Genomic DNA, 57,671 nt, shown 5'->3' with positions numbered 1-57,671 from the left:
ATCGAGGTAAGAATTTAACGAAAGAGTACCATCATTATAATACATTCCATCATAAAAATCTACTCCTTGGGTCGCATCGGTAATATAACCCACCGCCATTTGCGAAAAATTACCCGTCCCTGCTAAATCTGTGGCATTTAGCCAAATTGTATTTCTCTCAACTATTTGTTGTTTCACCTTAAAGAATTTCCCTGCAGTATTCAAATCTCTTTGTTTGTTATTAAAAATCAAAGTGGCTTCAGCCCTTTTCGCTTCTACAAAAAATCCTTGTCCAGTTTGAATTATGGAATTTGGATCTGCTACCTGGCTTTCATTATTAGTTACGAATGTTCCTCCTGTCCAAGTACAATAGCTTGGTGATTTTGCATTGTTAGTTTTTCTCCAAAAATATAAGGTTCCTGTAATATCGGTTGCTATTAACACGATTATTTTATAATAAATCGTCCCATATAAGGAATTACATCTAAAAACCAAACTGTTACATAAAAGTCAAAATAAAGTAACAATCTTAAAACAGGAAATGCAAAAACTTAAAACCTAATATTAGAATAAATCTAATATTAGGTTTTAAGTTTTTATATTATTTGCATTCCTCACATCTATTTTGTTGGTTTTGGGATATTCTTAGTTTCTTTTGGGCATCAAAATGAACTTTATAATGGTTTATATCCATAGTTTTTCCTGAAAATGTTATAAATATAAACATCTTCAGCTAAAGCATATACAAGTTGTTTTCTATCTTCTAAATTTCGAGGAAGTAAAAATTGATTTTTTGATTATTTTATTAAAAGCTTCAATACTAGATTTCGAAAAAGGAATATCTTTTTGAGCGATTAGACGCTTAATCTCATAATTTGTTATTCTCAAAAATCCCTTAACAACACTATTTACGTTTTCAACACCATCATCTGTCACTAAAGAAATAACATCTTTGTTTTTATGCTCCAAATAAGCTTCCTGTAATAAGTTTTTAATAGCTTTTGGACTAGAGCTATTTTCAATACTATATCCTAAAATAATCTTAGAATAATGATCTATCAAAAAATGAATATAGTGTTTCTTTCCAACTAAAGTCTTCAAAATAGTTACATCAGCACATCAAACTTCAATCCGTTTCGGATATAATGTTTAACATTCGTATCCCAAGAAATACGAGAAATGGAATAAGTCATTTTCTTTTATACTCTATAAAATTAATCTTTTCGCCTTTATCATATCTCAAAATTATATTTTTAAACCTTAATACAAAAAAGGGTTAGAAATTTTGATCCAGCCCTTTTTTATTGTTAAACAAAATTAACTATCCTTAGAAATCATCTCCATTGCCATTGTTTGGATCTTTTTCTTTCTCGTTTTTCGCTTTGTTGAATCGATAGGTGAAAGAAAGTGTGAATTGTCTTTGACTAAATTGCATTTCGCCATACGATTGAATAACATTTGGAATCAGGGTCTCCACTTTTCTTTTTCGGGAGTTAAAAACATCATTAATAGTAAAAGCAAAGGTTCCTTTGTCTTTCATAACATCTTTACTAAATCCAAGATTCATAGCAAAAACGCCTAATATTTTTCCTTGTGCGGTGTTTTGGTCGCCAGTGTAATTCATATTGGTTTGCCAATCAATTTTGTTGGGTAAAGTTACTTTTGAGTTTAATTTTGCAGACCAGGAAGAAGCATTATTGTCAAAATTTTGGGTTACTACCTGATCGTTAAAATCGGTATACGTATAATCTCCTTTGGTATCAATATTGAAAAAATTGAAATTAGAGTTTAATCTCCACCATTTGTATGGCGTATAATTTAGGTTCAGTTCGAATCCTGTTCTGAATTCTGTAGCTAAATTGATGGGTTTCGTAATGAATACGGGAACTCCATTGACAAAATCACCAGATTCCATCTTTGTGTAAATAACAACATCTTTTGTATTATTGGTGTATATTGAGGTGTTAAACAGTATTTTATCCCATTTTTTTAGGAAACCAAAATCTATCGCATCGGTCATTGACGGATCCAAATCTGGATTCCCTTTAGAGATGTTGATGTTACTGGTAAAATTGCCAAATGGATTAATCATACTTCCTCTTGGACGAGTAATTCTTCGGCTATAATTAAGAGATAAGCTGCTTTCCTTTGAAATTTCATAAGTCAAAAAGGCACTTGGGAAGATGTTGTTGTACTTTTTATGATTAAAATCATTTGAGGTAAGTTGGTTTACGTGAATATTAGAGTTTTCCCAACGAAGTCCAAATAAATAAGAGAACTTATTTTTTTTGAATCCGTACTGCGAATAAATTGCATTTATTTTTTCTATGTATTCCAGATTGTTGGTCAAATCAGTGTTGAGAACAGCACCGTTATAAATTACCGCATCTGATTTTTGATCGGTAAAGCTGCCGCGATAACCCGCTTCAAACTGTCCAGCTTTACCTGTTGGTAAAACATAATCCAATTGGTATAATTGCCTGATTATATTTTGGATATTTCGGGCGTTGTCATTACTAGACTTATTATCACTATCAGTTATATTGTTTAAGTCTTTGTAATAGTTGTTGCCAATTTGCACAAAAGCATTCAACTTATGTCCGTCTTTCTTGAATTTTTTTCGAAAACTAGATTTATATGCGACATCTACATTTTTTACTTCGTTATCGTTCGCGCGGGTTTGGGTATAATCGGTCGCAGAATTAGCATATTGTTTGTCGCGTTTTATGTTTTCTACAATAGCTTCGTCACTGTTTCTGTAATTGATGGAATTGGTCCAGGAAGTCGATTCGTTAACATACAATTCTAGTCCTAAATTTCCATTATAATTATTCGCTTTATTCTCAATTTTACGAGTTTCTTCAATGTATTCCGGAGAATTTGGTTTTGGATTTAGATATTCGGTTTGGATAAATGCATTTCCAGGATTATTTCGATAAGAATATCCTTGATTGGTAAACAGATTGTAGTGTTTTGTTTTGTAATTCAAAGTCCCACTGATGCTGTTAGTTTCGGGATAACCAGATGCTGCAATTAGAGCAGCATTAATTCCTTTATTTTTACCTTTTTTTAAGATGATGTTCAAAATCCCAGCGCCACCTTCAGCATCATATCGAGATGATGGATTGGTGATTACTTCTACTTTTTCAATGGCATCGGCCGAAATCAATCGGAGCGCTTCATTGACATTAACAGCATTCGAAGGCATTCCATCTATAAAGATGGTTACGTTTTTATTTCCTCTCAAGCTTATGGTTCCTTCCGCATTTACCGAAACAGATGGGATATTATCAAGCACGTCACTTACGGTTCCGCCTTTTACTATCAAATCATTACCAATATTATATACTTTTTTATCGAGTTTGATATCGATAGTTGTTTTTTCAGACCTTATAACTACTTCATTCAGTTGTGAAGCTTCTTCTTCCAAAGCGATTTCGCCTAAATTAGTACTTTCTCTAAGGCTGCGTCCTTTGATTATGATAGGTTTAAAAGAAATGAACTCTATTTTAATATCATAAGTTTCAGGACTAATATCAATATTAAATTCCCCTTTTGGATTTGTGATTCCTCCTGAAGTTGTTGCTTTTGGAAAATTTGGATTTGTTAAAGTAATGGTGGCATATTCGAGCGCTTGTTTACTCGTTTTCTCAATCACTTTTCCAGTAATTTTTATTTTAGCCATCTGAGGCCTTCCTTGTGAAAAACCTAGAAAGGAAGTAATCAATAGAAGGGAAGTTAGAACGTATTTTAATTTTTTCATAAATTTAAAAGAATTGTTTTTCGTATAAAAGGCCAAAAGTACATTTTGGCTACGTAATAAATCATAAATGTTTGTTAAAATATAGGATAAAGTACTATTAAATAATAGTGACTGCTTTCTCCAACGGTCTTGCAATAATTGCTTTATCTCCGTTGATAACAATAGGTCTTTCGATAAGAATTGGATTCTGAATCATAGACTGAATAATATCGTCGTCAGATACTATTTTGCCTTTGAAATTCTCTATCCAGATTTTCTCTTTTTGGCGTACCAATTCAATAGGTTTTAGGGCTAATTTTTTGATATTCCTTTTAATTCTTCAAAAGTGGGAACATCTTCCAAATATTTGATGATTTCGTATTCTTGACCTGAATTTTTTAAGAAAACAAGACATTCTCTGGATTTTCCGTAGCGGGAATTGTGATATATTTGAATCATTGCAAAAGGGATTTAATTTTGGCAAAGTAAGGGATAAAAAGAGAAAATTACACTAAATTCGGACAAAAAAATAAGTAGTAAAATTAAATTAATAAAATGTTCATTAATCAAGCATACAAAGGTGATAATACGTGGTGGCGTGTCTTGATTACTACATTGTTAACTGCTGGAGTATTGATTGCGAACTTCATTATGGTTTTCATTATGTCCAAAGAAGAATTGGACCAGGTATATGAATCGATGGAAGAAGTTTCTAATAATTTGTCTCTTTTGATTAATCTTTCGCCGTTTGTTTTTCTACTGACATTATTGTTTTTGTTAGTTAGAAATTTACATAAAAGAAGTGATATGCAAATAAAAACTGCACATTAAGATAAGAATAATCACCAAATAATTTTGGACCTAAATAACGGGTAAGAATCATACTAGTCACTAATCCTAAAGGAATTCCAGTAATATTGACCCAATACAATGAAATAACTTGCTTGGATTTTTTAGTACTTAACGAATTTTTAAGTTCATATATTTTTTTCTTCACTTTTATTTTAATTTCTATTTTAAATAAATCAAACCAATTCTGGATACTGCTTTACCCATTTTATAAACTCTTCAATACCTTGCTTTATTTTAACATTGGGTTCATAGCATAACTATCACTTAATTTATCAATATTAGCCTTTTTAAATTATTTATCTATAATTTAACTTTGTATCACATGTATATTTTAAATTGAACTTCCCTCATTTAACTTTTAATTCATTGTCAAAAGAATAGCTAAAATTGAACAAAATTAAATTTACTCAAAACACAAGTCATTGAAAAAAAACAAATTAACATCATTAATTAAACTCGTCCAAAAAAGTTAAAATAGGGATAAGGTGTTCGATTAAAGCCCCATCCACTGAAGGATTGAAGCACAATTTTTTAAAAAAAATATAGTTCGATTTTACTCCTAGTCACTTTTTAAATTAATTATTTATCTTTAAGTTTATTTTATTTCAGACCTCTTTTTTACTATCAAAATTTACTGTTTATACTTAAATTAATTATCTAAAAACAGTATAAACAACAAACTCAACACAATAGATTTATCTTACATATTAAAGCTTATTTTATTTTTAAATATCCAATTCTAAGCCTGCTCAAAATGCGCTTGGGATAGGAAGAAGAATTTTAAAAAAAGCCCAAGAAATAGCGGCTTAAAAAACAAAATAAATCTGATGGGACACCTGTGTCTTGTTGGAAGCAAAAATCCATTTTTTTACCCAAAAGCATCCTTGAAAAACCTCGAAAAACAAAAATGACCGATATTGAAAATCAAAATCGGTCATTTTTTTATGTTTTACTCAAAAGTTAACTTACTTCTGAATGTGCCGCTCTACTCCGGAGGCTAAGGACAATCAATTCTCAGAAATAACAAAATTTGATTTATAAATAAGTGATTATAAAACATTATTTCCCTCGGTAAAACAAGATGGTGGTTATTGTTTTTAATGTAATATTAAAATCAAGGTAAAAACTCCTGTGTTTGATATAATACAAATCGTATTGTAACTTTATTAAACTCCCTTCAATGGATTCTCCATAACTATAATTCACCTGTGTCCAACCGGTAAGCCCTGGTTTTATAATATGTCTTGTTTCATAAAAAGGCATTCTTTCGGCAAATTCTTTCACAAATAATGGTCTTTCAGGACGTGGTCCTATTACCGCCATTTCGCCTTTCAAAACATTAACAAATTGCGGAAATTCATCCATTCTGGTTTTTCTCATGAACTTTCCAAAAGCGGTGATTCTATTATCTTGGACAGTAGCAAATGCCGCATTCTCAAGTTCAGCATCCTCAATCATTGTTCTAAATTTTAAAATCTTAAACACCACACCGTCTTTTCCAACACGTTCTTGTGTATAAAACAAACTTCCTTTGTTAGCTATACTATTTACTAAAAAAACAAAGGGAATTAATAATAGCGTAATCAGTAAACCAATAACTGAAACAAAAACTTCTAATACTCTAACTATTAATAAATACAAGCGATTTTGGTTGCTTTGACTAAAAGGAAAAAAGCGATAAAAATCTCGCCCTACACCTACATATTGCACTGGAATGCGTTGTGTTTTTGCTTCATATACTTGAGAATATTCTCGAATTACATTTCCTGACTCCAGTAATTTCAATAATTGCTGGTACAATTCGGCTGTAATGCTATCTGGTTTCTGAATAGCTACAATAATTTCAGTAATGTTTTTCTCTTTTACAAAAGTGGTTAAATCCACCGAAGGCAAACATTTTATTTTAGAATGGAATGAACTTTCTAAATTTTTACTTTTAGAATCACTTACATATGCAATAATTTTATAATGTGGGTCTATATTTTCCAAGCCAAAAACAAGTTCTTCTAACTGATCCTCGTCACATATCAATAAGGCATCTTGTTGAAAACGTTTGGAAGCCAAAAAACGTACATAAAAAATCCGCCATAAAATCAATGAAAAGAAAATAACCAATAAAAAAACAAGGATTTGAAGACGGTTATTTGGTAATTCTGGCGAATAAACTGGTGTCAAAAAATACGCTAATACCATTGTTGTAGCAGTGAGAATGGCACTTCTTGTCACTTGGAATTCATTACTTGCTACTTGAAGATTATACAATTCAAAAATAGTTCCAATGACTTTAAGATAAAGAATTAAAACCATCAAATAAATTAAGTTAGATACTGAAGCTTTTAAATAAACCAAGTCGAAAAAGTACCCCACATTATACAAGGCTGTAAAAACACAGAAAAAATCTACAAGATGCAGAATCATCTTTCTTTCGGAAATTTCAAAATAGATTTTGTTTTTTGGCATTATATTTTTTGTTAGCAATATAGTTTTTATCTCTAAAAAATTAAACTCAAATGAGTTTTAAAAATAATTTTTATACAAGTTTACAAACTATTTACAGATGCTTAAAACATATTCTTTCAAAAACTTGAAATTCAATTCAACTATGACTTTACAAACAAAGACTAAGATTTTCAATAGATATGCTAAATTAGCCATCACAAAAAGTTAAGAAATAATCATAATTTGCATCTATGATAGTTTTTTTTGAAAATCAAAATGAGCTTTATTTTAGACAAAAAAACAAATAACACTCAAGCAAAGAAAACACATGATAAAAACCAAATAAAATGCTATAAAAAACACAACAACTATTTAAAAATCAAAACACTACCCCATATTCAAAAGATAAACCATACGATTCATAAACCTAAAGTCACGGGTTAACTCCCGTCTTTGCTACAAAAACAAACCATAATCACTTACAAAACAATAGATTAGGTTTTTTTATTCACGGATAATTCACGGATAAATTTTTAAACCGTTTAGTTAACTGCTTTTAACTCAATCGAATTAAATCCACTTAAAATTTTATCAATTAATAAAATACACCGAAAATTGGACATAACTCAATACAAAATGTCTTTTTTTTTAAAAATTGAAAATGATTTACATTAGATCATTTCTTAATTTAAAAAATATATTCGTTAGCCATTTGTTCAATTTCCTGTTTTGTTTTTACTCTTGAACAGGCTATCCAATTCACAATTTCTGATTTTTGAAACATAATCGTTTTCCTTTTTTGTAATATGGTAGTTTCCGTTTGTGTGTTAATCCATAAATTGTTGGTTTCGATAAACCAATAAAACTGGAAACTTGCTCTACAGTCATAAATTCATCTACTTCTTCATTAGGTACAATACTTAGTTTCTCAATTGCTCGTTCAATACTGTTCAATTTCTCTAGAATAATTTCAAAAGGGTTTTCCATTTTTTATTTGTTAACGATATTTCATATAAAATCGTACTATTTAAAATCTACCTACAATTTGAATTAAGCAATTGAATATCTTTATTCTCTTTCTACAGCAAGATAAAAAAGGATTTTAGAGATCATTTGATTATTCAAAAAGTCTTATTGAAATTCAATAAAAAAAAACAACTAATCGAATTAATAAAGAAGTAACACTGTTTCTCTAAATTATCTTATTTTTATTGATTAAAATTTTTAATTATCTCTTCCATTCGAATTACCTTTTCGCCTTTACAATATGGAATTTTACATACAGAGCTGTAATAACAGTTACCATTATATTTATAATCGACTTCACCTGCCACCAAAACACCGATAACCTTATTAGAATAAAAGTTAAAAACAGGAGATCCAGAATTACCTTGAAAACTATCCAGTGAAGTATAGCAATACAACGGATTGCTAGTATCCTCAATTGATGCATTTAAAGCTACTTTTAGAGGCAATCCTGAAGGATGTCCTATCATGTAGACATTCACTTTCTTTTTTAGATGCTAATGATGAATCTTCCCATTCTAAAACTGGTCGATTAATTTTACGGTCTACTACAAATTCAATCACATCTAAATCTTCATCTTGATGCATTATTTTTTTAGGATAATAAATATTCTCGGCATCAAAGTATTCTTCTACCATTCCATCCGATTGTATAATTCGGTAACCAAAAATCACCACATAATTGGTAATTGATCTTTCAAAAACATGCTTAGCCGAAATCATTGAATTTTCTGAAGAAATAACAGCAGTACCTACCCCAATAATAGGTTGCTTACAAAAAGCCTCGGATGTGCATAAATTATAAGTGCCACCCATGGTTTGCGAAGTGTCTATTTTATATATAGTTTTAGCTACCTGATGTAACTTCTCTTTCTCGACAATCATGCCAATAGATTCACTCTTCTGAAAAATAGCAAATTGCCAGTAAATATTAGGATCCAATTGAAAAAGCTCAATACGACTATCATATTGCGAAGGACCATTTAATCGTTTACTGTTTTTGGCGTAATCGCCATCTTCACTAGGATCAATAATTAATGCCGCTGCTATTCCTTCATTCCCCTCTACAATCGACTTAATAACCGCTTTTGTGGTAATTACTTGTGGGCTAACAGTAGTCGTAGTTTGACTTTTCATAGATTGTACTTTGGCAGCTTGATACCAACCTTTGTTGAGTTGTTTTACAGAAGGTTGCATTTTTATTTCTTGTAAATCGTTTTGCTTTACAAAGTTTAAAATATTTTGTTGCGTTGGATTTTCCTTCATTATCTTTGTATCAAAACGTATTTTTTCTTGTTCATAATTTTTCTGATCTTCACTAATTTTTACACTCACACTATCTACTTGTGCGTAAATGGAGTTCCCTCCAAAAGTGCCACAAAAAGTTAAGGCGAAATCTGTTTAAGCCAAGTTAAAGCTGCAAAAATCTGCGTTATGATTCTTACTGCCCCTTGGCAGAATGACGAAACTAACTTTTAACAGGATGGAAAAGAGCCGAAAAAAATACAGCATTGACTTTAAAATCTGGGCCGTGAAGACCTGCATCGAGCATAAAAGCGTGCGGCTCGCCGCTGAGAAACTGCGGATCAACAAAAACAGCCTACAGCACTGGAAAAACCTCTTTCGGAACGGAAAGCTCACCCTGTATGAGAGAAGCGGCCCGAATCCAGACAGAAAGGAAACAGCCGGACTTCGGAAGGAGATTAAAAACATCCGCATCGAACGGGATATTTTACAGGAAGGCGCCGGAATCCTTCACCGGGACAGACGAGCCGTATACCAGTTTATAAGAGAAAATAAAGGCAGATTTCCCATCGGGAAGATGTGCCGGGTTTTTCAGGCGACTCCCAGCTGCTATTACAAATGGCTGAAAAGGCTGTCTTCCGGCAGGGCCGCACACAAAGTTTTTGTCATCGCCGAAATTACAAGAATCTACCATTGGAGCCAGTGCAGATACGGAAGTCCTCGAATTGCCAAAGAACTCTCGGTAATCGGCATCAAAGTTTCCAGAGCTTTTGTCGCCAAAATTATGATGGAAAACCATCTGCGCAGCATCGCAAAATCAAAATTTAGGAAAACCACAAATTCCTCTTCTAAATATCTTACGGCCCAGAACATACTGGAGCAGGATTTTAAAGCATCCCGCTGCAATGAAGTATGGGTTTCCGACATAACCTATATAGAAACCGACGAAGGATGGCTCTATCTTACCTTGGTAATAGACCTTTTTGACCGCAAAGTTATCGGCTGGTCTTTAAGCGAAAACCTAAAAGCAAAAGAAACCAGCATCAGGGCTTTTAAAAATGCGATAGTGAACCGTCCTTTAAAGAGCAACCGGAAACTGATCTTTCACTCAGACCGAGGAACACAGTATGCTTGTCTGTGGTTTTTATCTTTACTTGAAGGTACAGGTCAGATAACCCGCAGTATGAGTGGAAAGGGAAACTGCTTTGACAATGCTGTGGCAGAGAGTTTTTTCAAAACGTTGAAAACCGAACTGGTCTACCATAACACATACTCCACAAAAGAAAATGCAAAAGACTCTATTTCCGGCTATATAGAGAATTTCTATAACAGACATAGGAGACATTCTGCATTAGGCAATTTGACAATAGAGGAATTTCATAATCAATTTAACTTCTCATGATTAGATGAAGTAACTTGTCGCTTCTATTCACTTCTATAAAATCCATCTTTATCCATCTGTTCATCAATGGGGCTTTGGCACAGCTCGGGTGCAGCCTGCTCTGGCAGCTCCTTCGAAATGGTCTCACAGCCGAAAGGGGATTTTTTCTCAATATTTCAAAATTTACAGCCCGCCCCCCTTCTGCTCTAACAGGCGAGCTGCCGCCATGAGTCCGTTATTCCCGCCTGATGCATTCTGCCCTGAATGTCACAGAACCTCTCCAATTCACAATTGGGGATACCACTCTAACACCATATTTTGAATACTAAAATCACTCTTTAAAAAATATTTTACCATAATAACATATTAGCATTTACTTCAGGAACCGCCATACTTATATTGGAAGAAAAACAAATTTATTATGGTAAGAAAAACACTTACGCCGCTTGAGAAAGGGCAAATCGGAAAAATCGAAGAAAAGCTGAACGCTGAATTCCCGTATGAAATAATACCAGTTCAAATACTGGAAAGCGTATCAAAGGAACAACAATGTTATGCAAACGTCGTGGAAAAAATAAAACTTGACAACGGAAGCATACACTACGGCTGGTCAGTGCATTTCAATCAGGGGCTTATCATCGAAGCTGAAAGGCATGCCGTATGGGAAGATGAAAACGGTGACCTTGTATGTGTGACACCTCATCCTGCAGGTTATGATACCGTAATCTTTATCTCAGACAACACGCCGGTGGACAAGCAGTGGGACACAGACAATGTAAGGCTTAACATCACTGCAAATCCACTGGTAAATGACTGGATAACTGCGCTGAATGCTATCGGTGAGTTCAACCGCAGGTTTTCAACCAGGGTTGATGATGATATGCTGGCCGTCGCGGCAGGTACTGAGCAAGCAGAAAATGCTCTGCATCAGGAAGCAGCACTTATCTACGGTCTTATTCTCGGAAAAAGGGCTGAAAGGACTGATTGTTTCTGCGGCAGCAGAAGGAAATACATGCAGTGCCATCATAAAAACCTCGGCAAAAGAATTGATGAGATAATGGAGCCTATCGGACATCTGGCACTCCGTTAAAAGATTATCAAAAAAAAGCACCCTAACGGTGCTTTTTTTATGATTAGGTATTTATACCTTTATCAATTCTGGCAAGAGTTGCTAAATTTGAAACCTGTTTTCCAGAAGTGGAATCAAGTTGATGAACTTAGGTGAAAGCTGGCAGTATCCGACCCTTTGAATATGGTACAACTTTGTAAAAAGCAATAACTGAAAATGAGCAGCGAATCAAAAAAACATCACTATATCCCGGTTTTTTATATAAAAAACTTCTGTAACGAGAAAGGGCAGATCTTTGTAAATGATAAATCAAATGAGAAAGATTACGAGAATATAAAAATTAAATATCCAAAGAACATTTTCTTTGAATGGAACCGCAACAATTTTGAATTCGATGGAGAAAAGAATGATGCGATCGAAAAAATGTACGGTATACTTGATAACGATTTAGTCAAAACAATAAAAAAGGTTATTGATGATGAGGCGCTTCCAGGCAGGGGATTAAAAGTAGAGACCCTGCGCAAATTAATTTTTCTCGGATACCTGATCAAATGGAGGGTGCCTAAAAATGACCCTTTAGTGAATGACCTTAAAAAAGAAATCACATTTGAAGATTTCAATCTTTTTGGGACTATTGATCAGGAATTGATCAGTGTGGATGATCTGCTCAGTGATGAAATCTCACAGGAATACAAAAGGATTCTGTTCTCTGGTGCACTTTTCAGCAATAGCGAAAAGTATGCTAAAGTTTTTAAGAATACTTTTTTGATAAGTTTCCAAAAACCTCTTTTTGCTACCGACAACCCATTTGTAGAACTTAAATATAGCGATGACAACAACGACTATCCTTCATTTATATTCCCTATAACGTCAAACCTTTTGCTGGTGCACTGCGATTTCATAGATAAGAAAGATTTCGGAGCCGCCTTGGTCAGCAATGAAAAATACGATTGGTTTATTGATGTCTTATACAACAGCGTACAGATCACACTGATGTGGCATGCGGATAAGTATATTGGAAATGAAGACAGGGCTGTGCTTGATTATTATCTCAAAAATGTGATGGATATGAGTGAGAAACTCGATGCTGCCAATGTAAATTCGGTCTTTTATGCATTTTATATTTTAAGAAATTACAAAACCCTTTTAACTTAAAACCGTTATATCAGATTTTCGTGGCAGACTGCAGGATCTAAAAAACTTTAGAAAAATAGATATCTAATAAGTATCAATATCATAGCCGAAAAATTTCATCCTGCTGTTTGTATTACGGTTCATAATTGGGTATTGATCCGGGTAATACCAGGCAGCAAGTTCCTTTATACATGATTTTCCAAAATAATTTAAGGATGAGTTACACAGTTCCATTCGCTCCTCAATCGGTCTGCCATCGTGAAGCAGAATCTTAAATGCTTCTCTGATGGTCTTAAGTTTATTGTTGTCAGGATTTAAAAATCGATACCTGTTCAATGCATAGCTTTCCATTGGATGAAGGCAGTCGATCACTTTTGGCAGTGACTTCCTGTCAAGGTTTGCGATTTCTTTAAGTTTTAGTTTTTCCTGGATTAATTCGACCCTTCTCCTGTAATTCTGACGGCCTGGATTTGCCTCTAGAAATCTCTTAAATTTGCTTTTATACCGCTGAAGTTCTGACATTCTTTGGATATCAGTCAAATTTCGTTTTTCTTCGGCAAGGTGTACTTTTGAGGGAGTAATCGGATCAGAATGGAATAGGTAATCGAAAAAAGCATCAAGTTCATGGTAGGCCGAAACATCCCGGATTAACCTTTCCTTATCGCTCAGATAAAGCTTAAGGAAATGATTATACTGGATTATGTTATCCTGATAATCTTTAAAATTACGCACTTTTACCACGCCGTCAGGCAGATCCCAAAGCTTCTTAAGTCCCGAGATATTCCCTTCTTCACTACCAGGCTCCTTCGGAACATGTTTGGGCTGCCAGTTCGTATCTACTTTCTTTGACGCTGCCCACCATTGCTTAAAAACATCTACAATTTCATGATTATCATTAATGGAAAAGAATTCACAAATTTCATATCTTTTTGAAAACGCTGTTCCTGTTAAGTTCGCTGAAGTTAAAAATACCGAATTGTCTATAATATAAATTTTGGCGTGCAGCCCCCGGAGCGATCTTACCTCTCCCCTGTACAGAAATTGCCTGATGGTTACCGGATCAATAAATCCATCATTAGCAGTATCAGTAAGGATTTTCATTTCAACAGCATTACTGCCTGCCCACTTCGTACCCATAATTTTCTTTACGGATTCCCAGCCTCCGATAAAAGGCACTGCGATGTAAATCCGCTTCTCAGCCTTGTCGAATTCTTTCCTCAGCGTCTGTATCAAATCTGTTCCGTATAGTATCATAATCCTGCTATGCTTTAATTTAACCTGTCAAAATATTTGTGTAAACCTATTTCCTTTTTTTTCTGGGCTTCTCTCCTCCTTTTAGAAAATACCTGTCAATATCCCCTGAAGTCTTGTTGAGCCTGTAGGAGTCGGCCTTCTTTAGTAGTTTGTGGTCGACAAGCTTTCCGGTATCGAGAAACTGGCCCAAAAAATCAATTTCATCGTCTACATGAACCGCCGTGTTGGAATACAATTCAATACGCTGTTCCAGATAATCGATAAAATCGTATTCATTTTCAAGAATTTCAGAAAATATCATGAGATCAAAAAGGCTTAGGGTCCATGCAAACTGGACATTATTCTCCACTATTCCCAGAATCTGGAGATCATCAAGGCTTGAAAGAAATCCTGTCAGCTGCTCCAGTGTGATTGTAATTCTGAATATTTTTTTTGAGACATCAATAGGTACTGTGATCCCTTCCTTATTGTAGAACACCGCATTGGGGTCTTCTTTCAGATAACGGTAAGCCCTGTAGCTCTGATAGGCGCCATAACCTATAGAATCTGCAAGCTGCTTTTTAAGGCTTTTCAATGCGCCACGTCGCGAAGGGACTGCAAGGCCCCCTGCCTTCATTTCTACCAAATAGACCGCTTTTTCTGATTCCAGCAGCAGGTCAATTTCTGTTTCGATAAGATGTCCGCTCTCATCCTTCTGTCCGGGACGGTATTTGAGATTAGGATTTGCCTGCGAATTTGGGATAAAGGCCTGAAAGAGCCTTGTTGCTGCCGCTTCCAGATAATTATCTCTTGAAAAAGCAGAACTGTTGCCCAAAAACTTTTTATTGTAGTATTGCTTATCCCCATCTAAAAGCAGTTTTTCTGTGATAGTGAATAGATTGCGTGTTAAAAGATTGAAGGCAAAAAGATAATTCTCTCCATTGTCGCTAATAATGGGTTTCATGTTTGACAGGCTGTCGTTTAAAGGTAGTCCTTTGAAAGCCGGGTTGAGAAATTCTGTATTGTCCCCAAATTTGATCGATAATGCCTCCGCCACCTTCTGATGAACAGGTTTTCTGTACCTGATTCTGTAAAGCGGTTCTATCTCTGCTATATCATTTATCAAGAAGCTACACGGTCTATTATCTCTGGCGGGGATATCAGGATTATCAGCTAAAAATTGTTTAAGGGGTCCCAGGTCATCCGTACTGAAATCTGTATAGCCTTTGGAAATTTGCCAGTCTCTAAAACGGTTAAATGCCGCACGAGGCGGAAATTTGTCACCGGGAAAGGATGCCCTGGCCGCAAATGAATCTTCCAGCTGCAAAAATGTTTCTAAAATATCCTGAGATGAAAAACCGTACTTCTCCAGCAGAAAAGGATTATGGCCTTCAAAGAGTTCCTTGTAAACCTGATAAATATGCTGTGGATATCCATTGCCGCGCATGTAGAGTGACTCGGTTATAGTTTTATAACGCATTTTGTTCTCCAGTTCTGGAATATTTTTTTCCGCAGATTCTGTCATAACATACTGCGAGTACAGTTTGCGTATATTATATAACAATCCTATAACCTCATTGCCGATCTCCCCAGTAGGTTCATCACTGGAAATTTCTCGTACAGCAGTTGCAAAACTCTGCCCGTATTCCATCGCCAGCTCACAGGCTCCGTCATCATCAGGGTCATCATGTTTCAACATCATATTGAACGCTATCATCCCCAGGAGCTTAATCCTATCATAACTAGAAAATATTTCTATAGCCCTGTCGATGTATTCCTGAAGCTTTTTCAGCATTTCAGGGCGGGATTCCCTGATTGCTGTTAAAAGATCTTCCTGTTCTTTTTCTGTCCTGTTTGTTTTTGAGAAAAGGTTTTTTCCATCTCTTATTATCTTTCCGCCAGGTATAACAAACTCCTCGTGGTTTTTTTTAGCTCTTTTGGGAGCTACTTTTTTTTTCTTGTTTTTTCTACCTCGGCTTAACGGCATATGTGTCGGGAATTAATATTATCTGATTGCTTCAATTTTGAGCTATAGCGTTAAATGTATCTTTCTAAAGCCTGCTCATTACCACAAAGTATAAAAGTTTTTACATAGACCAAACAGGTAAATCTACCTGTTCGTATCTCTTTTTTATCAGAGTTAAATTTAAGACAAATCATTAACTTTACAATCCAAATTACTAAATTATCAAGCATATGGTGCGTCAATGAGAAAATCGTATAGGGAAGATATTCAAGAGGAATTTATAAAATTTCCAACCATTTTCCTGTTAGCACCGCCTGCTCCCCACATATAATTTTAAAACTAAAAAACGCTTATGGGATCATTCTCGTGCTTAACCTTTAATGACTATCCAATTTTTGAATATAAGAACTCATATGCTCAGGAAGCAGTAGACCTTCTTTTTTTACCACAGGACTATGTTTCGGAGGAGCGTCCAAATTCAAGTTTGAACGTATTAGTCTGGGGTGACGAGCAACAGCAGAAAAAAGGATCATATACTTTCAAAGGTTTTCGCCAAACGGCGAAAGTTTGCAGACAGCGCCTTGAGATTTATGGGATAAGCTATTCCAAAGCTAAAAAAGAATTTGAAGCCGCACGGATAGTTGCAAAGGAGGAAGGATTTTATGGTTATCCGATTCATAAACTGTCCTATAGAAAATACCTACAGGAAATAGGAACAATAATAAGCAGCAGAAATAGGGATTTAGACGTAATTGTAAATGGCTTGTACGGCAATATTACTGACAGCCTTATAACTGGTGAACTCTCTATAGTCGGGCAGCCATATACCTCATCATTATACTCTATTTTAAGCGTAATACCGGATGATGCCATTGTCGAATACGATTTGTCAGAGGTTATTGGTAACGGATGGGTAAACGAAACGCAGGCTCTTGATATCACTATAGAAAAAATAATTGTACTGACTGAAGGCAGGACAGATGTCGAGTTCATTAGCAGCTCTCTTCAGTTTCTTTATCCGCATCTGTACCACTACTATCATTTTATGAATTTTGACGATTTCAAAGTTGAAAGCAATGCTTCGGCTCTGGTAAAATTTGTCATTTCACTTGCTGCATCCAATATTAAGCATCCCATACTGGTCCTTTTTGATAATGACACGACCGGAATTCTGGAAATGAAAAGGCTTTTATCTGTTAGACTGGGTGCTAATTTCAAAGTCCTGAAGTACCCAGATTTAAAATCAGTAAAAAAATATCCCACAATTAGTCCTGCTGGAACAAAAAAAATGGATATTAACGGACTTGCCTGCGGTATAGAAATGTATCTCGGAAGTAACGTACTTCTTAAAGAAGGGAAATATATTCCCGTCCGCTGGAAAGCATACATTGAAAAAGAAAATAAATATCAGGGAGAACTTTCCGAAAAAGCATATGTCCAGGATGTATTTAGAAAGATAATTAAATCAGGGCATGAAAGCGACTTTTCATCTATACAGTTAATACTGCAGATGATGTTCTGTGCTTTTCAGTAAGCTTTGATTAAAAAGATTTTTATTGTTATGATTAAAAGTCTTTACTTTGAAATCTGATAAAGACTTAAAACAAAAAATATAAGACAATGAATTCTGTAATCTGTGATTTCTTCAAGGAAAATAACTTTGAACAAATAGTTATTTTATTTAGTAAAAATATCAAAAACCCCCAATCAGGCGTAGGCTATCCTTTAATTTACAATACCGAATTTCCACAATTTTATTTTGTTGATGTATTATCAAAAGAAGTACAAGCGCGTCCGGGATATGAACTGGTTGGTTATTTTACAACAGATGACATTAACGACGCTTCTTTGTTCCAGAAAAAGATTGCTGAGCTAAAAGAAAAATGATGCTGAAAAACAGCAATCAAATTTAACTGTCCATAAGTCAACAAAAGAGAGGGATGCATTTAGTTTACTAGGCTTTCTTTATCTGTTCTGCCCTGTTCCCATAAGCAGCAATCAGAAAAAAGGAAGCACCCAGACCTATGCCGCTTAAACTCATAAAATGCAAACCTCCCACTGCAGTAAAAGTATCGGTGATAGTTAATATCGTTGTACATAAAACTATTTATCCTAAAAAATTGTACCTTTGTCTTTAAATTAATTCAGAATTATAACGTCAATTTAAACGGATTTAAACCAATCTAGAACTTTCAATATTTATAAAAATAGCGAAAATCCTGATGGCAGAATCGTGGCGCAACAGTTAGAAAATATTAGAAATGCAGTATAAAAGCGGGATGTGACGGTTTTGTTCGAATCCCTCTTTCTCCGCCAGTAGAAGTTTCAAAAGAAACTTTAAAAGTCAAAAGCCTTTAAATACTAGTATTTAAAGGCTTTTTTGTTTTTTACAATGTGTCAAAAAACACATATTATATCAAAGAACAGTGACCCTGTTTTTTTTCAGCCTTTTTTAGCAAAAAGAGGGTCACTAAATTAGAAAAATTCCCCGGGAATTTCCTGTAAATTGAAGTTTTCTTAATGCCCTCTCCTGATTTTGGCATCAAAATCGATGCCTTGACGTCTTAAAATCCCACTTACTTTCCAGGCATAAAAACCCAAATAAGAAAAACATAAAACACCAACAATATAACTAGCTTGAATACCAATGCTATCAGATACAAAACCCTGCAACCAACTAACAATTCCACCACCACAAATCATCATAATAAGAAAACTACTTCCCTGGCTGGTGTGTTTTCCCAATCCACTTACTGCTAAAGTAAAAATACAAGGCCATAGGGTACTACAAAACAAACCAACGCTTGTGAATGCATAAACACTTACCATTCCAGTTGTTCCTATTCCAGTAAACAAGGCTACAATTCCCAGAGAAGAAAAAATCAGCAACATTCGGGCAGGATTTCCATTACTGGCCATATCGGCAGCAATCAAAACCAGAATAATTAATCCGTAAATGTAAAATGGAGTTAAATCATGATTAGCAATAGCATTTACAACTAAAAAAACGCCAAAAGCCAAATAGGGGGCAATGAACCGCAGCATTTTTTGAACACTAACAACATCAGTAAAAGCTTCTACAGCTCCCGTCCAACGGCCTATCATTAAGCTTGCCCAATACAATGAAATATAAGGAGCGATATCACCAATGGCAAACCCCAATTCGGTTTCCATATAAGCCGGTAAATTACTGGCTGTGGAAACTTCGACGCCTACATAAAGAAAAATGGCAATCATTCCCATAAGCAGTTGAGGGTAATATAAAGCGGATTTTTTGGAAGAAGTAGCATCAGCTGTAGATTCTTCAATTGTTTCAGGGTGTTCCGGCAAGGATGAAAATTTCAGCAAAACTGCCACAATCAAGAAAGCTAATCCCAATATTAAGTAAGGTATTCTAATACTTTCTACACTCAATTCAGTATTTCCGGATACAGAAGAACCAAAAATAGCAAAACTTACTATTAAGGGGCCAATGGTGGTTCCGAAATTGTTAATTCCTCCCGCCAATGTCAATCGTTGAGATCCTGTTTTTATTGGTCCCAAAGCAATTGCCAATGGATTGGCAACGGTTTGTTGCAAAGAAAATCCCAAACCAACAATAAATAAACCAGCAAGCATTAAAGGATAAGAACCAATATTGGCAGCTGGATAAAATAACAATGTTCCAAGAGCAGAAATTGCCAACCCCAATGCCAGTCCATTTTTATAGCCAATTTTATTGACTAAATCTTGTTTAAGTAACAAAGAAACTCCCATATAGATTAAGGAACCTACCGTATAGGAAATATAAAATGCAATCGATACAAATTGGCTTTGACCTTGGGTCAAATCAAATGCTTTTTTAAATACGGGAATTAATATGTCATTACTCGCTGCAACAAATCCCCAAAAGAAGAACACGGTTGCTAAAGGGATAAATTGCCCCCATTGGGTTTTTGATTTTTCAGAAGTCATTCGTTTTTAGATTATTATAAGTTAATAATAGAGAGTGTTTTAGAGAAAATATTTTTTAATTTGGATAAATATTAATGTTACACCAGGGATGCTTTATGTGCTGTAATTATGCCCTGATGCTTGTTTTTAGATTATTTAAGAATTGTTTTTCCCACATTAATATCTTTAACAAATTTCCCTCCCGACCATTTTACAATTAATTTAAGTGGCACATTTGAAGTAATTATCATAGATGGTTTCTCCAGTGTATTTTTTCGTTTTTTGCATTGTATGTCAATGTTTCCATTTTCACCATAAGGATAATGCTTAACCCCATATTCATCAGTTAAGTTCACATCAATTAATAATTCATTATTTGGCACATTAGGACGTATGCCAAATACGTATTCAAATAATACATTAATTGGGACTAAACCAGTCCAACCAACAAAATTTGAATGGTCATTCCCTTGCACTTTGTCTGGGGCATAGTTTTCCCAAAGAGTATCAGTCTTGTCAAATACTTCCACAACATTATTCAAGTGATTAATGGCTATCTGGTAGGCCAACGAATCGAAACCGTATTTAGTAAGACCACGTAATACCATATAATTGGTAGGAGCCCAAACGGATCCATTCCAATACCCCCCGTTGGGATCAAAATTTGCGTCATCGGCTGATAGGGTTGGTATCATGTGTTTACGTGCAAACATTGTAGTATCCTGAAGATGTTTAACAAAATCATCTATTCTATTTTCCGGAACTGCACCCGCTAATAATCCCCAATAGGATGCTATACTTTTAGTTTTACTTAACTCTCCATTTTTAAATCGGTCAAAATAATATTTATCTTTTTCATCCCACATATAATTATTTATTTGATTGGAGAGTTTGTCAGTTTGATTTTTAATCTCAATAACATCGTTCTCACGCCCCAGTACTTTGGCCATTTCGATAAGTATTTTTGCCGAATAAACTTCTTGAAATGAAGTGTCAATCCATGACAAAAATCCGTGACTCCATGCTGCGTTAAAGTTTTTGTCCATTCGGTGTTGGTTATCCATTCCACAACCCCATCCGCTTGAATAATAGGTTCCATCAGGCCAGGAACGATAGGTATGAAACCATTCATAATAAGCCAGAAGTACTGGAAAAACATTTTTCAATCTATCGGTATCATTATAATTTAAAAAATACTCCCATTCCGACCATGGCATAATATTAGGACCGGTGCTGGAAGGGTCAAAGCGTTCGAAACAATCGCTGCCGTCACTGCCTCTTATTTCACGACATATAAACCCATCACTATGTTGTTTTGCATAAAAGTTATTTAATGTATTTTGGAAATTAAATACAGACTTGGCGTATTTGCCATACATGGTCATAAAACTACAGTCCCACATAAAAATATTCCCATTAAAGGCCGGATCAATAAATGGTGAAACAAAACCACTACTTTTATTGACCTGTTTAAGATTTGAAAAAGCTATTTTCCATGTTCTCCAATAGCATTTTATCACATCAGGTCTAACACTCCAAAAAGGCTCCGGCAATCGTTCTTTTACTTCAACAAAGTCGGGAGGTGAAGAGGTGTCAATAGCCATCCCGATATAAAGATTCTGCTCAACTAAGTTGTTTTTTACATATGTATTGGCATAAGGCTGTCCAAAACCTGTAAAAGCGCAAAGATTGATGACTAAACTAAAAGCTATCAATTTAGCAGTTCTTAGATTATTAGGATTTTTTAAATTAATTTTCATCATAATATAATTTTCGTTTAAATATTGACCATAGCGGTTTGAATTTGATGCTTTTGGCTTTTACAAGGAGATTTTATTATTTTCATTCAAAACTGTGCTGACTAAAGCCATCAAAAAAAAAATGATTAATAAACTAATGTCTGAATAGCGTGTGCAGGAATTACTACCACAGTTTTCTCTGAAGCAATGATCAAATTATACGTAATCTCTTTATCAGATTGATTCATTACTACTGTAGCCATTTTTCCGTCTGTATTCAGGAATGAAGTACTTAATAAACTGCTTCTGCTCACAGCTGTACTGACTCTTTTAGCATCAGGACGAATAAATTTCGAAAAATGACCTATATAATAATACGAAGGTGTATAAATCAATTCCCCTGAATTGATATCAGCATGAATTGGCGCAAAGCAAAAATTACCCACATGATTTGGACCTCCGTTTTGATCTAAAAGGATGTTCCAATCCGTCCAGCCCACCGTTCCATTATTGAAATCATTAATAATGGAAGTTCCATATCGTTCTCCGTTTGCCCAAAATTGGTATTTCTTGGCATCAAAACTTTCAACACAACCTTCAGTGAACAATAAATTTTTAGTTGGATAAGCCTCCTTAACTTTACGGACATTCTCAAACATTGGTGCTCCACCTGTCCAAGATTCATACCAATGAAATCCCATTCCCCAGGCATATTTTGAAGCTTCCGGATCTGAAAAAATAACATTTGCCCGCTGATTCATTAAATCACGATTGTGATCCCAAACCACAATTTTTTTATCTCCCAAATCTTCTTTTTTCATCGTTGGCCCAAGGAAGTTTTTTAAAAAATCTCTTTCAGCTTCAGCGGTATAGACACAAGATTCCCAAGTTTGAACTGCCATAGGCTCATTTTGAAGGGTAAGCCCCCAAATTGGGATTCCTTCTTTTTTATACGCTTTGATAAATTTTGTGTAATAATTTGCCCAAGACTGGTAATACTCCGGTAGTAATGTTCCCCCTTTTAGCATATGTTTATTACTTTTCATAAAAGCAGGTGGACTCCATGGTGATGCATAAATTGTTAATTTTTTATCAGCAGTTTTTATGGCTTCTTTAATCATTGGAATACGATATTGTCTGTCATGGTCGATATTGAAAGTCTTCAAAGCAGCATCCCCCTCTTTGATATAAGTATAACTTTCACTGCTAAAATCAGAACTGTGAATAGTTGTTCTTAACAATGAATAACCAATTCCTTTTTCTTTATCATAGTAGGCATTAACAAGTTCTTGTTGCTTGTCTTTGCTCAATTTTGCAAAAACCTCGGCACTGGCATCGGTGATTGCGCCTCCAATACCCAAAAAGGTTTGGAAGGTTTTTTTAGGCTCAACAAAAACGGAAACTTCACTTTCTAAAGGTTGTTTAGACGCTGTGAGAACTAACTTATCTGTGAGTGTCAATCTTAATTTTGTGTTATCTGCTGTAGTATAAACACTAACTGTTTTGTCTTTTGTTGAGAAGGGCTTCGATTGTATTTTGCCTTTCTGCTGAGAATATATACTAAATGAAATTAGTAAAATCAGCACGGAAATTGTTGCTTTCATATTATATTTTTATTTTTAATGTGCCGTCACATAATATTTTGCATTTTGCCTGTGATTCATGCTACACTATTTAAAACTCATAAGGAATAAGTAAGTATTCAATATGCTATCTTTAATTATTTGATTGTTATTTTTATTTTTTTCGAAATAGTATTTGATGAATTCCCTATATAAATTAAATAATCCCCTTTTTCCAGATTCCAATCTGAAATAGATTCATCATAAAAACTCAAACTATTTACATCAATCGAAATTGAAACAGCAGCGGTTGAACCTTTTTTAACTGCGATCTTTTGGAAACCTTTCAACTCTTTTTCAGCTCTTTTAACTTTAGAATTGAGTTTTCCAATATACACTTGCACTACTTCTGAACCATCTCTTTTTCCTGTATTAGAAACATTTCCTGAAATTAAAATGGCTTCGTTTTTTACATATTCTTTCTTGTCTGTATTCAATTTAGAAAGTTCAAACGTTGTATAAGACTGTCCTTCTCCAAAAGCAAATAAGGGCTTAATTTTCTTGGTGTCAAACCATCTGTAACCAACCAAAATATCTTCTTTGTAGTATTGATTGATACTGTCTCCGGGATAGCTCAATTCTCCAAAAGAATGTGCCGCATTATCGCTTAATTTTTTAGGAAATGAAAAAGGCAGTTTTCCTGAAGGATTTACATCTCCACTAATCACATCAGCAATCGCATCACCGGCAATACTACCCAAATACCAAGTTTGCATTAAGGCTTTGATCTTGGAAATCCAAGGCATTTCAACAGCATTTCCACTTATTAATACAACTCCTGTATTTGGATTAACTTTTAAAATTTCATTTAATAATTCGTCTTGTCCAAACGGCAATTTATACTCTTTTCTATCCGATCCTTCACAATCTTGAAGATGGTTTTTATTCAGTCCGCCAAAAAACAATACAATATCTGCTTTTGAAGCTGCTTCAATAGCTTCTTGTTTTAGTTTATTTAAATCTAATTCTGAAGGAATAACCCTGTCATAGGCCGAAGGACCAGAGGCATAACCCATTGCATGAATTATAGTTGCGTTTTTATATCGGTTTTTCAGTCCATCTAACGGAGATATTTCCATTTTGGCTTTCAATTCAGATGAACCACCACCAACTGTCATTGGTTTTGTAGCATTCTCGCCAATAACTGCAATTGTTATTTTTTTTGAAGCGTCAATTGGGAAAAATGAAGCCTCATTCTTTAATAACACAATGCCTTCACCCGCAATTTTTCTGGCAACATCTATATGTTCCTGATTATTCATTCTTCCAAAAGGACGATTCGGATTCATATTGGTACGAAACATTAGTCGTAAAATTCTTCTAACTTTATCGTTTACAACTTCTTCCTTAATTTCGCCGCTTTTAAGTAATTTTAAAAAAGGATCAGCCAGATAATAGGAATCATAAGCATTTTTCGTAGATGATGTTAAACCATCTGTACCTGTTCCCATTTCTATATCTAAACCATTAAGAGCCGCTTGTTTTGTATCATGTACGCCACCCCAATCGGATATTACAACGCCGTCAAAATTCCAATCTTTCTTTAGTATAGTATTTAATAATATGTTATTATGCCCACAAAACTGACCTTTATACTGGTTATAAGATCCCATGATTGACCAGACCTTTCCTTCTTCAACTGCAGCTCTAAATGCAGGTAAATAAATTTCGTGTAAGGCTCTGTCACTTACTTCAACATTGATATGACCTCTCCATAATTCCTGATTATTGAGTGCATAATGTTTTACACAAGCTGCAACCCCATTTTGCTGTACACCTTGAATGTATGGAACTACCATTTTCGAAGCCAAAAACGGATCCTCTCCCATATATTCAAAATTTCGACCATTTAAAGGGGATCGATACATATTTACGCCTGGTCCTAATAACACTTCTTTTTTTCTGTAACGAGCTTCTTCACCAATACTTATTCCATAATCTTTAGATAAATTAGGATTAAATGTTGCTGCTAAACAAGTCAATGCAGGAAATGCAGTTATAGAATCGTTTGTCCATCCGGCATATCCCCAATTATCCCAATTAATTTCTCCGCGAACCCCATGAGGACCGTCAGACATCCATAATTCGGGAATACCAAGTCTTTCGACTCCCGGAGTACTAAATTTAGATTGCGCGTGGCACATTGCCACTTTTTCCTCTATGGTTAATGAGGAAATTATACTTTCTATTTTAGTTTCTATGGATTTTGAGTTATTACTACCTTGTGCATTAGCAGTTACCACTGTCATTGTACAATAAATTATTATTAATAATTTATTTTTTAAAATATTCCTAAACATAAATTTCAGTATTATTATTTGTTATTTAAAAAAAATAAAAAAGCCGTACTCCAAAACACTATTTTATCCTTAATTAAGATTAAAGAGTGAATGTTTAATTACACTAGCTTTTTGTGTGATATTGTTATTCTAATTAAAAAATTATTTTATAAAAATGACCCATAATCAAAAGAGAATGGGCCATTCCACCTACACAAACTTAACCAAACTATCAACCAAAGTTTTGTGTGAGCATTATCATTGTTAATTTTTGTAGCTCGTATTGGGTATAATTTATGTTTTTTAAGATGCCGGTATTAATTTAAAATACCAAGCCCTTCCAGCTTCTGTTGCTCCTACTCTGATATACATATACGTTGGTGTTAAGACCAGAATTTCATATTCTTTCTGAGAAGATCCAATTCCTATATACGTATTAACACCTGCTAACAAAATACTTACCTGAGTAGATGGGGAATTTTCAGATTTAGATGGAACAACAGGTGCTCCTGAAGATGCTGGAACGAAACTAAAACTAGATGTAGCTCCTGCATAAGAATAACATCCTTCACCACCCGATGGAATTCCAGGAAGAGTTGTCGAAGAGCCTCCTTGTGTAAATGCACCTAGTGGTGTGGCTACTTGTAAGGAATACGTTCCTGAAGCTGCGACTTTAGAAAAAGTAAAAGTAGTTGCATATAAACAATCAGCTTCACCCACTTTTTGATTTACTCCGGCAGACCACCAATTTGGATAAAACGTTTCTGCATCGAATGCCCCGGTAGCAAAATGCCCCGGTACACTTTTATCAACAATCCATGTTTTTGATGCATTGTTCGTTAATTTTGTAACAATTGTGGGATCAACAGTAAAATCACTTCTTACCGTAACTTCTTTAGTAACATTTGTAGAAGAACCTCCTTTACCGTAAGCTACCACAGTGATTCTATAAGTATTTATTCCAAGAGTTGAGTATTTTTTGGTTATGGTACCATTATTAGGTAAATTCACTAAATCTACTGCTGTACTGGCATCATAATCTATTTTATACCAAAGAGCATCATCTCCTGTTACAGAAATTTTTACGCTCCCTGAACCATCACCGTTTGGATGAGTTGCATCCTGTCCTATAACTTCTGTGTTGACAACAATGTTTGACGGAGGGGTTAAATCGCCTAACGAATACTCTTCCTTACTACAACTACTTAATGTTAGAAGCAACACAAGGAAAACTCCAAAATTGAATTTTATATTTGTTTTCATAGTTTTATTTTAATTTGTTAATCTAATATTATCCAGGTAAATAACCTCCCCAACTCCTGAAGCCGAATCATTGTAGCGCAAAACAAGTTGTGTAAATTTAGCCCCTGCAGGTATTCCTGAAATAGTGCCATAATCAAATACAATTTCTTCCCAAGCACCAGAAGTAGTGAATGGCACTTTTAGTACTGCAATCCCATTTCCAGGAGTTCCATCTACAGCCCATTCAAATTCAATATTTAATTTTTTACCAATATTTGCCGGATTTGGATTGTATGCCAAAACTTTGATTTTTTTTCCATAAGCAAAATTGACTGGGATATTCAATGGACTATAAGTACCGCTCCATGTAGCTGCTCCAATAGGTTTAGTATATTTAGCGACAGTAGCACTTGTATTTAAACCGCTAGCGTTTGGATTTGACACTTTAGAAAAAGTCACATCACCAAAAGTTCCAAAAAAGTAATCTACTGCACCGCTTTCAAAATCTATAGGCAATCCAAATAATGTTTTTGTCCATTGGGTAGTTGCGGCACCACCACTTTGAGCTATTACTTTCAAGACGAATGGCCCTCCAGTTGCGGGGTAAGTATGAGGTGGCAATTCTTGGTCTATAGCCATTGGTGTACCAACTTCATTCGCTACATCTCCATAATATACTAAAAATGATTTAGCATATAATGCTTTAGCTTTTACCCTCACTTCCCAAGATGTAGTAACATCTAAGTTTTCAGGTGCTCTATAGACAACCTTTAATGGAAATGTTTGTTCCGTTTTAGCGCCAGTAAGAGAATTGGCAATAATTTTTACCGTATAGTTCCCTTCTGGATAAGCATGGGTAGTACTTGATCCGGGAGCTACTGTAACCGGCAATCCAGAACCCTCTCCATAAAATACCTGAAACGAAGTCGCTCCCTCAGCTGTTGGAGTTATCTTTACATTTCCAGAATTATCATTACTGATATCAAATATTTTACTGAGATTCGCTGACGAATCAGCCCCCAAAAGAGCGGTATCTTTATTAATTCCTTCAACAGTACAACTTATAGTAACAGCCAGTAGCAGTACAAAGCTGAAAATAGATTTTATTTTTTTCATGGTTTTATCTTTTACTAATTATATCCAGGATTTTGTTTCAATTTAGTTCCTTGAAGCTCACTGGTTGGTATTGGCCAAATCTCATCTTTACCACTAACAAATCCTCTGTCTGCTAGTTTAGTTGCAGCATCTCCCCATCTTACTAAATCAAAGAATCGATGTCCTTCACCTGCAAGTTCCAATCTTCTTTCGTTTTTAATAGCCGCAAGTGTAACGGGAACAGATGGCAAACCAACTCTTGCTCTTACAGCATCCAATAAAGCCTGTGCTCTTGCACCGGAACCCAATGCTTCAGCTTCCATTAAATAAGTATCTGCAAGTCTAATTATATATGAATTCTGTTGGTAATTTATCTCTACCGCTCCACCACCAGTAGTTTTATCCGAATTTCTTGGCATAAATTTATTTAAGAAATAGCCTGTATCTTGGTACCCTGCAACATAATCTGCCTGACCTGCTGCTTTTATTGCTTTCATGTCAAATACTGTTGCTCCAAATCTTGGGTCTGTTTTAATGGCATCGTACAAATCTTGTGTGATAACATCAAAACTCCATCCTGGTGCCAAATCTGCGGCTGTAGAACCTGAAGTTCTTGAGTAATTTCTAACCCCTACCATAACATTCAATGTATTTCCTTCATCCATACCGGAACCCCAAAACCACCAATCAGCATTACTGGCATTTGTATGAGATACTTCTAAAAGTGACTCCGCATTAAATTTGTTTGAAAACACCCATAAATCATTGTAATTGGGCAACAATTTATTACCGTATTGATTTGCTTGTCTTGGTGTACCATTTACTTGAGCCAAAACAGCGGCAGCTTCAGCCTTCTTGCCATCATACAAATACACTTTTCCTAGCATTGCCTGAGCAGCACATTTCGTAAGACGTCCACCATCTGTTGCAACGGGAACAGTTGTTGGTAAAACAGCTATAGCTTCTAATAAATCTTTTTCTATTTGAGCATAAACTGCTTCAGGAGCAGCCTGCTCTACGTTATACATGTTAGTTGCAGTCAAAGGATCCAATAGTAATGGAACATTTTTGAAGATTCGTACCAAATTAAAATAATAGATAGCGCGTAATGCTTTTGCTTCAGCAGCAAATCTGGCTTTCAGATTATCAGACATAGCAACATTCGGTAACTTTAAAAGCAAAGTGTTAGCTCTGAAAATCCCTTGATAATGGTCAGTCCAAAAAGGTCTTAGTACATTTATTGAAGTTAGTCTGTGTTTAGAGAAAGCTTGAATTCCCTCTCCGTCTGTAGCACTACCACCACCTGCGTAATGATCATCTGAACCTGCGTTCATCACGGCAATCATATTTTCAAAACTGCCTGAATTTTTTCTGATTATATCATATACTCCAACAAGAGCGGATGTTGCCTGTGCTTCGTCAGCATAATAATTATCGGAAAGGAAAGATCCCTTTGGTGTAATATCCACAAAGTCCTCAGAACAAGACCCTAAGGAAATCATTGCTATTACAATAAATAAATATTTAAATTTTATCGTTTTCATAATTCTTGATTTAGTATTAAAATTGTAAATTAACTCCAAGCATAAAGGTTCTTGCTTGCGGATAGACTCCTTTGTCTATTCCAAATACCCCTCCACCAATTTCAGGATCATATCCAGTATATTTAGTTAAAGTAAATAGGTTCTCAGCAGTTAAATACATACGCAGTTTACTAGCTCCAATTTTGCTAATCATATCACTTGGCAATGAATATCCTAACTGAACTAATTTTAATCTCAAATAATCTCCTTTTTCAAGATAAAAGTCTGACATTTTGCCAAAGTTGCCATTGGTGTCATTATTTGTAAGTCTTGGGTAATCATTTGATGTTCCTTCTCCAGTCCATCTGCTTAATGCAATAGTTTGATAGTTGGCATCACCTACATCTAATCTACGCAATCCTTGAAAAATTTTATTCCCGGCAGCGCCTTGGGTAAAAACCATAAAGTCGAAATTTTTATAATCTAAATTCAAGGTAAAACCGAAAGTATACTTTGGAATATTGCTTCCCAAAAATTGTTTGTCTGCATCATCTATAGAACCATTACCATCTGTGTCAACCCAACGAAAATCCCCTGGGCGTGCATTTGGCTGAATTAATCCGCCTGAAGTATTTGTATAGGAATTAATTTCAGCTTGATTTTGAAAAATACCTGCTGTTTTAAATCCGTAGAATGAATTGTAGGATTGCCCTACTTGTGTTCTTGTAACCTGTCCTATTGTTGGATAACCTGCGTCTCCTGTGATATAATTCGAATCAGAAGCTATATAAACAACTTTATTTTCTAAATAAGAAACATTACCATTAACAGATAAATTCACTCCTCCTAATTTCTTTTTATATCCTAATTCAACCTCAATACCTTTATTGTCCATATTAGCAACATTTCCAGCAGGATTTGATGCAACTCCAACATAACCGGGTATATTGATATAACGTAAAATTCCAGAAGTTTTTTTCTTAAATAAATCTACCGTAAGATTAAGCGAATTGAAAAAAGTAGATTCAAAACCAATATTCGCTTGAGAAGTTTCCTCCCATCTTAAGTCAGGATTATCAAGTGTAAGGTTAGCATAACCACTGGAAATTGCCCCTTGATTTCCAAAAGAATAATTGTAGCCTCCATTAACTAAAGAAAGATATCTGAATTCACCAATATTATCATTTCCAACAACACCATAACCTCCTCTAATTTTTAAAGTATTAAGCACATCATTTTGTTTCCAAAAATCTTCTTTGGTTACTACCCATCCTAAATTGAACGAAGGAAATACTCCAAATTTATTATTGGTTCCAAAACGGCTTGAACCATCTCGACGAATAATTCCAGTGAATAAGTATTTTTCTTTATAATCATAATTAATACGTGAGAATAAAGAAGTTAATTTATGTTCTGTCAAATCGTATGTACTACTTTCTCTGTTAGATTGTGGAATATCAAAGTTGAAAGAGGCATCACGATAATTTGTAATAGGCAACCCATATATTTTAGATGTAGATCCTCCTCCTATATTATCTACATAAGAACCTTGTCCTAATAAAACAGTTAAGTTGTGATTCCCAAATTGATTGGTATAGGTTACTATGTTTTCAATATTCCATGCAAAACTTTTGTTTTGACTTTTACTGAAACTGTTTTTAGACACACTATAAGTAGCCCCTAAATAATAAACAGGTGTGAAAATTTGTGAATCCCAATAGCCTAATTTACCTCCAAGAGTTGATCTAGCTTTAATATGCTTGGTTATTGTAGCTTCTAAATAGGTATTCCCAACAAAATCATTTGACTCTCCAAATGCACCCAATCTAATTTGGGTATAGGCTAAAGGGTTAACCATTCCTTGACCAACTAAACTTGAAATTCCATAAGGATTTCCATTAGCATCTCGAATGACATTTGGATTTGAATAGGCATTTGTGGGATTCATCTCAACCAGAGGAGTAATTGGATCCAGGTTGATTGCAGAAATTAATGGACCATTGGATTCATTATTTGCATCAATACCTGATGATTTAACATGTGCAAACCCAAATGTTTGTCCAAAAGTGAAAATCTTAGATAATTTATGAGTCGAATTTAAACGAAAATTCTTTTTGTTATATTTCGAATTTTCAGAAGTAACGATTCCTTCTTGATCCTGAATTCCAAAAGAAGTATAAAAAGTGGAAACATCATTTCCTCCACTAATACTTAATTCGTGTGAATAACGTGTTGCATTATTATTAAAAATAGCTTTTTGCCAATCCGTACCAACACCTAAAGCAGCTAAATTAGGAAACACAACAGCACCTCCGGCGGCAACTGATTTTTCATTTATTAAAGCACCATACTGAGTTGCGTTTAGTAAATCCAAAGTCTTTTCCGGTGATGAAGTCCCTATAAATCCGTTGTAGTTTACAGTCATTTTTCCGGATTTCCCTTTTTTGGTGGTAACCAAAATAACCCCAGATGCAGCACGTGTTCCATAAATCGCAGCTGAAGCGGCATCTTTAAGTACTTCAATAGATTCAATATCCGATTGATTAAGAAATCCAATTCCTCCCGCATCTACAACAACACCATCAACAACCCACAACGGGTCGTTACCGGCAAAAGTAGTTACCCCTCTAACGCGAACAGTTGAATTTGAACCTGGTTGACCAGAACTGGCTGCAATGGTAACCCCCGAAACTCTACCCTGCAATGATTGTTCAATACGTCCGTTGGGTACCTTATCAAGATCTTTTGCTTTTACACTGGATATTGCTCCGGTAACAACACTCTTCTTTTGAGAACCATAACCGACAACAATAACTTCATTTAAGGATTGTGATTCAGATTTAAGTTTAACCTCAATATGAGTTCTTCCTTTTATAGACTCCTCAACTATACTATACCCTATAAAGCTAAATACTAAAGTCCCTTTTGAAGCGGCCTTTATTTGATAATTCCCATCAAAATCCGAAACAGTAGCTTTGGAAGTTCCCTTTATTAAAATGGATACTCCTGGAATGGGCAGTCCGTTTTCATCATATACTTTTCCGTCTATAGGAAGGTCTTGAGCCTGCCCGTAAATGGAGAATAGAATTGATAAAACGCAAAAAATAAACGATTTTGTTAATTTCATTTTTCTAAGTTTTTGGTTAATTAATTAGTAATTTCAAGTAAAATTAAAGGTATTTTTTTGCTATTCGGAATTTTACATCCAAACAAAACCTTATCAAAGTCAATTATAGACCAAAACAAAACCTTATCAAATAATTTTTTAAAATACTGATTTTCAATAATTTAATTAAATTTTACATTACAAAAAAAATGTTTTTAAAAAATAAAAAATTACATTCCTAAAAAATGATAAATTCAACTTTTGAAATAAATTTCCCCTCAAAAAAAGAAAGAAATTGACTGGCTACAACTCAAAAAGAAACTGTTTTTTCAAACAAATCAATTAATATTTAAAATTAAACACCCTTTTTTTCTATTATTTGTAATGCCCTTTTTGCTCAAATCAAAAACATTAGAGTCCCTGACGAAATTAAAAAAGCCCACCTGAAGTATTCAAATAATTAAAAAACAGCTATTGTACGCACACAATAATCTGAGCTTAAGTCAATTGAAGGAAGTAACAGTAAAAGTACTGGATAAAAATAGTTATTCTGGATTTCAAACAATCCCAGTCGGTAAAATTTGTTATAGGATTAAATTACAATGTATTTGCGGTATTTAAAAAGAAAAATTAGACGAATTAATGAAACAGTAATGATTGTTATATAATCATACCCACATTTTTTCGCAAAAAAGAAGTCAAAACTTTCCAATACTTAAATTGAAAAGTTTTGACTTCATGAATAGGTAATTTTAGTTCCCTCGAAAATCTATTTTACTTGTAATTTGGTCTATTATATTACAATTTTTTAAATACAATAGTCATTTTCGATTGATTAAGGGTAATTTTATAATTTCCAGCTGTTTTAATTACCCATTTATCATCTGGCCAACCAGTTGGTGAAAGTTTGAATGTTGTAACATCTGTTCCATCACCATTGATTTCTGTACCTCCTACCAAAGGCATTATAAATCTACCACCCCAGTTGCCCAGATCTAAAGGAAGTTTCATCTCACCAGGCGTAAGTGGCCCTGTATAAGTGAACTCTTCAGGATTCGTTTGACTCCATATCATTTTTATTGGAGTATCAATATTCCAGCCTACTGCTGTTGCACTTCCAAGCATATATACATTTTCATAAGGTGTATAGGCAAAAATATAAGTCAATTTAGTTCGGTTCATATACAAGGAATAGCGACCTGCTGTGACTACGTTAAAAACATTACTGGCTGTTCTCGGTTCAGTTTGGTTATAAACGAGAGTATTTGCGCCATTAGGATCGTAAGATGGTAATTCGTTACCTGACTTTTCGATGATTTTAAATGCTCCTACTGAAAAATTTCCTGTATAAGCGTATTGTGATCTTTCGATTATTTCGGTAATATTCATGCCAGTACTGTAGTTCCACCCCCCACTTATAGCATCGCCAACCAAAAATAACGGTAATGGTCCCGGACTAAAAGTTTTAGCAGAAAAAGAAGTAAATGCTAATTCTGGCTTTTGGAATTGAAGACTGTTATCTACTCGTGCTATTATTTTAACTTCGAGTTTCGCCTTAGTACCTCCCGGATAACCCCATTTTTCAATTAATAAAGCATTTAATTCTCCTACCGTATAAGATTTTGTAAAAATACCTACTGGAATTTCTTCCTTAAATACAGTGTTAGCCCCGAAATTGTTTCCTACAATATCCATAAGAAAGAAGTATGTCAAAGTAGTTCCTGCACCTCGATCATTTCCTTTTGTCCAAGTAAAGATTATTGCAGTTGCATTATCATTACCACTACTCATTTCAACATTTTCACTAGAAGGAGTTAAAGTCATTGGCTTTACAAAATTTGGTTTTTGAAGCCAATCCAAATTCTCAAGTCCTTTGTCCTCACAAGCAACTAAAACTATACTCATTATTATGAATAAGATGATATTTTTTATATTTTTCATTTTCATTTTGTTTTTGGTTATATACTACCAGAAAGGATTTTGTACTAAGTTTGGATTCTTTTCGATTTCAGTCAAGTTTATCGGAAACCAATAAAAAGATTTTCTATACACTCTCGTTTGATAGGCTGTTCTTTTATAAAAATCAGTCGCATTTTGACCAAAAAAGTTCATTCCATAAAAAGGTCTATTTAAGATAGTTTCTGCCAGTTTCCATCTTCTTAAATCATCATAACGAATGCCCTCTGTACAAAGTTCAACTCTTCGTTCCGCTCTAATTAGATCTCTTACTTTTACCTGGTTATTATCTATATGTATGTTTTGAGCGTCAGTGGCTCCTGTTGTGTAGCTTCTTACACCAGCTCTCTCTCTGATTTTATTGAGGTAAATTAAGATGTCAGGATTACCTGGATCTGATTCATTAAGTGCTTCTGCATAGTTTAGATATACCTCTCCTAATCTATATACAATTCCAGGACGTGGCGTAAAATAGTTATTAATAGGATCACGTGAAGGATCTGTCCTTTTTCTTGCTAAATAACCATTCTGTGGAGCATCATGTGTATTGTTATTATCTTTTGCACCGTTAAAAAATTCAAGCTTTCTAGAATCTTTACTATACCATTGCCCGTTAAAATTAACCGCCAGATAAAATCTTGGTTCACGATTGCAATACATATTATAAGTACCAGTCAAAGTGACTTGTCCTTCATTTTTTACTTCTTTCCATTTTGTCGATCCATTTGTCCAATATCCATCTGCTGTTGAGAAACCTGTTTCTACATATCCGGAAGCAGGGTCGGTTATAGGCAACCCATTGGCTGTGAAAAACGCATCTACCAGAGATTGTGTTACACCATATCCTCCATTTCCTCCACTTCCACGAGGTGCTGTATGTCTGTCATATTCTACATAATTAGAATTTGGACGAGCAAATAGTACTTCGGTATTTCCTTTACTGGCTTCTTTTAAGAATAAATTTTGACAAGACAAAAAGGGATCAATTCCTCCAGTAGCATTATATTCTACATACAATTTATGACCAGCAGCTGTTGCGCTTTGAATTAAATCTTTACTGGCATCTGATGCTATTTTCCATTTATTGGCATCATAGGTAGTACTAAATAATGGCTTGCCTTCTTTGGTAACATGACCAATATATTCTGTATTACCATTAACAAGCGGACTTGCCGCAAAAAGCAACATTCTAGCCCTAACAGCCTTACACATAATCGATGTGGCACGGCCATATTTTCTGCCTTCTGAATAGGATGCAGGTAAAATTTTAGCTACATCTTGCAATTCTGTATCAATCCAGCTTACTATTTCATCATACGGCGTTTGCCCCACTAATAAATCTGAAAGGTTATAATTTACAGGGGCAATTTCTTTTGGTTTAAAAGGAACCGGTCCATAAGTATTTATTAATAATGAGTAATAATATGCTCTTAAGAAACGACACTCAGCAATCATATTCTGAACTTCATCTTCTGAAAATTGTTGTTCAGGAATTGCCTTAATATTTTGCATAAGAATGTTGCATTCTCTTATTTTTTGAGGAAGCACATTCCAATAGCTAGGAGACCAATTTGAATCTGTTGACCAATCACCAAGAGCAAATGGTATTATCCCCCAGCCATAATTACGCCATCGCTCTGATGGGGTCATATCATCTCCTAGAACTTCCCATCCCAATTCACGCGTAAATCCCCAAGTAGGATCAGGAATCATGGAGTAGCACCCGGCTAGCCATTGTTCTGTTTTGGTTTTACTCTGAAAAACGCCTTCCAAAGTAAGTTCAGTATCATCCTCCTTATCTAAATAATCGGAACAGGAATACGTTAACATTAATCCTAAAAAAAGGAATATTGACCTAATATATAAATTTTTCATTTTCGTAGTTTTTTTATTATAAACTTATTTCTAAACCAAAAAGAATTGATTTTGTAGATGGGTATCTCAAACCTGTTTTTGTATCCAATTCTGGATCCCAAAGTTTAAATTTTGAGAGGTAAAACAAATTATTTCCACTGGCATAAAATCTTAATCCTTGCAAATTAATCTTCTCAGCCGTAGCTTTTTTCAATGAGTAGCCTAATTCAACTGACTTCAAACGAACAAAACTCATGTCTTTTTTCCACCAAGTAGATGGAGCTGCATTATTGAAATTGGTACCATAACTTAATCTTGGCCAAAAAACATCTTGACTTGGATTTTCCGGAGTCCAACGATCTTCATAGTTCGCGTAAATATTTCCTAAAGTCCCTGTCCCGCTTCCTGGTATAAAACGTGCAGCGTCAGCTCCTCCTTGCCCTATTATTTCGTATGTTTTAGCTACTCCTTGCATAAAAAAGCTTAAATCGAATTGTTTGTATTTTGAAGTACTTCCAAAACCAAAAATAATTTGAGGATCTCTCGTACCACCTATAAAACCTTGATCCAATGAGTTTACAATTCCGTCAGCATTTTTATCCTCATATTTAATATCCCCTGGACGTACTGTTGATCCTAATTGCGGCATTGGTAAGCCTGATTTTAATGCTCCAGCACCATCAAAATCATTGACAGAATATAATCCTGTTGCTGTATAACCCCATAATGTATTATTGGGAATAGCTGTTGCAGAACGGTAGGTTCCTTTTACAGTTTCTGGCTCATCTCTTTCAATTACTTTATTTTCTACATACGTAAAATTGGCACGCCAGTTCATAAAGAAATCAGGAGTTATTTGTTTGCTTATACCCAGTGCAATTTCAATTCCTTTGTTCTTCATTTTTCCATAATTTGCATAAGGTGTAGAAAGAAATCCTGCTTGAGTTGGAACAGTAGAACGTTGGATAAAGATGTCCTTTCTGTTTTCTTTGAATAAATCTACCGTCAAATCAATCATATTCAATATCCCTAATTCTATCCCTAAATCTGTTTTTGCCACTTTTTCCCAAGTCAAATTATTTACTCCAACTTCTCCTTCCTGAATACCCACTAGGCCAGTACCTGTTCCGGTACCCCAGCTATAACCTTGTCCATTAGTGTTAATTGTTGTTAAATAGGCAAACCTTCTATTTCCGCCAATGTTATCATTTCCTACCAAACCATAAGAACCACGAAGTTTAATTTTATTAAATAGGTCTTTATAGGGTTCCATGAATTTTTCTTCGGATACAATCCAACCCAATGCTACAGATGGGAAAAAACCAAAACGTTGTCCTTTTGCAAAATTTTCTGAGCCGTTGTACCCAAAATTAAATTCACCTACATATTTTCGATCAAAACTATAAGAAGCCCGTCCCGCTAATCCTTGATGTCTAAATGGCTGAATACCTCCATTGTCATAACTACTTTGATTGTATAATAACAGACCATTTAAGTCATGTTTCCCAAAGATGCGACTGTATGTTGTGTTTGCTTCAAGATAAACACGTCTGTCTCCAAACCCTGCTTCTGTAGCATACCCAAGAAATTCTTGACCATACGATTGAATAGAGTGAATTAAATTTCCTCCAAGGTCTCTGCCTTGGGCCACATCATAGAAATCAGGTGATTTACCGCGACGTACCTTATTTGTAGAAAAGGAATCAAAGGAATATGTGAATTTTGCTTTTAACCCAGGAGTAATGGAACTAAAGTCCTGTTCCAGAGCGACTAAACTTTCTATCTTACTGTCACCTTGTCTGAAATACCCTGATTGAGTTGCAATAGCCCATGGATTTTCTCTATTTAAAACTCTAGGAATAGTTCCATCCGAATAGATGGCTGAGTGGGCAAAAGGAGTTGTTTCGAAAGCAGAATTAAATAAATAATCCGTACTAAAGTCGCCTTTCTGAAGTCGTTGTAAATAACCTCCAATATTGACTCTTAACAAAGTTGATTTGGATAAATTAATATCCACATTGGTACGAATATTAGTCCTGTTCAAACGTGTTTCAGAGTCATAACTTTGTTTAGGATCTGTCACAAGCATACCTCTTTCGCTATAATAGGAAGCGGTTAATGCATATCTCAAAATTTCTGATCCTCCGGCAACATTCAAATTAGTTCTTGACGTAGAAGCATAATCTTTGGTTATTGCATCCAACCAATTTACATCCGGATATAAATCCGGGTCATATTTACTAGCTGTTTTTGAAATGCGATCTTGTGAATAGAGTTCTGTTCCAGATAATTCATTTAATAAATTCATATAGGGTACAGCACTAATAAATTTAGGTAATTTAGTAGGTTGTTGAAATGATTTTTCAGTCCTTATTTGTATTCTTGGGGCACCAACAAAACCTCTTTTGGTATTTATTAAGATAACACCATTTGCACCTCTAACTCCATAAACAGCACTGGCTGCCGCATCTTTTAAAACAGAGAAAGACTCAATTTCTGAAGGATCAAGGTCGTTTAAATTTCTTTCGATTCCGTCTACCAGTACTAGTGGATTAGTTGATCCCGCAAAAGTAGAGATTCCACGAATCTTTATATCCGATTGATCATAACCCGGCTCTCCAGATCGCTGTACTGCAATTACTCCGGCAATTTGACCTCCCAGGTTGTTCCCTAACGTCCGAGAAGTTCCTACCTGTAACAAAGAAGGCTTTATAGTACTGATTGCACCTACAACTGAGGCTTTTTTCTGAGTTCCATAACCTACAACTACAACATCTTTTAAAGCTTCTGTTGAAGGAGAAAGTTTAACATTAATTCGATTTCTTCCGTTAATTGGTTCCTGTGCTGTATTATAACCTATAAAGCTAAATACTAAAATACCTTTTGAAGTGGCCTTTATTTGATAATTTCCATCAAAATCTGATGTAATAGATTTGGAAGTTCCTTTAATTAAAATGGATACTCCTGGAATAGGCAATCCGTTTTGATCATAGACTTTCCCGTTCACAGTGACATCCTGTGCCTGTCCGTAAACTGAGAATAGAATAGATAAAACACAAAAATTAAACAATTTTGTAAATTTCATTTTTCTTAAATTTTGGTTAGTTTTTAGTTAATTTTTAGTTAATTAATTTGATAATCTGGTGCGATATTAAAAATATTAATCTAGTATTCAGAATTAGAGCTCCAAACAAAACCTTATCAAAATTGATTTTAAACCAAAACAAAACCTTATCAAAAAAATTACAATAAATTGATTTACAATTACTTAAAATTAACTTATGTTACAAATTAGAATGTTTTTTAAAAATAAAAACTACATTTGTAAAAAAACAATAGATTTATTTTTTGAAATAAAATTTTCCTAAAACAAAAAGATGAAAATTGACTGACTACAACTCAAAAAGAAACTGTTTTTTCAAACAAATCGATTAATTTTTATAATTAAATCATGAGTCAACTAAAATTAAACACACTTTTTTTTCTGTTATTTGTAATCCCACTTTTTGGTCAAATCAAAAATATTGGAGTCCCTGACATCCGAAATTATAAAAGAACCGATTATAAAGGAGGGCCTCAAAACTGGAATATTGATCAGGATAAAAACGGGAATATTTACTTTGCCAACAATAACGGTCTATTTCAATTTGACGGTGTGTCATGGCGAAAATATATCTTACCAAATTCTCCGCTTATTAGATCAGTAAAAATTGATGATTCTGGTAAAATATTTGTTGGAGGCTCCGATGATTTTGGCTATTTCAAGCCTAATTCTAAAGGAAAACTGGAATATTTTTCTTTATCTAAAATGGTAAATACAACTAAAGTTAAATTAACTGGTTTCATTTGGAAGATACTTATTCATAAAGGGGAAGTTATTTTTCAATCTTTTGACAGGGCTTATATCTTTAAAAACAACAAAATTAGATTATTGGAAGCCCCCACTAAGTTCCAATTTTCATTCCAAGTAAATAACCACTTGTATTTTCAAGATAAGACAGCCGGGATAGTAGAATACAAAAACGGAAAACTATTCCAGCTGAAAAATACTGTCATTTTAAATAATACAGAAATCTGGGGTATCTTTCCCATGCCTGATAACAAGTTGCTCGTTGCTACTTTAAATAAGGGACTTTTTGTTTACAACAATGATAAAATGATACCATGGGATACTGAAGCAAATGTTTTCATCAAAAAGAATGGTTCACTTGGAGGCGTAACTATAAAAGATAAATTCATTGTTCTCAATTCAGTTTTAGACGGAATAATTATTTGTGATTTATACGGAAAAATTATTCAACATATTGATCGCGCCAAAGGACTCCAGAATAATACTGTCCTAACCTCTTTTATTGACAACAAGAATAATCTTTGGCTTGGTTTAGATAGTGGAATTGCATTTATAAACGAAAACTCTCCCTTTAGCTATTTTGGTTTGAGCTATAATCTAGGCACTGTTTATGCATCAGTCATTTATAAAGAAAATCTGTATGTGGCCACAAACCAAGGTGTTTTTTATCACCCTTGGAACAAAAACTTCAAAGAAAGTAGTTTTACTCTTGTAGCAGGGACAACTGGTCAAGCCTGGAATATTAAAGTAATTGAAAACCAATTATTATGCGCACACAACAATGGTGCTTTAGTAATTGAAGGAGGGAAGACGATAAAAGTACTAGATAAAAATGGTTATTTTCGATTTCAAACCATCCCTAGTCAGCCAAAATTTGTTATAGGATCAAATAATAGCAATGGGTTTGCGATATTCGAAAAGACAGCTAATGGTTTAGAATTCAGAAATCAAATTGGAGGCCTTTATAAATCTTCTATATCTTTCGAAATGGACAATAACTATTTATGGCTAAAAAATGATGGATTATTATATCAAATGGAACTGTCTTCTGATTTGAAAAAATTTAAATCGATAAAAACCATTCATCATTTGTCTGCTAATGATAAAGGATTTGGAAGCATTCAGAAAATTGAAAACAATATTTACTTTCAAACAAACAATCATTTTTACAAATATTCAAAAAGACAAGACTTGTTTTATAAAGATAAAAAAATGAGTTTGATCTTTAAAAACATTCCCAAAATTAAAACATTAACTGAGGATACCAATGGAAACCTCTGGTATGTATATAATGAATCATTAGGCGAATTATTGAAAAACAGCAAGGGTAGCTATACAAATATTGTCGCTCCATTTTCAAATTTGACGGGAAATTTAGTTACTGATTATCTTTCTGTAAATACCATCAATCCACAAAACATATTTATAGGACTTATCGACGGATTAGCACATTATGATTCCCAATTATTAAACAACACCGTAACTAAACCCACTGTTTTTATTCGAAGTTTTACCTTTCCCAGTGATACACTAATCTTTGGAAACGAGAAAAAAGTATCCGACAAATATTTAATTCCTTATGCTTCAAATCATGTAAAATTTACCTTTTCATCCCCAACTTATGAAAATCTTGAAAATGTTGAATTCTCTTATAAATTGGAAGGTTTTGATGATAAATGGAGTAATTGGTCAACAATTTCATTTAAAGAATATACTTATTTAAGAGAAGGTAATTATGAAATGAAATTAAAAGTGAGAAACAGCTATGGAATTCAGTCAAAAGAAGCATTTGTTTTATTTACAGTTTCACCACCATGGTATAGGCATTTTTTAGCTTATTTAGTTTACATTTTACTTACTGTTGTGTCAATATTTTATATGAGACAAAGAACAAAAATGAAAATAAGAAGAAATAAATATTACGAAACCATTGAGCAAAGAAAACTTTATCTGGAAAAAGAATCAAAAATCAGACAGGAACAATACGAGCTGGAAAAAGAAATTGAAAAACTAAAAAAGGACAAGCTTAAAACTAAGATTTTAGCAAAAGACAAGGAGCTCGTTAATAATTCATTGCAAGTAGTAAAGAAAAACAAAATCCTAAACGGAATCATCCATAAATTAAAAGATATTAATGCCGAATCATTTGATGAATCAACTAAATCTCAATTTACTAAATTAAACAAAAGCATTGTAAAAGAGGTTAATGCAGACAAAAGCTGGCAGGATTTAGAAAAACACATCAAGAATGTCCATTTTGATTTTTTGAAAAGATTAAAAGAAAAACACCCGACAATTTCACCTCGAGAATTAGATTTGGCTACCTATTTACTAATGAATATGTCAACAAAAGAAATTATAGAAATCATGAATATTTCGAGTGGAGGTGTAGAAGTTGCCCGTCACCGTTTAAGAAAAAAAATGGGGCTGGATACAAAAGAAAATCTTATCGGTTACTTGATGAGTATATAGCAAAAAACTTCTCAAGGCTAATTTGAAATGTTTTTTTATTTGAATTTTGTCCCATCATCAAAAGCATACTCCGGTAGCGTGTCAAGGATATTATAGCGTTTTAATGCTGCTAGACGTTCTAACTCATTATGGGGTACAGGATTTTCTTTATTATTCATGCTAAACATAACATTTTTAAAGTATTGTCAAATAACTCTAATTAAGTAATTTTAGAATTATTTTATACAACTTAAAGTGACTGAACTCCTTAAACAAAATATTGCAGCACCTATTTCACTTTCAGCTACTGAAATGGAGGAATTCTGCAATTTGTTTCAACATAAAACGATTAAGAAAAAAAGTTTTTTGTTGCGTGAAGGTTAAGTTTGAAAGCCTTGCTCCATTTTATAAGGATAAAAATAGCCACAAAAGATACCTTTGTGGCTATTAAATTAATAAAGACTTTGTTTTAAAGAAGCTCTGCCGCCAAAGTAATTTCTGCATTTAATAATTGTGAAATCGGACAGTTTTCTTTTGCATTTATGGCCGCTTCTTGAAACTGTTCTTCACTTATTCCGTCAATTTTTGCCTTTAGATCTAAATGGATTCCCGTTATTTTTCCATCTTCAAAAGTCACCTTCGCAATGGTATCAATGCTTGTAGGTACAAAACCCATATCGGTTAGCACAAAACTTAATTTCATACTAAAACATCCTGAATGTGCCGCAGCAATAAGTTCCTCTGGATTGGTTCCCACACCTTCTTCAAAACGGGTTTTAAAGGATAATTGTGCTTTGTCTAAAGTGGTACTTTGGGTAGATATTGTCCCTCTTCCTTCCATTCCTGTTCCTTGCCAATTGGCATTTGCTTGTCTTGTAAATTTCATTTTTTTTTAATTTTAATGATTATTGAATATTATTTTTCTAAAAATTTGATTAGCTCTGAGTTGAATTTTCCAAGCTCTTCAATAAACAATCCGTGTCCGCTATTTTCAAATTTTACGATATACGAATTTTTAATTCCTTTTTGCATTTGTTCCGCAAGAGCAAATTCACATATTATATCTTTTGTTCCGTGAAAAATGGCAGTTGGAATGTTTATTTTGGATAATTCAGCACGCAAATCGGTATCTCTTAATGCTATCAAACATTGTGTAGTGGCATAAGGTGAAGCTTCTAAATTTATTCCTCCTAACCAATTACCAATTCCTTTTGATAATGCTGTTTCATTGGCAGCAAATATTTTCCCAAAGTTTTCTAAAAGTTGAGGTCTATTTGTTTTGCTCAAGTCAATTAAACCGTTCACGTCTTCTTTAGAGAATCCATAAGAATAGTCATTTCGTTTAGTCCACAACGGTGCTGCTGCTCCAAACAATGCCAGTTTGCTTACGTGGGCGCTGTTATATTTAGCAACATAATGTATCACTATGGCACCCCCCATCGAGAAACCTCCTAAAGTTGCATTTTGAATATTCAATTTATCCAGTACCACTTTTATATCATTGCCAAATACATCATAATCATATTTACCATAAGGTTTGTCTGATTTACCAAAACCTCGAAGTGTAATACCCAATACTCGATATCCTTTTTCCACTAATTCCTGATATTGGTATTCATACATTGCATCGCTTAAAGGCCAGCCGTGAATTAATACAACCGTTTTACCTGTTCCCCAATCTGTAACGTGAAGACGAACATTCTTTTCTACTTCAATGAACTCTTCACGTGCTGATGAAGCTTTTTGTTGAGCAATTGCCGAAATAGATAGTGCAAATAATGCTAAAGCAGTAAACAAAATTTTTGTTTGAGTTGCCAAATTTAATTTTAATTTCATTTTTCAATTATTTTGAGTTATTTAACGGTACAAAGGTGTTATGTTTGTAGTTATAAATCAAATTAATAATTTTTATATATTATAAATAAAAAATATAATAATGACATTACAGCAATTAAAATATATCATCGCATTAGATAAAGAAAGGCACTTTGCAAGAGCAGCAGAAGCCTGTTTTGTATCACAACCAGGATTAACATTACAGCTAAAAAGTTTGGAAGAAGAGATTGGAATAAAAATATTTGACCGATCAACTGTTCCTCTAAAACCAACTTTATTAGGAGCTTCCATCATTGCAAAAGCTAAAAAAGTACTGAAAGAAGTAGATTCAATTAGAGATTTTGTAATTGATGAAAAAAACATATTGGAAGGGGAAATAAAATTGGGTATCATTTCAACACTTTCACCTTACTTAATCCCTATGTTAATTAAGGATTTAAGAGCTAAGTTGCCCAAAATAATCTTTACTATTAAAGAAGAAACTACTGTAGGTTTAATGAAAGATTTGGAAGAAGGAGCTATTGATATTGCCATAATGGCAACTCCGACCGGGAATTCTTCATTGTTAGAATTTCCTGTTTTTTATGAACCATTTGTTGCTTTTATCAATAAATCATATGGTTCAGATACTGACATTCTTTTCAAACTTTCGGAAAGTAATAAAGCCGATTTATTATTGCTTCAGGATGAATACTGCTTTAATGCACAATTGTTGGATATTTGTAACTTAAAAAGCGAGAAAAAAGCACAGGAAAAATTCTTCTACAACATCAACTCGATTGAAACTTTAAAAAATTTAGTGCGAGCCGATTTGGGTTTTGCAATTCTTCCAGAGCTATCTATAATTAATGAAGAACCGAATAACGTCTATAAATCATTCGAAGACCCAAAGCCAGTAAGAGAAATCAGTTTAGTGGTTTCAGACACATTTGCCAAAAACGTATTGCTTGAAAAAATAAGGGAAGTCATTTGGGATTGTTTACCTCAAAAATTAAAACAGACTGTCAACTATAAGAAGATAAGTTGGAATGACTCGCCCTATTTTAAAAAGGCTATACGCTCGTCGTTAAAGGATTAACACTTTGGGTAATCTTTCCTATATTTGAATTATTATAAAAATAAAGCATCAGGAATGACAGCACTTCTTAAACAAAATATTGCAGCACATACTTCTCTTTCAGAAACTGAAATGGAAGAATTCTGTAATTTGTTTGAACTAAAATCAATCCCCAAAAAAAGTTTTTTACTGCGGGAAGGTGAAGTTTGCAAATTTGAAGGTTTTGTTGTCAAAGGGCTTTTTCGGGTGTATCATATTGACAAAAATGGTTTTGAACAAGTACTCTATTTTGCTATTGAAAATTGGTGGATTACTGATATTGATAGCTTTACTACTGAAACACCATCGCAACTTTTTATAGAAGCCATTGAAGATAGTGAAGTACTTTTAATTTCTAAAAAAGATAAGGAATTTGCTTATGCCAATTTACCTAAAATAGAAAAGCTATTTCGCGTAATGACTCAAAAAACGCATGTGGCTCTTCAACGCAGAATGATTGATAATTTGAGTAAAACAGCCGAGTCTCGTTACATCGAATTTGCAGAAAAATATCCACAACTTATTCAGCGCCTTTCTAACATTCAGGTAGCTGCCTATTTGGGAATTACCAATGTATTTCTGAGTAATATTCGAAAGAAAATTGCCTCCAAAAAATAAGAATTTCCTTTTGATTTTTTAAACTAGTTTAATGTTTTGAGATAGCATATCGTTTCATCTTTGTAGTGTTAATTTAATCAATACAAAAAATGAAGAACAGTATCTCAACAGTATTTTTAACAACCTTAATTTTATTTAATATGGAAACACAAGCACAAAGTTTCAAAACAATTGAAACCAAAGATTTGAAACTTCAGGTTTATAACGCATCAGAAAACAGTTTTGGTGTAGCATCTGTAATTGTATCCGGAAAAACAGATGCGGTTTTGATTGACGCACAATTTACTTTGGCGGATGCCGAAAAAGTGGCACAGGAAATTAAAGCAAGTGGTAAAAAACTAAGTGCTATTTTTGTTTCTCACGGTGATCCTGATTTTTACTTTGGACTGGAAGTATTCAAAAAATATTTCCCTGAAGTTACCGCTTATGCTTCTCCTGCAACAGTAGAGCATATTAAGGCTACTGCTCAAAAGAAATTAGAAGTTTGGGGAGAAAGATTAGGTTCTGCAATTACATCAAACGTGATTTTACCTCAGGTTTTAAAAAGAAATAGTATTAAATTGGAAGGTCAGAAATTAGAAATCATTGGTTTGGAAGAATTCCCGAATAAAACTTTTGTTTGGATTCCTTCTATCAAAGCGGTTGTAGGCGGAATCAATATTTTTGGAACCACTTTTCATCTTTGGATGGCAGATGCACAAACTGCAAATGCCCGCAAAAGCTGGATATCCGTTTTAGACAAAATTACGGCTTTGAAACCTGAAATTGTAATTCCTGCTCACGCCAATACAAATTCGCCATTCGATATAGCTGCTATAAATCATACAAAAAGCTACATTCAATTCTACGAAGAAGCTTTGAAAACCAATAAAACATCGGAAGCTTTAATTACTGCTTTGAAAACAAAATATCCAGCACTTACCTTTGAAACTGCCTTGATGATAGGTGCAAAAGTAAATACCGGAGAAATGAAATGGTAAAATCAATCCTCTACAGCCTGGCGATACTTTTTGTGTTGTCAGGCTGTTCTTTAAATAAAAAGGCAATGACAAATCTGGATATTATAAAAAGCACTTACGAAGGAAAAACTTCGGAAGAAAACGGTAAAAATCTAGCACAATATTCGGCTGAAAATATTTCCTGGACTGAAGCCAAAGGTTTTCCATACGCAGGGACTTATATTGGATTAAAAGACATAACTAAAAATGTTTTTAGCCGATTGGGAAGCGAATGGAATGATTATAAATTTACCCCAGAAGATTATGTTGCCAATGATAGCAAAGTCGTGGCTTACGGAACATATACTGGAACTTATAAAATCACAGGCAAATCATTCACGGCCAGAGTGGCTCACATTTGGAAATTGAAAGACAGCAAAATTGTAAGTTTTGAGCAATTTGTAGATAGCCAGCCAGTAAATAACGTAATGAATTGAATTACAAATAATTAACAACTCGCCTTGCTTATTTATTAATAACTGTTAAAAGAGATACATTTATTTCCTGCTGAAGCTTTTCATCTTCTAATCATTTTCTCCTTTTAACCCGTTGGGTGTAATTTGTTTTTGATGATGATTTTTCGTCAGTTCGAGGTATAATTTTAATTCTACTTAGAACTCTAACCATTCTTAAAAATTTTCTTTCGATGGTTTATTCCCCAGTCTTTAAGCGAATAAATAATAGGTGTTAGAGTATCAGCATATTCTTCTATCCTGTAAGAAATCTTCACAGGATAATCTTCTATTACTACACGCTTAATCAATTTATGCTGCTCTAAGTCTTTTAGTTCTTTTGCCAGTACCTTTGGTGTAATACCTGGAATACTTTCTTGTATATCTGTAAAACGATCATTGCCCACTCCCACTGAAATTATAATAGGCAGTTTCCATTTTCCACTTATTACGTCCAAAGCATCTCTAACGGGTTTTATTGTATCAAGGCAATCACAATGTATTTTCTTCTGTGCCATAGTATTATAAATCCAATATTTCACTTTCCTTTGGGAAAGCACTATACAAAGGAAAGTAATATTTTTTAATTTTGCAAAGAATTCTGCTAAATCAGAAAATACTATTAATCATTTATATCTATTATATGAAAATTGGAATTATCGGCACAGGAGCTATAGGAAGTACCATTGCAAAAAAACTTGTAAACGCAGGTCACGAAGTAAAAGTTAACAATACAGACGAGCCACAAAAATTAGCAGAGAAAGCTAACGAACTGGGAGCAATCCCATCAACTATTGATGAATTGGTAAAAGATGCAGCCGTAATTATTATATCCGTTCCTACCACAGCAATCACAGAGCTGGCTAAAGGTTTGTTTAATTATTTACCTAAGAATGTCATTATTGTTGATACCAGTAATTATTATCCTTTCCGTGATGGTGAAATTGGAGATCTGAAGAATGGAAAAGTAGAAAGTGTATGGATTTCAGAGCAATTAGGAAGACCGGTCATCAAGGCATTCAATAACCTTTTGGCTCATACGCTTGCTCATGCCGGAAAAGACAAAGGGCATGAAGACCGAATTGCAATGGCTGTTTCTGGTAATGATGAGGCTTCTAAAAAAGTGGTTTCAGATTTAATTAATGATGCGGGTTTTGATGCTGTTGACGCAGGAATGCTGTCAGATTCATGGAGACATCAACCTGGCACACCTGCTTATTGTACAGAATTGAATGTAACAGAACTTAAACAAGCTCTCACAACTGGCATAAAAGAAGATGCAGCTTATCTAAGAGACTTGGCCATTACAAAATTAATGGAACGAACTTCACCTCCATCTCATGAAGATATAGTTGATTTCAATCGCTCCTTATTTCCTAAAAATCCAAAAATAGCATAAGGCAATATTTTCAAGAACACGGCAATTTTTATAGTTGCTGTGTTTTAATTTTATTGACATCAAAAATATTTTTTTTAAATAAATTAAAAAAAATGAACGTTGTTCAAAAAATATACATACATTTGCAAAAGAATATTATTTTTATGAGTACAGCAGAAAGAAAAGCACGCGAAAAAGAAGCCTTAAAATCACTCATTTTAAAAGGAGCAAAAAAGCTCTTTTTAGAAAGAGGAATTGAGCAAACAACAATTAGAAATATTGCTGATGAAATTGACTATAGCGTGGGAACCGTATATGTTTACTTTAAGGATAAAAATGCCATTCTGCATGATTTGCACTCTATTGGTTTTCAGGAGTTAGGAGGATATTTTACAGAATTATTCGCGATCAAAAATCCAATGGAACGCTTAATAAAAATGGGACTTACCTATATAAAATTTGCTATGGAAAATTCAGAGATGTATGATTTAATGTTTAATGTTAAAGCGCCAATGGAATTTATTGAAAACTCTGAAAAAGAAGGATGGAATGAAGGCGCTAATACCTTTGGAGCTTTAAAGACTACTGTGGAAGATTGTATGAATAAAGGTCATTTTGAAGGACATTTGTCAGAACCACTTTCATTTATGATTTGGAGCTTAGTGCACGGAATGTGCTGTCTTGAAATCAGACAAAGAACAAAAGGTGTGAAATTTTCTAATCCAGATACAATTCTGTTTGACGGATACAACGAATATTTAAAAATAATAAAGAAACTTTAAAATTTTTTTGGCCTAAAAAATGAACAACGTTCAATTAAAAAACAATGTATAATATGATAAGAAAAACACTCACTCTGACACTAGTCTTAATTGGATATCTGGGATATTCACAGAGTAAGCTTGACGGCTATATTGAAGTCGGGCTAAAAAATAACGAAGTAATAAAGCAACACAACTTTGATATTAACAAAAGTATGTATGCTTTAAAAGAAGCGCGCTCCCTGTTCTACCCTACCGTTTCCTTAAACGGAAGTTATACCAAGGCTGAAGGAGGAAGAACAATTGATATTCCGATTGGGGATATGCTGAATCCGGTATACAATACCCTGAATCAAATTACAAATTCAAATGCTTTTCCAACTTTAGAAAATCAGTCTGTTCTAATTAATCCGGATAATTTCTATGATGCTAAAATTCATACCACAATGCCTTTGTTGAATTTTGAAATTATCTATAACAAGAGAATTAAAAACCAGCAGACTTCATTACAAAAAATAGAACTGGAAATATATCAAAGGGAATTGGTCAAGGAAATAAAAACAGCTTACTATAAATACCTTCAATCGGTTGAAGGAATTAAAATTTATGAGGATGCTTTAGCATTGGTTAAGGAAAACCAACGAGTAAACAAATCTTTATTTAAAAATGAAAAGATAAACCGTACGGCAGTTTTACGAAGTGATAATGAGGTAATACGTATACAGGCAAATCTGGAAACGGCAAAGCAAAACAGTAATAATGCCAGGTCTTATTTTAATTTTTTGCTTAATGAAAAGCTGGATGCCGTAATTGAAGTCGATGAAAATGAAGCACCACCAATTGACGCTGTTTCAGAGAATACCCAAAACAGGGAAGAACTGCAAAAACTTACCCAGGTAAAAGAAATAAACGATAATGTAAGCAAGCTCACCCAGTCGTATTGGTTTCCAAAGGTAAACGGGTTTGCTGATTTTGGAATTCAGGATTTTGATTTTGAAGTAAACAAACAATCACGTTACTATTTTGCAGGAGTAGGTTTGGAATGGAATATTTTTTCAGGTAACAAAAATAAATTCAAACTTAAACAAACAGAAGAAGACAGTAAAAAAATCAGTTCGCAGATCGATAATGTAAAACAGCAGTTATTGCTTCAGTTTCAGGTTTCCCAAAACAATTTGAAATCAGCTTTGGAGCAATTCTACGCCGATAAAAATCAAAAAGAATCAGCCAAAAAATATAATGAAGATATAACCAAATTATACAAAGAAGGTCAGGCCATTTACATTGAACTTCTGGACGCTCAAAATCAATGGGTAAATGCCCAGCTTAATACCAATATTGCCCTTTATAATTCCTGGATCGCTTTTGCAGAATTAGAAAGAGCCAATGCAACTTTTACTTTTAATTAATCAAAATAATAATAATTATGAAAAAATCAATAATACTATGCCTTCTTGTCTTTCCTCTTTTTTATGCTTGTAAAGAAGAAAAAAAAGAACATACACCATTCGAAACTGCTGATATTATTCCAATTAAAACAGCAACGGTTCAATCTTTGGCACTTACAAATAATATAAGTGTATCTGGATTAGTAACCACAGAAAACCAAGCCAATTATGGTTTTAAAATTGGTGGTGTGGTGAGTCGAATTTATGTAGAAGAAGGCCAGTTTTTTAAAAAAGGCCAACTTTTGGCAGCATTAGATGCAACCGAAATTAATGCCGGTTTAAATCAAACGGATTTGAATGTAAAAAAATACGAACGTGATTACAACCGTGCCAACAATTTATACAAAGACAGTGTGTACACTTTAGAACAGCTTCAAAACACAAAAACTGGTCTTGACATTGCCAAAAAACAGAAAGATGCCGTTGCTTTTAATGCACGTTACGCTAAAATATACGCTGCTGCCGATGGTTTTGTAGCCAGTAAGATAGCTAACGAAGGAGAAGTCGTTGAATCCGGTTCTTCTATTCTGGCAATAAATGAAACAAATCAAAATAACAATTATTTATTAAAAATCGGTTTGACAGATAAAGAATGGGCATCAACAAAAATTGGTCAGAAAGCAGTTGTTACTCTTGATGGCTATCCAGAAGAGCACTTTGATGCTTTTGTTTTTCGAAAGTCACAATCTGCAGATGCAGCACTGGGTTCTTTTCAGGTAGAATTAAAACTGAATATGAAAAACAGTAAACCGGCAGTTGGTATGTTTGGGAAAGCAGAAATTAAAGCAGAGAATGCAGAAGATTTTATCATCATCCCTTATAATTCACTTATTGAAGCCGATGGCAATAAAGCCTTTGTATTTATAGTGGAAAACAACAAAGTAAAAAGACAAGCTGTTACCATTTTTAAATTTGAAAATAAAACGGTGTACATCAAAGAAGGCCTGCAAAAAACAGATCAAATAGTGATCTCTAACAGTGCCTATCTAAATGAAGAATCAAAGATCAAGATCATTAAATAATCAGCATTATGAAGATAACAAACTTTTCAGTTAAGAATTATCAGTTTACACTGATTCTAGCTCTTTTAGTCGCTGTAGTAGGGGTTCTTACCTTATTCACGATGCCTAGAGCAGAAGACCCAGGAACGCATCCGCCACAATATTTGATTACAGTTATTTATCCTGGTACGAGTCCAAAAGATATGGAGGAACAAGTCGTAAAACCTATCGAAAATAAAATTTACGGACTTGAAAACATTGATAAAATCTTAACTACCGTTGAAGATGGTGTTGCCGCTTTTCAGGTAAAATTCAAATATGGAGTTGATGTTGATAATAAATATCAGGAAATCTCTACCGAAATGAATGCCCTAAAAAGTGGTGAATTGCCAAAAGATATTTATATGATTAAGACGGAGAAGATTTCGTCTTCGGATGTGAAAATTCTTCAGGTAGCATTGGTTTCCGAAAATGCCTCTGATAAAAAACTCCGTGATGAAGCGGATAAACTAAAGACAAAAATAGAAAAAATCACCAATCTTAAGGATGTAAAATACGCTGGAATTCCAGAACAGGAAATACGAGTGGATTTGAATTTAGAAAAATTGGCACAATTAAAAATTCCATTGAATATAGTAATGGGAAGTTTACAAAGTGAAGCTGCTGATATTCCTGGTGGAAGTATTGATTTGGATACCAAAGTATTCAATGTAAAAACAAGTGGTAAATTCAAAAATGCTGATGATGTTGCCAATACGGTTGTTTACAATGCAAATGGAAAAATCATCTATCTGAAAGATGTAGCCGAAGTAAGTTACAAATCTGAAGTAGTAAATCATATTACAAGAATTAATGGACACCGATGCGTTTTGGTTACTGCCGGAATGAAGGACAATGTAAACATTAGTGATGTTCAGAAAGAATATTTACCATTAGTAGATGCATTCTCTAAAGACTTGCCTGCTAACATCAAACTAATAAAGAACTTTGATCAAGCCGATATGGTATCAAAGCGTTTGGGACATTTAGGTTTTGATTTTGGATTAGCCATTCTTTTGGTTGTTATCACATTAGTACCATTAGGTTCTAGAGCATCCCTTATCGTTATGATATCCATACCTTTATCATTGGCTTTAGGATTAATTGCAATGAATGCTTTAGGGTATTCCTTAAACCAATTAAGTATTGTTGGATTGGTGGTTGCTTTAGGATTGTTGGTCGATGATAGTATTGTGGTTGTCGAAAACATTGAGCGCTGGCTAAGAGAAGGCCATACAAAAATGGAAGCCGTTCTAATGGGAACAAAACAAATAGGAATTGCTGTTGTTGGATGTACGGTAACTCTGGTCATTGCCTTTTTACCGCTGGTTTTTCTTCCTGATATGGCAGGTGAATTCATCCGAAGTTTACCTATGGCGGTTATCACAAGTGTATTGGCTTCTATGATTGTAGCCTTGACATTAGTTCCATTCCTTGGGAGTAGATTTCTAAAAACACACGAACACGGTGAAGGAAACATTTTTCTTCAATATTTGCAAAAATTCCTTACCAGAAGTTACAGGGACATAATGCCTAAAGCATTAAAATTTCCTAGAACAACTATCGCTATATCTATAATGTTGAGCATTACCGCTTTTGGATTACTCAAGGTAACCGGGTTTAAATTGTTTCCAAATTCAGAAAAACCAATGTTTCTTATCAATATTAAAATGCCACTTCAAGCTAATATTTCAGAAAGTGACAGGGTTACAAAAATTGTGGAAGCAGAATTGAAAAACCACAAAGATATTGTGTATTACACTTCAAATGTGGGGAAAGGAAATCCGCAGATTTATTACAACGTGCATCCACAAGATAGAAAATCTGATTTTGCTCAAATTTTCGTTCAGTTGGAAGACGAAGCTACCCCTACTGAAAAAACGGCTTTAATCGAAAAATTACGTGATAAGTTTAAAACTATGCCTTATGCTAAGGTAGAGGTAAAAGATTTTGAACAAGGAACACCTTTGGAAGCAAATATCGTGGTGCGGTTATTTGGAGAAGACCAGGAAGTTTTGCGCAAACTGTCTTCTCAAGTAGAAACTATTTTGCGAAATCAGAAAGGTACGGTTTACATCAACAACGAGTTGAATACGTATAAAACCGATGTCAAAGTAAAAATTAATAAAGAAAAAGCAAGAACGCTTGGGGTTTTAACAAGCGAGGCAGATAAAGTAATTCGACTTGCTGTAGCAGGACTAACCGTAGGAGATTACATTGATGACCGTGGCGATGCAAGAAATGTTACAATTACACTCCCAAGAGATAAGTTTTCTAATCTCGATGCACTTAAAAATTTGTATGTAAATAATATTCAGGGAACACCAATTGCACTTAATCAAATTGCAACGATAACTTTTGAAACGGCACCTACAGCCATAAATCACTTCAACAAATCACGCTTTTCAAAAGTTTCGGCTATGTCTGCAAAAGGCTTTTATGCCAATGATTTATTGGTAGATATTATTCCGAAATTGGATAAATTAAAAATGCCAAAAGGATATTATTACAAACTATCAGGAGAAAAAGAATCAGAAGGTGATGCATTGGGAGGCAATTTCCTTTCTGTAATTATATTGAGTACGTTTTTATTCATCGCTGTTTTATTGCTACAATTTAAAACATTTAAAGGAATCATCATCGTACTATCCATCATTCCATTAGGAGTTCTTGGAGGTGTATTGTTTTTATTAGCAACAGGAAACCCAATGTCGTTGGTTTCTATTATAGGTTTCATTGGATTGTCTGGAATTCAAGTAAAAAACTCCCTTCTTCTGGTCGATTTTACGAACCAATTAAGACAAGAAGGTAAGTCTATTGATGAAGCAATTGCTATTGCTGGTGAAACCCGTTTTCTTCCAGTAGTTTTAACATCAATTACGGCAATCTGTGGTTTGATTCCTCTGGCATTAAATTCCAATCCTCAAATATCTCCGTTGGCAATTGTATTAATTGGAGGATTGATAAGCTCTACCATACTATCAAGAATTGTTACTCCAGTGATGTATAAATTGATTCCTCCAACAATTGAAGAAGTATAGGTGTTTAAATCAATAATAACTTTCCAGGAAAAAATGATATAATAATCCTGGATATAACCCGTTGGGTGTAATTATTTTCAACACATAGAAACATAGATTATGTAAGGTCGAAAGAAGTCGTTTTACTTTTTTAAAACACACATAGCGCACTATGTGAAAGAAATGTATTTCTTTTTTGCATTCTTTTTTAAAGTAAAATCTATGTTTCTATGTGTTAAATAAAAATTTCATGAATTACACCCAACGGGTTAGATATAATAAAATTTTGTAAAAATAAAAAAATAAAATTATTACTGCTTTTGTCCTTCATAGGGATTAATATTGCACATAATCAAACAAATAATTAAAATAATAATTCACTAAAAACTACAATTATGAACTTCAAAAATGTAAAAACACAATCCATAAATGTTGGAGGAACAGATTTCTATTATCGCAAACTTGGCGAAGATAAACCAGGTTTACCAATAATTTTTCTAAATCACTTAACCGCTACAATGGATGATTGTGACCCAAAAATTATGGAAGGCTTCGCTTCCGAACATCCAATCATTGGCTTTGATAATCGAGGCATAGGTTCTACAGGAGGAGTAACTCCAAAAAACGTTGCAGAAATGGCTACAGATGCAATAGCTTTTATAAAAGCACTCGGTTATCAAAAAGTTGACCTTTTCGGGTTTTCATTAGGTGGTTTCATCTCACAGGAAATTTTACTTCGTGAGCCGCAACTTGTACGCAAAGTAATTCTTGCCGGAACTGGACCTGCTGGTGGTGCTGGTATCAGCAAAATGACACCCGTAGTTATCAAAGATGTAATCAAAGGGAATTTTACCTTCAGAAATCCAAAATTCTATTTGTTCTTCAACAGCAATGCTAATGGACACAAAGCGGCAAAAAGTTATCTTAAAAGGATAAAAGAAAGAAAAGAAAATAGAGGCGAGAAATTAAAAATGAAACACCTGACACATCAGCTCGAAGCAATAAAGGCTTATGGATTGCAAGCTCCGCAAGACTTATCAGTAATTACACAAGCTGTCTTAGTTGTAAACGGTGACAACGATAAAATGGTTCCTGCCAGTAATTCATACGAATTAAAAAATCGCATAAAAAATTCAGAGATAATTATTTACAAGGATGCAGGTCACGGTTCAATATTCCAAAACCACGAAGATTTTGTAAAAAGAGCATTAGAATTTTTAGCTAAATAAATAAAAATGGAAAATAAAAGACTTCAATTACTTAAAGCTTTTATTGGTAAACCATTTTCAGGAAGTCCGTCTCCATTTGCCAAATGGCTAAATGGGACGGTAGTTTCTGTAAACGATAAATCAATAGAATTTAAGTTTATAGTTAGAAAAGAAATGACAAACCCTGTCGGAATGCTTCACGGAGGGGTTATTTCAAGTATGATTGATGATTGCATCGGGATTAATTTTATGATACTCGGTTTAGAGAACTTCTATCCTACCATTAATTTAAATGTCGATTTTTTTAATCCTGCTTTTGAAAATGATACCGTTTTGGTTAAAACAGAATTAATCAAATTAGGAAAAACAATTATTCATTTCAATGCGATAGTAATAAATCAAAATAATAGCAGAGTTGTTGCTAAAGCAAGTTCTAATCTGGCGGTTAGTTCTATTAAAATCCCCTTTTAAAATTCCGATCAAATTTTTAATAGAAAATGTGATTACACTTATAATAGGGCTTAACTTAATCCTCTGTTTTTATTTGTATATCCTAATACCTTTAATAATTGATGCGGTTTCGTTAAAACGTTTCATTATTGCCCACTTTTGTATCATTATTACAAATAGGAATTAACGGAAATTTGTCTCAATAATTAAAACAATAAAATATAGTATAATGAAAAAGACAATTTTTATAACAGGTGCATCTCGAGGATTCGGAAAAATTTGGACAGAAGCTTTTCTTAAACGTGGCGATAATGTTGTAGCAACAGTAAGAAATACAGAATCATTAAAGGATTTGGCATCAGAATATCAGGAAAATTTATTGGTCTTACAATTAGATGTAACCGATAAAAAAGCATCCTTTGAAGCAGTTTCAAAAGCAAAAAGCCATTTTGGCGCAATTGATGTATTAATTAATAATGCAGGATACGGACATTTTGGTGCCATTGAAGAATTGGAAGAACAGGAAATCCGAACACAGTTTGAGACCAATGTACTTGGATTAATTTGGCTTACACAGGCAGTTATTCCTATTATGCGTGAACAAAAATCGGGTCATATTATTCAGCTTTCAAGTGTTTTGGGTGTTATTG

At 34.1% G+C, this 57,671-nt stretch carries 43 protein-coding genes and 1 pseudogene (2 of these 44 running past the window's edge); 18 read left to right on the top strand and 26 right to left on the bottom strand.

Annotation, left to right across the window (positions count from 1 at the left end):
* The 9 genes and pseudogenes from GTZ96_RS02020 to GTZ96_RS01980 form a co-directional block, all read right to left on the bottom strand.
* Positions 1–423, bottom strand: partial view of a hypothetical protein gene (locus GTZ96_RS02020; protein WP_161640914.1) — the 5' portion only. It extends 171 nt beyond the left edge of the window; 423 of the gene's 594 nt are visible here — the first part of the coding sequence; the start codon lies at positions 421–423; the stop codon falls past the left edge of the window.
* A 312-nt stretch (positions 424–735) separates the two neighbouring features.
* Complete coding sequence (locus tag GTZ96_RS02015; protein WP_161640913.1) at positions 736–1,080, bottom strand: DDE-type integrase/transposase/recombinase; 345 nt, start codon at positions 1,078–1,080, stop codon at positions 736–738.
* 226 nt (positions 1,081–1,306) lie between these two features.
* Entirely contained in the window at positions 1,307–3,742 is a 2,436-nt protein-coding gene (locus tag GTZ96_RS02010) for an outer membrane beta-barrel family protein (RefSeq protein WP_161640912.1), read from the bottom strand.
* 97 nt (positions 3,743–3,839) lie between these two features.
* Positions 3,840–4,180, bottom strand: a pseudogene (locus GTZ96_RS02005) (ArsC/Spx/MgsR family protein).
* A 322-nt stretch (positions 4,181–4,502) separates the two neighbouring features.
* A complete protein-coding gene (locus GTZ96_RS02000; protein WP_181033122.1) occupies positions 4,503–4,718 on the bottom strand; it encodes a hypothetical protein in 216 nt (71 codons plus the stop codon).
* Positions 4,719–5,632: 914 nt separating this feature from the next.
* Positions 5,633–7,036 (bottom strand): exopolysaccharide biosynthesis polyprenyl glycosylphosphotransferase, encoded by a 1,404-nt coding sequence (locus GTZ96_RS01995; RefSeq protein WP_317168871.1) that lies wholly within the window; start codon positions 7,034–7,036, stop codon positions 5,633–5,635.
* Positions 7,037–7,771: 735 nt separating this feature from the next.
* Positions 7,772–7,999: an excisionase family DNA-binding protein gene (locus GTZ96_RS01990; protein ID WP_161640910.1), complete on the bottom strand. Its 228-nt coding sequence runs from the start codon at positions 7,997–7,999 to the stop codon at positions 7,772–7,774.
* Between the two features lie 221 nt (positions 8,000–8,220).
* A complete protein-coding gene (locus tag GTZ96_RS01985) occupies positions 8,221–8,508 on the bottom strand; it encodes a trypsin-like serine peptidase (RefSeq protein WP_181033121.1) in 288 nt (95 codons plus the stop codon).
* The gene (locus GTZ96_RS01980) at positions 8,453–9,373 is read right to left on the bottom strand and encodes a hypothetical protein (protein WP_161640909.1); all 921 of its coding nucleotides are present in this window, start codon (positions 9,371–9,373) and stop codon (positions 8,453–8,455) included. The genes GTZ96_RS01985 and GTZ96_RS01980 overlap by 56 nt, the downstream gene beginning before the upstream one ends.
* A 148-nt stretch (positions 9,374–9,521) precedes the next feature.
* On the opposite strand from GTZ96_RS01980, the gene GTZ96_RS01975 reads away from it, so the two are divergent.
* The 3 genes from GTZ96_RS01975 (at position 9,522) to GTZ96_RS01965 (ending at position 12,888) form a co-directional block, all read left to right on the top strand.
* The gene (locus GTZ96_RS01975) at positions 9,522–10,685 is read left to right on the top strand and encodes an IS3 family transposase (protein WP_161640908.1); all 1,164 of its coding nucleotides are present in this window, start codon (positions 9,522–9,524) and stop codon (positions 10,683–10,685) included.
* A gap of 400 nt (positions 10,686–11,085) precedes the next feature.
* Positions 11,086–11,754: a hypothetical protein gene (locus GTZ96_RS01970; protein WP_161640907.1), complete on the top strand. Its 669-nt coding sequence runs from the start codon at positions 11,086–11,088 to the stop codon at positions 11,752–11,754.
* 195 nt (positions 11,755–11,949) lie between these two features.
* Entirely contained in the window at positions 11,950–12,888 is a 939-nt protein-coding gene (locus GTZ96_RS01965; RefSeq protein WP_161640906.1) for a DUF4238 domain-containing protein, read from the top strand.
* 63 nt (positions 12,889–12,951) lie between these two features.
* Here GTZ96_RS01965 and GTZ96_RS01960 read toward each other — a convergent pair whose 3' ends face one another.
* A complete protein-coding gene (locus tag GTZ96_RS01960; RefSeq protein ID WP_161640905.1) occupies positions 12,952–14,121 on the bottom strand; it encodes a phospholipase D family protein in 1,170 nt (389 codons plus the stop codon).
* A 46-nt stretch (positions 14,122–14,167) separates the two neighbouring features.
* The gene (locus tag GTZ96_RS01955) at positions 14,168–16,087 is read right to left on the bottom strand and encodes a hypothetical protein (RefSeq protein WP_161640904.1); all 1,920 of its coding nucleotides are present in this window, start codon (positions 16,085–16,087) and stop codon (positions 14,168–14,170) included.
* Between the two features lie 331 nt (positions 16,088–16,418).
* On the opposite strand from GTZ96_RS01955, the gene GTZ96_RS01950 reads away from it, so the two are divergent.
* Positions 16,419–17,600 (top strand): HEPN/Toprim-associated domain-containing protein, encoded by a 1,182-nt coding sequence (locus tag GTZ96_RS01950; protein WP_161640903.1) that lies wholly within the window; start codon positions 16,419–16,421, stop codon positions 17,598–17,600.
* Positions 17,601–17,686: 86 nt separating this feature from the next.
* Positions 17,687–17,953 carry a hypothetical protein gene (locus GTZ96_RS01945; protein WP_161640902.1) on the top strand — a complete coding sequence of 89 codons (267 nt, stop codon included), beginning with the start codon at positions 17,687–17,689 and terminating at the stop codon, positions 17,951–17,953.
* Positions 17,954–18,583: 630 nt separating this feature from the next.
* Here the strand turns inward: GTZ96_RS01945 and GTZ96_RS01940 are convergent.
* The 11 genes from GTZ96_RS01940 to GTZ96_RS01890 all read right to left on the bottom strand — a co-directional run bounded on the left by GTZ96_RS01940 (position 18,584) and on the right by GTZ96_RS01890 (position 39,500).
* Positions 18,584–20,020 (bottom strand): MFS transporter, encoded by a 1,437-nt coding sequence (locus GTZ96_RS01940; protein ID WP_161640901.1) that lies wholly within the window; start codon positions 20,018–20,020, stop codon positions 18,584–18,586.
* 131 nt (positions 20,021–20,151) lie between these two features.
* Positions 20,152–21,762 carry an MGH1-like glycoside hydrolase domain-containing protein gene (locus tag GTZ96_RS01935; protein ID WP_161640900.1) on the bottom strand — a complete coding sequence of 537 codons (1,611 nt, stop codon included), beginning with the start codon at positions 21,760–21,762 and terminating at the stop codon, positions 20,152–20,154.
* Positions 21,763–21,884: 122 nt separating this feature from the next.
* Positions 21,885–23,342 (bottom strand): glycoside hydrolase family 30 protein, encoded by a 1,458-nt coding sequence (locus tag GTZ96_RS01930; RefSeq protein WP_161640899.1) that lies wholly within the window; start codon positions 23,340–23,342, stop codon positions 21,885–21,887.
* A gap of 116 nt (positions 23,343–23,458) precedes the next feature.
* On the bottom strand, positions 23,459–25,609 hold the full coding sequence (locus GTZ96_RS01925; RefSeq protein WP_235972826.1) for a beta-glucosidase family protein: 2,151 nt from the start codon (positions 25,607–25,609) through the stop codon (positions 23,459–23,461).
* A 333-nt stretch (positions 25,610–25,942) separates the two neighbouring features.
* Positions 25,943–26,902 carry a hypothetical protein gene (locus GTZ96_RS01920; protein WP_161640897.1) on the bottom strand — a complete coding sequence of 320 codons (960 nt, stop codon included), beginning with the start codon at positions 26,900–26,902 and terminating at the stop codon, positions 25,943–25,945.
* Between the two features lie 9 nt (positions 26,903–26,911).
* On the bottom strand, positions 26,912–27,997 hold the full coding sequence (locus tag GTZ96_RS01915) for a hypothetical protein (RefSeq protein ID WP_161640896.1): 1,086 nt from the start codon (positions 27,995–27,997) through the stop codon (positions 26,912–26,914).
* A gap of 14 nt (positions 27,998–28,011) precedes the next feature.
* Positions 28,012–29,520, bottom strand: coding sequence for a RagB/SusD family nutrient uptake outer membrane protein (locus tag GTZ96_RS01910; RefSeq protein WP_161640895.1), 1,509 nt, complete (start codon positions 29,518–29,520; stop codon positions 28,012–28,014).
* 16 nt (positions 29,521–29,536) lie between these two features.
* Positions 29,537–32,626, bottom strand: coding sequence for a SusC/RagA family TonB-linked outer membrane protein (locus tag GTZ96_RS01905; protein ID WP_161640894.1), 3,090 nt, complete (start codon positions 32,624–32,626; stop codon positions 29,537–29,539).
* 777 nt (positions 32,627–33,403) lie between these two features.
* Positions 33,404–34,546 carry a SusF/SusE family outer membrane protein gene (locus GTZ96_RS01900; protein WP_161640893.1) on the bottom strand — a complete coding sequence of 381 codons (1,143 nt, stop codon included), beginning with the start codon at positions 34,544–34,546 and terminating at the stop codon, positions 33,404–33,406.
* A 24-nt stretch (positions 34,547–34,570) separates the two neighbouring features.
* Complete coding sequence (locus GTZ96_RS01895; RefSeq protein ID WP_161640892.1) at positions 34,571–36,436, bottom strand: RagB/SusD family nutrient uptake outer membrane protein; 1,866 nt, start codon at positions 36,434–36,436, stop codon at positions 34,571–34,573.
* Positions 36,437–36,452: 16 nt separating this feature from the next.
* Complete coding sequence (locus tag GTZ96_RS01890) at positions 36,453–39,500, bottom strand: SusC/RagA family TonB-linked outer membrane protein (protein ID WP_161640891.1); 3,048 nt, start codon at positions 39,498–39,500, stop codon at positions 36,453–36,455.
* 366 nt (positions 39,501–39,866) lie between these two features.
* On the opposite strand from GTZ96_RS01890, the gene GTZ96_RS01885 reads away from it, so the two are divergent.
* Positions 39,867–42,737, top strand: coding sequence for a helix-turn-helix and ligand-binding sensor domain-containing protein (locus tag GTZ96_RS01885; RefSeq protein ID WP_161640890.1), 2,871 nt, complete (start codon positions 39,867–39,869; stop codon positions 42,735–42,737).
* Positions 42,738–42,772: 35 nt separating this feature from the next.
* Here the strand turns inward: GTZ96_RS01885 and GTZ96_RS18390 are convergent, their stop codons facing one another.
* From GTZ96_RS18390 to GTZ96_RS01875, 3 genes are all read right to left on the bottom strand, one after another.
* The gene (locus GTZ96_RS18390; RefSeq protein ID WP_262890568.1) at positions 42,773–42,895 is read right to left on the bottom strand and encodes a hypothetical protein; all 123 of its coding nucleotides are present in this window, start codon (positions 42,893–42,895) and stop codon (positions 42,773–42,775) included.
* 290 nt (positions 42,896–43,185) lie between these two features.
* Positions 43,186–43,602, bottom strand: a complete 417-nt coding sequence (locus tag GTZ96_RS01880; protein WP_161640889.1) for an OsmC family protein — start codon at positions 43,600–43,602, stop codon at positions 43,186–43,188.
* A 29-nt stretch (positions 43,603–43,631) separates the two neighbouring features.
* The gene (locus tag GTZ96_RS01875; protein ID WP_161640888.1) at positions 43,632–44,552 is read right to left on the bottom strand and encodes an alpha/beta fold hydrolase; all 921 of its coding nucleotides are present in this window, start codon (positions 44,550–44,552) and stop codon (positions 43,632–43,634) included.
* A 100-nt stretch (positions 44,553–44,652) separates the two neighbouring features.
* Here GTZ96_RS01875 and GTZ96_RS01870 point away from each other — a divergent pair, with 100 nt between their 5' ends.
* The 4 genes from GTZ96_RS01870 to GTZ96_RS01855 all read left to right on the top strand — a co-directional run bounded on the left by GTZ96_RS01870 (position 44,653) and on the right by GTZ96_RS01855 (position 47,701).
* Positions 44,653–45,630, top strand: a complete 978-nt coding sequence (locus tag GTZ96_RS01870) for a hydrogen peroxide-inducible genes activator (protein WP_161640887.1) — start codon at positions 44,653–44,655, stop codon at positions 45,628–45,630.
* 54 nt (positions 45,631–45,684) lie between these two features.
* The gene (locus tag GTZ96_RS01865) at positions 45,685–46,266 is read left to right on the top strand and encodes a Crp/Fnr family transcriptional regulator (RefSeq protein ID WP_161640886.1); all 582 of its coding nucleotides are present in this window, start codon (positions 45,685–45,687) and stop codon (positions 46,264–46,266) included.
* Positions 46,267–46,355: 89 nt separating this feature from the next.
* A complete protein-coding gene (locus tag GTZ96_RS01860) occupies positions 46,356–47,246 on the top strand; it encodes an MBL fold metallo-hydrolase (protein ID WP_161640885.1) in 891 nt (296 codons plus the stop codon).
* Positions 47,240–47,701 (top strand): nuclear transport factor 2 family protein, encoded by a 462-nt coding sequence (locus GTZ96_RS01855; RefSeq protein WP_235972825.1) that lies wholly within the window; start codon positions 47,240–47,242, stop codon positions 47,699–47,701. Before GTZ96_RS01860 ends, GTZ96_RS01855 begins: the two co-directional genes overlap by 7 nt.
* 182 nt (positions 47,702–47,883) lie before the next feature.
* Here GTZ96_RS01855 and GTZ96_RS01850 read toward each other — a convergent pair whose 3' ends face one another.
* On the bottom strand, positions 47,884–48,234 hold the full coding sequence (locus GTZ96_RS01850) for a winged helix-turn-helix transcriptional regulator (protein WP_161640884.1): 351 nt from the start codon (positions 48,232–48,234) through the stop codon (positions 47,884–47,886).
* Positions 48,235–48,359: 125 nt separating this feature from the next.
* On the opposite strand from GTZ96_RS01850, the gene GTZ96_RS01845 reads away from it, so the two are divergent.
* The 8 genes from GTZ96_RS01845 to GTZ96_RS01810 all read left to right on the top strand — a co-directional run.
* Positions 48,360–49,115 carry an NADPH-dependent F420 reductase gene (locus GTZ96_RS01845; RefSeq protein WP_161640883.1) on the top strand — a complete coding sequence of 252 codons (756 nt, stop codon included), beginning with the start codon at positions 48,360–48,362 and terminating at the stop codon, positions 49,113–49,115.
* 143 nt (positions 49,116–49,258) lie between these two features.
* Positions 49,259–49,876 (top strand): TetR/AcrR family transcriptional regulator, encoded by a 618-nt coding sequence (locus GTZ96_RS01840; protein WP_161640882.1) that lies wholly within the window; start codon positions 49,259–49,261, stop codon positions 49,874–49,876.
* A 53-nt stretch (positions 49,877–49,929) separates the two neighbouring features.
* The gene (locus tag GTZ96_RS01835; RefSeq protein WP_207720132.1) at positions 49,930–51,264 is read left to right on the top strand and encodes a TolC family protein; all 1,335 of its coding nucleotides are present in this window, start codon (positions 49,930–49,932) and stop codon (positions 51,262–51,264) included.
* A gap of 17 nt (positions 51,265–51,281) precedes the next feature.
* Positions 51,282–52,325 (top strand): efflux RND transporter periplasmic adaptor subunit, encoded by a 1,044-nt coding sequence (locus tag GTZ96_RS01830; protein WP_161640881.1) that lies wholly within the window; start codon positions 51,282–51,284, stop codon positions 52,323–52,325.
* 8 nt (positions 52,326–52,333) lie between these two features.
* Positions 52,334–55,384, top strand: coding sequence for an efflux RND transporter permease subunit (locus tag GTZ96_RS01825; RefSeq protein ID WP_161640880.1), 3,051 nt, complete (start codon positions 52,334–52,336; stop codon positions 55,382–55,384).
* Between the two features lie 374 nt (positions 55,385–55,758).
* Entirely contained in the window at positions 55,759–56,592 is an 834-nt protein-coding gene (locus GTZ96_RS01820; protein ID WP_161640879.1) for an alpha/beta fold hydrolase, read from the top strand.
* Positions 56,593–56,598: 6 nt separating this feature from the next.
* Positions 56,599–57,042: a PaaI family thioesterase gene (locus GTZ96_RS01815; protein WP_161640878.1), complete on the top strand. Its 444-nt coding sequence runs from the start codon at positions 56,599–56,601 to the stop codon at positions 57,040–57,042.
* Positions 57,043–57,250: 208 nt separating this feature from the next.
* Positions 57,251–57,671 carry the 5' portion of an SDR family NAD(P)-dependent oxidoreductase gene (locus GTZ96_RS01810; protein WP_161640877.1) on the top strand. The gene runs 398 nt beyond the window's last position, so the window shows 421 of its 819 coding nt (coding positions 1–421); it begins with the start codon at positions 57,251–57,253; its stop codon lies off the right edge, out of view.

Origin of the sequence: Flavobacterium undicola, assembly GCF_009909155.2 — a bacterium.
Taxonomy (GTDB): domain Bacteria; phylum Bacteroidota; class Bacteroidia; order Flavobacteriales; family Flavobacteriaceae; genus Flavobacterium; species Flavobacterium undicola.
The sequence above is the reverse complement of the archived record's forward strand: the minus strand, read 5'-3'. Positions and strand labels throughout refer to the sequence as shown.

Bases quoted from the DNA above. Each gene is read 5' to 3' on its own strand.
- GTZ96_RS02010 (WP_161640912.1), bottom strand. From the start codon at position 3,742: ATGAAAAAATTAAAATACGTTCTAACTTCCCTTCTATTGATTACTTCC.
- GTZ96_RS01990 (WP_161640910.1), bottom strand. From the start codon at position 7,999: ATGGAAAACCCTTTTGAAATTATTCTAGAGAAATTGAACAGTATTGAA.
- GTZ96_RS01985 (WP_181033121.1), bottom strand. From the start codon at position 8,508: ATGATAGGACATCCTTCAGGATTGCCTCTAAAAGTAGCTTTAAATGCA.
- GTZ96_RS01975 (WP_161640908.1), top strand. From the start codon at position 9,522: ATGGAAAAGAGCCGAAAAAAATACAGCATTGACTTTAAAATCTGGGCC.
- GTZ96_RS01970 (WP_161640907.1), top strand. From the start codon at position 11,086: ATGGTAAGAAAAACACTTACGCCGCTTGAGAAAGGGCAAATCGGAAAA.
- GTZ96_RS01965 (WP_161640906.1), top strand. From the start codon at position 11,950: ATGAGCAGCGAATCAAAAAAACATCACTATATCCCGGTTTTTTATATA.
- GTZ96_RS01960 (WP_161640905.1), bottom strand. From the start codon at position 14,121: ATGATACTATACGGAACAGATTTGATACAGACGCTGAGGAAAGAATTC.
- GTZ96_RS01955 (WP_161640904.1), bottom strand. From the start codon at position 16,087: ATGCCGTTAAGCCGAGGTAGAAAAAACAAGAAAAAAAAAGTAGCTCCC.
- GTZ96_RS01950 (WP_161640903.1), top strand. From the start codon at position 16,419: ATGGGATCATTCTCGTGCTTAACCTTTAATGACTATCCAATTTTTGAA.
- GTZ96_RS01945 (WP_161640902.1), top strand. From the start codon at position 17,687: ATGAATTCTGTAATCTGTGATTTCTTCAAGGAAAATAACTTTGAACAA.
- GTZ96_RS01940 (WP_161640901.1), bottom strand. From the start codon at position 20,020: ATGACTTCTGAAAAATCAAAAACCCAATGGGGGCAATTTATCCCTTTA.
- GTZ96_RS01935 (WP_161640900.1), bottom strand. From the start codon at position 21,762: ATGATGAAAATTAATTTAAAAAATCCTAATAATCTAAGAACTGCTAAA.
- GTZ96_RS01930 (WP_161640899.1), bottom strand. From the start codon at position 23,342: ATGAAAGCAACAATTTCCGTGCTGATTTTACTAATTTCATTTAGTATA.
- GTZ96_RS01925 (WP_235972826.1), bottom strand. From the start codon at position 25,609: ATGACAGTGGTAACTGCTAATGCACAAGGTAGTAATAACTCAAAATCC.
- GTZ96_RS01920 (WP_161640897.1), bottom strand. From the start codon at position 26,902: ATGAAAACAAATATAAAATTCAATTTTGGAGTTTTCCTTGTGTTGCTT.
- GTZ96_RS01915 (WP_161640896.1), bottom strand. From the start codon at position 27,997: ATGAAAAAAATAAAATCTATTTTCAGCTTTGTACTGCTACTGGCTGTT.
- GTZ96_RS01910 (WP_161640895.1), bottom strand. From the start codon at position 29,520: ATGAAAACGATAAAATTTAAATATTTATTTATTGTAATAGCAATGATT.
- GTZ96_RS01905 (WP_161640894.1), bottom strand. From the start codon at position 32,626: ATGAAATTAACAAAATCGTTTATTTTTTGCGTTTTATCAATTCTATTC.
- GTZ96_RS01900 (WP_161640893.1), bottom strand. From the start codon at position 34,546: ATGAAAAATATAAAAAATATCATCTTATTCATAATAATGAGTATAGTT.
- GTZ96_RS01895 (WP_161640892.1), bottom strand. From the start codon at position 36,436: ATGAAAAATTTATATATTAGGTCAATATTCCTTTTTTTAGGATTAATG.
- GTZ96_RS01890 (WP_161640891.1), bottom strand. From the start codon at position 39,500: ATGAAATTTACAAAATTGTTTAATTTTTGTGTTTTATCTATTCTATTC.
- GTZ96_RS01885 (WP_161640890.1), top strand. From the start codon at position 39,867: ATGAGTCAACTAAAATTAAACACACTTTTTTTTCTGTTATTTGTAATC.
- GTZ96_RS18390 (WP_262890568.1), bottom strand. From the start codon at position 42,895: ATGAATAATAAAGAAAATCCTGTACCCCATAATGAGTTAGAACGTCTA.
- GTZ96_RS01880 (WP_161640889.1), bottom strand. From the start codon at position 43,602: ATGAAATTTACAAGACAAGCAAATGCCAATTGGCAAGGAACAGGAATG.
- GTZ96_RS01875 (WP_161640888.1), bottom strand. From the start codon at position 44,552: ATGAAATTAAAATTAAATTTGGCAACTCAAACAAAAATTTTGTTTACT.
- GTZ96_RS01870 (WP_161640887.1), top strand. From the start codon at position 44,653: ATGACATTACAGCAATTAAAATATATCATCGCATTAGATAAAGAAAGG.
- GTZ96_RS01865 (WP_161640886.1), top strand. From the start codon at position 45,685: ATGACAGCACTTCTTAAACAAAATATTGCAGCACATACTTCTCTTTCA.
- GTZ96_RS01860 (WP_161640885.1), top strand. From the start codon at position 46,356: ATGAAGAACAGTATCTCAACAGTATTTTTAACAACCTTAATTTTATTT.
- GTZ96_RS01855 (WP_235972825.1), top strand. From the start codon at position 47,240: ATGGTAAAATCAATCCTCTACAGCCTGGCGATACTTTTTGTGTTGTCA.
- GTZ96_RS01850 (WP_161640884.1), bottom strand. From the start codon at position 48,234: ATGGCACAGAAGAAAATACATTGTGATTGCCTTGATACAATAAAACCC.
- GTZ96_RS01845 (WP_161640883.1), top strand. From the start codon at position 48,360: ATGAAAATTGGAATTATCGGCACAGGAGCTATAGGAAGTACCATTGCA.
- GTZ96_RS01840 (WP_161640882.1), top strand. From the start codon at position 49,259: ATGAGTACAGCAGAAAGAAAAGCACGCGAAAAAGAAGCCTTAAAATCA.
- GTZ96_RS01835 (WP_207720132.1), top strand. From the start codon at position 49,930: ATGATAAGAAAAACACTCACTCTGACACTAGTCTTAATTGGATATCTG.
- GTZ96_RS01830 (WP_161640881.1), top strand. From the start codon at position 51,282: ATGAAAAAATCAATAATACTATGCCTTCTTGTCTTTCCTCTTTTTTAT.
- GTZ96_RS01825 (WP_161640880.1), top strand. From the start codon at position 52,334: ATGAAGATAACAAACTTTTCAGTTAAGAATTATCAGTTTACACTGATT.
- GTZ96_RS01820 (WP_161640879.1), top strand. From the start codon at position 55,759: ATGAACTTCAAAAATGTAAAAACACAATCCATAAATGTTGGAGGAACA.
- GTZ96_RS01815 (WP_161640878.1), top strand. From the start codon at position 56,599: ATGGAAAATAAAAGACTTCAATTACTTAAAGCTTTTATTGGTAAACCA.